We start from the raw sequence: 55,661 nt of genomic DNA, 5'->3' as shown, positions 1-55,661 counted from the left end.
GCCACTCATTTGATCAAGTATCAGGAACGCTTACATGATCGCCCGCCTGCGCCCCCTCTCCATCGCCTGCCTGGCCGGCCTGATTGCCGCCTGCGCCAATGTCCCTTCATCGACCCTGGGTGAACTACCGCGCACACCTCAGGCCAGCATTGAACAAATGCTGCAGCAGGCCGGAGACAGCACCTCGCCACAGGCGCAACTGCTGCGCCTGAGCGCCGCCGACCTGGCCTACCAGCAGGGCGACCTTCCCCGCGCCAGCACCGTTCTGCAGCAGATCGCGCTGGAAACCCTGCCGCCGGCCCAACAGATATTCGCCAGCACCCTGCGCGCCGAACTGGACCTGGCGGCCGGCAAACCCAAAGCAGCCCTGCGCGCACTTGCCCACCCAAGTTTCGAGCGCTTGAGTGAGCTACCGGTGGCACAGCAGGTACGCAGCCAGCTGGTGCGCGCCCGCGTCCTGGAAGCCACCGACCAGCCCCTGGCCGCCGCCCGCGAGCGCGTATTCGTCGCACCACTCTTGAGCGGCACCAGCGCCCAGGACAACCAGGAACGTATCTGGAGCCTGGTTTCCACCCTGCCCGACAGCCAGTTGCAGACTGCCCAGGGAGATGACCTTAGCGGCTGGCTAGCCCTCGCCCGCACCGCCAAAAGCGGCGCAACCCTGGAACAGCAGCAGCAAGCCATCGAGCAGTGGCTGGCGCAGAACCCGAATCACCCAGCCGCATTACAGCTGCCCCAGGCACTGATCGACCTGCGCAAGCTGTCCAGCCAGCCACTGACGGAAATCGCCCTGCTGCTGCCTCAGGACGGCCAGCTGGCGAGTGTCGCCCGCGCCCTGCGCGATGGTTTCCTGGCGGCCCATTACCAGGCCCAGCAGGCCGGGCAGAATCCGCCGAACATCCAGCTGTTCGACAGCACGCGCATCGGCTCGCTGGACGAGTTCTACCGCCAGGCCCAGGCCAGTGGCGTACAACTGGTGGTCGGTCCCCTGGAAAAAACCCTGGTCAACCAACTCAGCAACCGCGAGCAGCTCCCCATCACCACCCTGGCCCTGAACTACAGCGAGGGCGGCCAGGAAGGCCCCAACCAGCTGTTCCAGTTCGGCCTGGCTGCCGAAGACGAGGCCCGGGAAGTGGCGCGCCGCGCCTGGGCCGACGGCCATCGTCGCGCAGTCGCCCTGGTGCCGAAGGGCGAATGGGGCGAGCGGGTCCTGAGCGCCTTCCGCCAGGACTGGGACGCCCAGGGCGGCAGCCTGCTCGGCGCCGAATATGTCGATCAACCCGTGGAGCTGGCCAAGCAGATCGCCGAGCTGTTCCAGCTACGCCAGAGTGAAGCCCGCGCCCGCCGCCTGCAGAATACGCTGGGCAGCAGCGTGGCCGCCGCCCCATCGCGGCGCCGCGACGTCGACTTTATCTTCCTCGCCGCCACCCCACAGCAGGCCCAGCAGATCAAGCCGACCCTGGCCTTCCAGTACGCCGGCGACGTACCGGTCTACGCCACCTCGCACCTCTATACCGGCAGCCACAACCAGGCGCAGCTGCTCGACATGCAAGGCATCCAGTTCTGTGAAACCCCCTGGCTGCTGAATGCCGAAGACCCACTGCGCCAGCAGGCCAGCAGCCAGTGGCCGCAAGCCGCCGGCAGCCTGGGCCGACTATACGCCATGGGTGTCGACGCCTATCGCCTGGCGCCACGCCTGAACCAGCTCAAAACCCTGCCGGAAAGCCGTATCGACGGTCTATCCGGCAACCTGAGCCTCACCCCGAACCAGCGCGTGCAGCGCCAGCTGCCCTGGGCCGAATTCCGTGACGGCCAGGTGCTGCGCCTGCCCGACCACAGCCTTTGAACGAATACAGCAGTCAAGCCAGCGGCCAGGCCGCCGAAGCCCTGGCCCTGCGACACTTGCAACAGCACGGGCTGCGCCTGCTGGCGCAGAACTGGCGGTGCAAGGTTGGCGAGCTCGATCTGGTCATGCTCGACGGCACTACAGTAGTATTCGCCGAGGTTCGCTATCGACGCCATAGCGCCTGGGGCGGCGCGGTAGAGAGCGTAGATGCGCGCAAACGTGAGAAACTGGCGCGCGCTGCCAGCCACTTCCTGCAGCAACAACCGCGCTGGGCCCACGCCCCCTGTCGCTTCGATGTAATTGCCATCGACGCCATGGAACCTCCACGGCTGAACTGGATTCAAAATGCCTTTGACACCTGAACTGGCACCCTACTGAAGGTCATTCCCCAATGGATATGCAAGCCCGCATTCGTCAACTCTTCCAAGCCAGCATCGACACCAAGCAACAGGCCATGGAAGTCCTGGTGCCCTATATCGAACAGGGCAGCCAGGTCATGGTTCAGGCCCTGCTCAGCGAAGGCAAGATCCTGACCTGCGGCAACGGCGGCTCGGCCGGCGACGCCCAGCACTTCTCCTCGGAACTGCTCAACCGCTTCGAGCGTGAACGCCCGAGCCTGCCGGCCATCGCCCTGACCACCGACAGCTCGACCATCACCTCGATCGCCAACGACTACAGCTACAACGAGGTGTTCTCCAAGCAGATTCGCGCCTTGGGCCAGCCCGGCGACGTGCTGCTGGCCATCTCCACCAGCGGCAACTCGGCCAACGTGATCCAGGCCATCCAGGCGGCCCACGACCGGGAAATGACCGTGGTTGCCCTCACCGGTCGCGACGGCGGCGGCATGGCTTCACTGCTGCTACCGGAAGACGTGGAAATCCGCGTACCGGCAAAAGTCACCGCACGCATCCAGGAAGTCCACCTGCTGGCCATCCACTGCCTGTGCGACCTGATCGACAGCCAACTGTTTGGGAGTGAAGAATGACCCGTACACCGCTGATCCTTGTCACCCTGGCCCTGAGCCTGATCCTGGCCGGCTGCGGTAACCGCAGCATCGGCAACAAGATTGACGACCAGTTCCTCGGCCCCGATGTCAGCAACAGCATCAGCCGCGCCCATGCCGACCTGGCAAGCCCCACATCGCGCATCGTGGTCACCAGTTACAACGGCGTCATCCTGCTGGCCGGCCAGACTCCGCGCGCAGAGCTCAAAGACCTGGCTGCACAGGCAGCGCAACGGGTTCGCGGCGTGAGCAAGGTACACAACGAACTGCAGGTGGGCCGCCCCACCTCGCTGCTGGTGCGCAGCAATGACAGCTTGCTGACCAGCCGCATCAAGACCCAGATGCTGGCCGACAGCAACGTACCCTCCACCCGCATCAAGGTCGTTACCGAGAATGGCATCGTCTATCTGCTCGGTCTGATCACCCGAGCCGAAGCCAACAACGCCACGGCACTGGTACAGAGCGTGTCAGGGGTGCAGAAGATCGTGCGACTGTTCCAGTACACCAACTGAACAAGACTTCAGCACAAAGAAAACGGGCGCCAGGGGCGCCCGTTTTCTTTGTAACCGTCAGACCAGAGCTTACTTGACCACCTTCAGACTGGGTCGACCACTGGGACGCGGCGGCTCACTGTCGGGCGGTCCCTGATCATCCTGCTCGGCGATTTCCTCGGCCTCCAAAACACCGGACTCCACCTCGAAGACCATGCCCTGGCCGTTCTCCCGGGCATAGATGGCCAGCACCGCAGCACTGGGGATATAGAGGCTCTGCGGCACCCCGGCAAAACGCCCTTCGAAGCTGATCGCCTCGTTATCCATATGCAGGTGGCGCACGGCGCTGGGCGATACGTTGAGCACGATCTGCCCATCACTGGCAAATCCGGCCGGTACCTGCACACCGGCGAATTCGGCATTGACCAGCAAATGTGGGGTGCAGTCGTTATCCACTATCCACTCATAGAGCGCACGGACCAGATAAGGACGACTCGACTTCATCTAAACCTCCCGGGGCTAGCGCATATCACGTTCGACGGCTGACAGGCTCGCACGAAACGCCTCGCGGGCAAACTGCCGGTCCATATAGTCAAGCAGCGGCTTGGCTTGCCTGGGCAACTCGATGCCCAGCACCGGCAGGCGCCAGAGAATCGGCAACAGGCAGCAGTCCACCAGGCTCAACTCCTCGCTGAGGAAGTATGGCTTGTCTGCAAACAAGGGCGAAACCCCAGTCAGACTTTCGCGCAACTCCTTGCGCGCCAGGGCCCGGGCCGGCTCCTTGCTGCGCGGATCCAGAATCAGATCGACCTGGGCACACCAGTCACGCTGAATACGATGAATCAACAGACGACTGTTGGCCCGTGCCACCGGATAAACCGGCAACAGCGGCGGATGAGGATAGCGCTCATCCAGATACTCCATGACCACTGTCGACTCGTAGAGCGCCAGATCACGGTCCACCAGAGTCGGCAGGCTGGCGTAGGGATTGACCTCCAGCAAGGCAGACGGGTACTTGCCCGGCAACACATCGGTGATCTCGGCGCTGACACCCTTCTCGGCGAGCACAATACGTACGCGGTGGGAATAGTGGTCGGCGGGGTCGGAGTAGCAGGTCAACCTATTGGTTACCGCCATGGCGATCCTCCTCGCGTATTGGATTTATCGAAAGCAAAAAAATTGCCCTGAGCAATTTTCGACTTCACTTGCGACGGCCCCACAGAGGTGCCGCCAGGAATGACAGTGCAGAAAAACCTGCGCGCCCATATAGGGCGCGCAGGTCAGCTACACAGCAGCAACGGCTTAGTGCACGTCCTTCCAGTACTCACGCTTGAGCAGGTAGGCAAACACAAAGAAGAAGGCCAGGTACAGCAGCACATAGGTCCCGATACGCTGGGACTCCAGCTTGACCGGGTTGGCCGAGTAGGCGAGGAAGGTCACCAGATTCTTGATCTTCTCGTCGAACTCTTCGGCAGTCAGTTTGCCGCTGTTCGGCTCGACCACCAGCTGATCGCAGGCCTCATGGGTAATCGGCGTGCCAGTCAGTGGGTCGAACTGCTTCTTGCCATCCTCGACCACCTGCACCTGCTTGCAACCCAGGTACTGCTTGCCCTGCAGGGAAACCAGCACGTTCGGCATGCCCACATTGGGGAAGACCTTGTTGTTGGCACCCATCGGGCGCGCCGGATCGTCATAGAAGGTGCGCAGGTAGGTGTACAGCCAGTCGTTGCCACGCACGCGAGCCACCAGGGTCAGGTCGGGCGGGGCGGCACCAAACCACTTCTTGGCATCAGCCGGGGTCATGCCGATCTTCATATGGTCGCCGATGTTGACGCCAGTGAAGACCAGGTTCTCCAGCATGATTTCATGGGGGATACCGAGGTCATCGGCAACCCGCTCATAGCGCTGATACTGGGCAGCATGGCAACCCATGCAGTAGTTGGCGAACGTGCGCGCGCCATCCTGCAGGGCAGCCTTGTCGCGCAGATCGATTTCCACCTTGTCCAGCGGATAGTTGCTGGCAGCACCCAGGGCCAAAGCCGGCAGGGCAGCAATCACAAATGCAGCAAAGAGCTTTTTCATCAGCCAGTCACCCTTTCCGGAACCGGTTTGGTCTTTTCCATCCTGGTGTAGAACGGCATCAGGATGAAATACGCGAAGTACAGGATGGTGCACACCTGCGACAGCAGGGTACGACCCGGAGTCGGCGACAGCACGCCCAGCACACCCAGGATCACGAAGGAGATGCAGAACACCAGCAGCCAGATCTTGCTCATCCAGCCCTTGTAGCGCATCGACTTGACCGGGCTACGGTCCAGCCAGGGCAGCACGAACAGCACGGCAATGGCGGCGCCCATGGCGATTACGCCCAGCAGCTTGTCCGGCACCGCACGCAGAATCGCGTAGAACGGGGTGAAGTACCACACCGGAGCGATATGTTCAGGGGTCTTGAACGGGTTGGCCGCTTCGAAGTTCGGCTTTTCCAGGAAGTAACCACCCATCTCCGGGAAGAAGAACAGCACGAAGCAGAAGACGAACAGGAACACCACCACACCGACGATATCTTTCACGGTGTAGTAAGGGTGGAAGGCGATGCCGTCCAGCGGCTTGCCGTTCTCATCCTTCAGCTTCTTGATGTCGACGCCATCGGGGTTGTTCGAACCCACTTCATGCAGCGCCAGGATGTGCAGCACCACCAGGCCGAGAATCACGATCGGCAGGGCCACCACATGCAGGGCAAAGAAGCGGTTCAGGGTGATGCCGGAGATCAGGTAGTCACCGCGAATCCACTGGGTCAGGTCCGCACCGATGACCGGAATGGCGCCGAACAGCGAGATGATCACCTGGGCACCCCAGTAGGACATCTGGCCCCAGGGCAGCAGGTAGCCCATGAAGGCTTCGGCCATCAGCATCAGGTAGATCAGCATGCCGAAGATCCACACCAGCTCACGCGGCTTCTGGTAGGAGCCATAGAGCAGGCCGCGGAACATGTGCAGGTAGACCACCACGAAGAACGCCGAGGCGCCAGTGGAGTGCATGTAGCGCAGAATCCAGCCGTACTCCACATCACGCATGATGTATTCGACCGAGGCAAAGGCCTCTTCAGCCGACGGGGTATAGCTCATGGTCAGCCAGACGCCGGTGACGATCTGATTGACCAGCACCAGCAGGGCCAGGGAGCCGAAGAAGTAGAAGAAGTTGAAGTTCTTCGGTGCGTAGTACTTGGAGAGATGGTCTTCCCACATCTTGGTGGCGGGGAAGCGGGCGTCAACCCATTCCATGAATTTGCTCATTAGGCTTGCTCCTGATCCACACCGACGATGATCACGTCATCGGACTCGTAGCTGTGCGGCGGTACCGGCAGGTTCAGAGGCGCCGGCTGCGCCTTGTACACACGGCCAGCCAGGTCGTAGCGCGAGCCGTGGCAGGCACAGAAGTAACCCCCTACCCACTCGGCGCCGAGATCGACCGGGGCCACTTCCGGACGGAAAGTGGGCGAGCAGCCGAGGTGGGTGCACAGACCAACCAGCAGCAGCACTTCCGGCTTGATCGAACGGGTCTTCGGATCGACATAGCTGGGCTGTTCGGACGCCTGGGAATCGAAGTCAGCCAGCTGCGACTCGATCTTGCCCAGGTTACTGAGGATTTCCTCGGTACGGCGCACGATAAACACCGGCTGTCCGCGCCACTCGGCCACCATCTGCTGGCCAGGCTCGATCTTGCTGACGTTCACCTTTACCGGTGCCCCGGCAGCCTTGGCCTTGGCGCTCGGGAACCAGGACCCCACGAACGGGACCGCGGCACCCACCGCTCCTGCAGCACCCACCACCGAGGTGGCTGCTACCAGAAAGCGACGCCGGCCTGCATTCACGCCGTCATTGCTCATTCAGTCGTCTCCCATCAGCTTTATGGCCTTTTAAGCAGGCCTATACTTGGTAAGTTTCAAATCGCAGAAAAAGTTGCCGAATGGTAAAGAAAAGCCCCTTTACTGACAAGGTAATTACCACCCCACCCGCCCCGCAACACCTTGCAAATCACGGCGTGCGCGGCTGCGGCATGATGCCGCAGAGATAACTTTCGCCCATAAAAAACGCCCAGTTCCAATAAGGAAACTGGGCGTTTCTGCACTCGGTAGCGAATTAACGCTTGGAGTACTGAGGACGCTTACGTGCTTTACGCAGACCGACCTTCTTACGTTCAACTTCACGGGCATCGCGAGTCACGAAGCCAGCCTTACGCAGAGCCGGACGCAGCGCTTCGTCGTAGTCCATCAGGGCGCGGGTGATGCCGTGGCGGATTGCGCCAGCCTGACCACTCACACCACCACCGATAACGGTGACGAACACGTCGAACTTCTCGGTCATCTCAACCAGTTCCAGCGGCTGACGAACTACCATGCGGGCAGTTTCACGACCGAAGAAGGTATCGAGAGTGCGATTGTTGATGGAGATCTTGCCAGTACCAGCACGCAGGAAAACGCGAGCGGTTGCAGTCTTGCGACGGCCAGTGCCGTAATTTTGAGTCGCCGACATAATGAACTATTCCGTTAAATCTTCAGTTCTTGGGGCTGCTGAGCAGTATGGGGGTGAGCAGCGCCCGCATAGACTTTCAGCTTACGGTACATGTCGCGACCCAGCGGATTCTTCGGCAGCATGCCTTTAACCGCGGTCTCGATCACGCGCTCAGGGGCCTTGGCGATCAACTTCTCGAAGCTGATTTCCTTGATGCCGCCCGGGAAACCGGAGTGGGAGTAGTACATCTTGTCGCTGGTTTTGGCGCCAGTCACACGCACTTGCTCAGCATTGATCACGACGATGTAGTCGCCGGTATCAACGTGCGGGGTGTACTCAGGCTTGTGCTTGCCACGCAGACGGCTCGCGATTTCGGTGGCCAGACGACCCAGGGTCTGACCTGCAGCGTCGACGACGTACCAGTCGCGCTTTACTGTTTCCGGTTTAGCAGTAAAAGTTTTCATTCTTTATAGCCTCAGGGGCCGCCCTGATAAATAAGACGGCGGATCTTACTGAATAGTGCGTACTTTGACAAGGTCAAAGGCAGCCGAAAACAGGCGCTATCGGGGGCTCGGGTCAGCGCGTCCGTTACTCGGCAAGATTCTTCGGCAGGCGGCGCATCACTTCCACTGCAGAAAGAGGTGCGCAATTATGCAGATCGCCAGGATAATTTCAACCTGATTATGCCAATCAGTTTCAAGGAGCTTGCCATGCACTACCGCCAACTGGGCCGCACCGACATCAAGGTCAGCGCCATTTGCCTGGGCAGCATGACCTGGGGTGAACAAAACGACGCCCGCGACGCCTTCGCCCAGCTCGACCGGGCCAAGGCCTACGGAGTTAATTTTATCGACACCGCCGAGATGTACCCGGTGCCGCCACGGGCCGAGACCTACAGCAAGACCGAGCAGATCATCGGCGATTACTTCAGGCAACGCGGCGATCGTGCCGACTGGGTACTGGCCAGCAAGATCGCCGGCCCCGGCAATGGCATCGGCTATATCCGTGACGGCCAGCTCAAGCACAACCGCGCCCATATCAGCGCCGCCGTGGATGCCAGCCTGAAGCGCCTGCAGACCGACTGGATCGACCTCTATCAGCTGCACTGGCCGGAGCGCCCGACCAACTACTTCGGCCAGCTTGGCTACCAGCACCAGGACAGCGATTTCACCCCACTGGAGGAAACCCTGCAGGCCCTGGATGAACAGGTCAAAGCCGGCAAGATCCGCCAGATCGGCCTGTCCAATGAAACACCCTGGGGCACCATGAGGTTTCTGCAACTGGCCGAGCAACGGGGCTGGCCGCGCTGCGTATCGATCCAGAACCCCTACAACCTGCTTAACCGCAGCTTCGAGGTGGGGTTGGCGGAAATCGCCATGCGCGAGCAATGTGGCCTGCTGGCCTATTCACCCCTGGCCTTCGGCATGCTTAGCGGCAAGTACGCCGACGGTGCTCGTCCGGCTGGCGCACGCCTGAGCCTGTATAGCCGCTTCTCGCGCTACACCAACCCGCAAGCGGAAGCGGCCTGCGCGCGCTATGTCGCCCTGGGCCGCGAGCACGGCATTGACCCTGCGCAGATGGCCCTGGCATTCGTGACGGCACAGTCCTTCGTGACCAGCAATATCATCGGCGCCACCAGCCTGGAGCAACTGAACAGCAACCTGGCCAGCAGTGAGCTGCAGCTCTCCAACGAGCTACTGGCCGGGATCGAGGCCATTCACCGGGCCCAGCCCAACCCGGCCCCCTGACGACAAGAAGCCCGGCCAATGCCGGGCTTCTGTTGTTCCACCATGGATCACAACGCGCGGGCGATGATCTCCTTCATGATTTCATTGGTACCGGCATAGATGCGCTGCACCCGCGCATCGGCCCAGGCCCGCGCCACCGGGTATTCCCACATATAGCCGTAGCCACCGTGCAGCTGCACGCACTCATCCAGCACCTTGCACTGCAGGTCGGTGCCCCAGTACTTGAGCATGGCCGCCGTCGGCACATCCAGTTTCTTGTTCAGGTGCAGCTCCAGGCAGCGATCGACAAACACGCGACCGACCTGAATCTCGGTGGCCATCTCGGCCAGCTTGAAGCGGGTGTTCTGGAAGTCCGCCACCGGCTTGCCGAAGGCCTTGCGCTCACGGGTGTAGTCCAGGGTCCACTTCAGTGCAGCTTCGGCCGAAGCCAGGGCGCCGACGCCCACGGTCAGGCGTTCCTGGGGCAACTCCTGCATCAGGTAGGCGAAGCCCATGCCGGCCTGGCCCAGCAGGTTTTCCTTGGGTACGCGCACATCCTGGAAGAACAGCTCGGAGGTGTCCTGGGCCTTCATGCCGACCTTTTCCAGGCGCTTGCCCTTGGAAAAGCCCGGCGTGCCGGCCTCCACCAGAAACAGGCTGGTGCCCTTGGCCCCGGCCTTGGGATCGGTCTTGGCCACCACAATGACCAGATCAGCCAGCCAGCCGTTGGTGATAAAGGTCTTCGAGCCATTGATCACATACTCATCACCGTCCAGCACCGCGGTGGTCTTCACCCCCTGCAGGTCGGAGCCGGCACCCGGTTCGGTCATGGCGATGGCGGTGACCATCTCGCCGCTCACGAGCTTGGGCAGGTAGTGCTGTTTCTGCGCCTCGCTGCCGTAATGCAGGATATAGGGCGCAACAATGTCCGAATGCAGGGAGAAGCCGATGCCGGTCAGGCCCAGACGGCCGACCTCCTCGATCACCAGGGCACTGTAGAGGAAATCCGCGGACATGCCGCCGTATTCCTCCGGAATGTGCGAACAGAGCATGCCCGCCTCCCCCGCCTTGTTCCACAGGGCGCGATCGATATGCCCATCCTTCTCCCACTGGGCGTGATAAGGCACGGCCTCCTGCTCAAGGAACTTGCGCACGCTGTCGCGAAACTGTTCGTGCTCGGAGCTGAAAATCGTTCTGGGGATCATGGCGGCACCTGCGAAATGGGCGTTGGAAAGTGGCCTCGACTTTAGCCAAGCAAACGCTTGGTCACACTGGACACAAGCGACAAAAAATAAGACGATCCAGCCAGACCATGACCGCTTAGCCTTAAAAGAATAATAGCCATGCCCAATCAGTCTTCAGCGACCGCCCTGCGTCGCGTCAGCATTCTCGCCACCGATGGCGTCTTCGCCTCCACCTTGATGCAGGCCAAGGACTTCTTCCATATGGCCAGCCTGCGCTTCGGCAAGCAGCAAGGCCGCGGCCTGACCCCCAGCTTCGAAATCAACCTGGTCAGCCCGGACGGTCAGCCGGTGCGCAGCTTCAGTGAAGTACAGCTGCCGGTGGATGGCGCCCTGGACGAGGCCGAACTGATCATCCTCCCAGCCTTCTGGGACGACTTTGATGCCCTGTGCCAACGCCACCCCCAGGTGCTCAGCTGGTTGCGTGCGCGTCATGCAGCCGGCAGCCTGATCTGCGGCGAGGCCACCGGGGTGTTCTGGATGGCCCAGGCCGGCCTGCTCGACGGCAAGGAGGCCACCACCTACTGGCGTTTCTTCGACGAATTTGCCGAGCGCTTCCCCAGGGTGCTGCTCAACCGTGACAAACACCTGTCGGATGCCGACAACCTGTATTGCGCCGGTGGCGTCACCTCGGCCTGCGACCTGTATATCTACCTGATCGAACGTTTCTGCGGCGCCAGTGTGGCCCAGGGCGTGGCCCGCGACATCCTCTACGAAGTGCAGCGCAACTATGCCCCCGGTCGCATCGGCTTCGGCGGGCAGAAGCTGCATCAGGACATGACCATCCTGCAGATCCAGCAATGGCTGGAGGATCACTTCGCCGACAAGTTCCGCTTCGAGGACGTGGCGCGGGAGCACGGCATGAGCATCCGCAACTTTATGCGCCGTTTCCAGGCCGCCACGGGCGACAAGCCCCTGCACTACCTGCAGCGTCTGCGCATCGAAACGGCCAAGAGCCTGCTCAGCGCCACCCGCAAGAGCATCAAGACCATCAGTTATGAAGTGGGTTACGACGACGCCAGCTTCTTCGCCCGGCTGTTTCGCCAGCACACCGAGCTGTCGCCCAATCAGTACCGTCGCCAGTTCCAGCACAAGGACGGTCATCCTTGAAGCAGAACACTGTTACCGCAGCGCAGCCGTACTGATCCTTGGATGGGTAGGTGGTCGTCGAACACCTACCTATGATCGGGGGCACTGATAACAACAATAGGTTGACCCCCATGCGCCGCACCCTGATTGCCCTGCTTGCCGCCACCAGCCTCAGCGCGGTAGCGGCCGACAACTGGAAGCCCTTCCCCTATGACCAGAGCGCCTACGACTACTCCGGCGACAAACTGCGTCAGGCCTGGCCGCAGCTGACCCGGGGCTTCGGCACTGACTACCCCTTCCCCGATGCCGACTGGGTCATTAGCATGGCCACCAGCCACCCCGAGGCCCTGGAAAAGACCGTGCTGGCCGACACCGGCTTTACCGGCAAGCCGGAAGAAGCCGAAGCCTATGCCGAGCAACTGCAGGATGTCTGGCGCCTGATGTTCCGTGGCGACTTTGCCGAGGCCAAGCAACAAGGCCTGGCTCTGGGCGTCGGCGGGCAGATCCCGGCGATGTTCGCCCAGGTGGTCTACGCCATGTTCCTGGTGCCCGACCAGGCCGAAAAGCACAAGCTGCTGGAAGAAGTGATCACCTACACCGACCAGGCCGGCGACCTGGTCCAGGCCGATACCGTGGCCCAGTTCGGCCGCGTCTATGCCAAGGCACGACTGGGTGAAGAGCTGTCGGTACCGGTGGTGCTCAAGCGCGGCTACACCTCGCAGATCCCCGATGAGCTCAAGGCCCTGCTGGCCAAGCAGCCGAACCAGCCCTTCGCCCTGGCACTGTATGGCGGCTACGAGGCCGGGGTGATCCGCAAGGTGGGCAAGCTGGTCGGGCGCATGACCTATGGGGTCAGCGCGGACAATATGGAGAAGTACTTCAGCCGCAGCTTCCAGGCCCGCGACGACCTGCCGATCGGCCACTACGAATACGCCAACGCCCTGGCCTATGTGTATGGCAAGGACGAGCAGGCCAAGGCGCTGCAGCACCTCAAGCGCGCCGTGGCGATCAAGCCGATCAACGCCATGGAAGCCCTGGAAGTGGCCTACGCGCAGAAAATGCTGGCCCAGTACGAGCAGCAACTGGCGCAGAACTGAACCAATGCCGGTGCGCACAGCGCACCCTAAGCGGATCGCGGCAAACCCTAGGGTGCGCCGTGCGCACCAGCGAACACGAAAAAGGCGACCACTCGGGTCGCCTTTTTTATGCTGCGTTAGTCTTCAGGGCTTATGCGGCCGCGAGAGGAATTCGTGGGACTGCATCTCCAGCAGGCGGCTCAGGGTGCGCTGGAACTCGAAGGTCAGGCGACCGCCGGTGTACAGGTCTTTCAGCTCCACCTCGGCGGAGATGATCAGCTTGACGTTGCGATCGTAGAACTCGTCCACCAGGTTGATAAAGCGGCGCGCCATATCCTCCTTGGCCACGCTCATCTGCTCGACATTGGCCAGGATCACCGCGTGGAAGATCTTGCCCAGCTCGATGTAGTCGTTCTGGCTGCGCGGGCCGTCGCACAGCTCGCGGAACTCGAACCAGGCCACGTCATCACCGACCTTGCGCGCGGTGATGGCGCGGTTCTCGATGATCAGCGCCTCGTTTTCCTGCACCGAACAATGCTCCGGCAGCAGGCTGCGGAAGCTCTTGTCCAGGCTCACCTCGGCTTCGGCATCCAGGGGCCAGTGGAACAGCTCGGCCTGCTCCAGGGCGCGCAGGCGGTAGTCCACGCCGCTGTCGACATTGACGATCTCGGTGTGCTGCTTGAGCAAGGCAATAGCCGGCAGAAAGCGCGCACGCTGCAGGCCATCCTTGTACAGACCATCCGGGACGATATTGGAGGTGGCCACCAGGGAGACGCCGTTCTTGAACAGCTCTTCCATCAGGGTGGCGAGGATCATCGCGTCGGTGATGTCGCTGACGAAAAACTCGTCGAAGCAGATCACCCGCGCCTCGTCGGCAAAGCGCTTGGCGATGATGGTCAGCGGGTTCTTCTCGCCCTTGAGGGTCTTCATCTCCTCATGCACGCGCTTCATAAAGCGGTGGAAGTGGGTGCGCATCTTCTGCTTGAACGGCAGCGCATCGAAGAAGGTATCGACCAGATAGGTCTTGCCGCGCCCTACCCCACCCCAGAAATAGAGCCCCTTGACCGGCCCCTGGGGTTTCTTGGCGAACAGCTTGCCAAACAGGCCTGTCTTGCCCTGATCGGCAGCCACCAGCTCGTCGTACAGACGCTGCAAATGCCGAACGGCATTTTCCTGGGCCGCATCATGGAAGAAGTCGGGCCGCTTGAGGTCGGCCTGATAGCGCTCGATGGGAGTCATGATTCGTTAGCCGGGCAAGTAAAACGGGGGCGTCACTTTAGCGACGCCCCCGTGGATTGGCAATCATGCCGTGGCCTACGGCCTTACTCCTGCGGCGCAAGGGCCTCGCGCAAACGGGCAATGGCCGCCTCACGCACTGTGGCGTCGGCAAAATCCGGGCTTTGCGCCACGCATTCGCCCTCCAGCCACACGCCAAAACCGCCGTCCAGCTCGCGCACATCCAGCGCCTCGCCGGACTGCAGCCGTTTGTTCACCAGGCCGGCCGACTTGCCATCGGCGAAGGACTTGGACAGCAGCAACTGCTCGCCGCCAGCGTCCAGCAGACGGAAGCGGAAGCTGCCGTCGTCATCGCGGAAGCTGACAAAGCGCGCGCTCTTGGTCGCCTTTTTCTTCTCGCCGCCGCTCACCTGCACCTGCTCGCGGAACGAGCGCAGGCCCACCGCCTCGCGCAGCTCACCGAGGAAGGGGGTGGCGATCTTGCGCGCCTTGGCGGCGCCGGCCAGGAGGATATCCTCCAGGTCCGCTGGCCGGGCGATCAGCGCGTTGTAGCGCTCGCGGGCCTCGCCCAACTCGTTTTCCAGCAGCTGGCACAGGCGGTTCTTCGCCTCGCCCCAGGCCAAACCACCTTCCAGCTCGGCGCGGAACTCGGCCTGCTGGGCCTGGCTGGCGAAGGCCTGGTACAGGGTGAACAGGTGCGAGCCGTCGGCATCCTTGGGCTCGCCCGGCGCGCGCGAGTCGGTGACGATGCGGGCGATGGCGTCCTTGAGCTGCTTGGCAGTGCCGAACAGCGGAATGGTGTTGTCGTAGCTCTTGCTCATCTTGCGCCCATCGAGGCCGGGCAGGGTCGCCACTTCTTCCTCGATCACCGCCTCGGGCAGGGTGAACAGCTCGCGGCCGTTGCCGAACAGGTGATTGAAGCGCTGGCCGATGTCGCGGGCCATTTCCACATGCTGGATCTGGTCGCGACCGACCGGCACCTTGTGCGCGTTGAACATCAGGATGTCCGCCGCCATCAGTACCGGGTAGCTGAACAGACCCATGGTGATACCGGCATCGGGGTCTTCGCCGGCTTCGACGTTCTTGTCCACCGAGGCCTTGTAGGCGTGGGCACGGTTGAGCAGGCCCTTGCCGGCGACACAGGTGAGCAGCCAGCACAGCTCCGGAATCTCGGGGATATCCGACTGACGGTAGAAGGTCGCCTTGTCGGTATCCAGGCCCAGGGCCAACCAGGTGGCGGCAATCTCCAGGCGCGAACGCTGAATGCGTGCCGGGTCATCGCACTTGATCAGGGCATGGTAGTCGGCCAGGAAGTAGAAGGAGTCGGCGTCGGCCGCGCGGCTGGCAACGATGGCCGGACGGATGGCGCCCGCGTAGTTGCCCAGATGCGGGGTGCCGGTGGTGGTGATGCCGGTAAGGATACGAGTGGTCATATTCAGATTCGCTTTGCTTGGACCATCTGGATGAGCGCGCGTGCCGGGGCCGCGTCAGCCATCGTGTCAGTAGGGTGCGCCGTGCGCACCGGCATTGCGGTGCATGGCACCCGGCTTACAGACGCGGCAGAAGGAGGTCCTTCAGCTCAGTCAGCTTGCCGTGAAAAAAGTGGCCGCATTCTGCCACTTTCAGCAGCTCATGGGCACGCCCAAGGTCGGCGGACCAGGCATAAACCGCCTGCGGGTCGATCACCTCGTCCACCTCGGGCTGAATCAGGGTCAGCGGTACGCCCTGCAGCGGCGGGTTATCCGCTGTCAGCCGCTGCACCGCCGGGGCCAGCATAAACAGCTGGGCCACGGCCTGCCCCTGATTTTCCAGGCGCCCGGCCAGGGCCGCGGCAACAAAGCCGCCAAAGGAAAAGCCCAGCAGGGTCAGAGGTAACCCGGGGTACTGCGCGCGCAGCCAGACGGCCACGGCCTCGGCATCGTCCACCTCACCACTGGCCATATCATGGCTGCCGGCACTGGCGCCGACACCCCGATAGTTGAAGCGCAGGGTGTGATAGCCGGCATCACGGGCGGTGCGCTGCACGGTGGACACCACCTTGTTGAGCATGGTGCCGCCCTGCACCGGGTTGGGATGACAGATCAGCGCCACGCCACGGGCATCGGGCACTTCAAGCGAGAGGGCTTCCAGCTGGCCGCAGGGGCCGGGAATCAAAACGGGGGTTTCGCGGTTAAGCAACAGGGAACTCCGTGACCCCGAACCGGGGCGACTCGTCTAGCAAACTACCTGTGCCAATACAGATCACCGCAACCGTTTCGGCATTGCATTGCGGTATACAGCACAGGTTCGAGCCGTTAACGTAAAGCAAAGCCGTTTAGAGAGGAAGGACTCGTGGAACAGACGCTCACCGCCTGGTTGCTACCCGCCGTTACCCTGGTAGCCGGCATTGCCATTGGCTTTGTCATCGCCCGCCTGGCCCCCAATGCCGCCCCGGGCCGCACCCAGCGCCAACTGGACGAGATCCAGCAGCGTTTCGACGCTTACCAGAGTGAGGTGGTGACCCACTTCAATACCACCGCCAATCTGGTCAAGAAGCTCAGCCAGACCCAACTGGACGTGCAGCAGCACCTGTCCGAAGGCGCCAACCGCCTGGCCCTGGACGAACTGACCCGCCAGCGCCTGCTGGCTACTTTGCACACCGAGGAAAGTGGCGAAAAACGCGAACGCCTGAAAGCGCCGGCACACACGGAAATGCCCAAGGATTACGCACCGAAAAGCGCCGACGTGCCGGGCATGCTGGATGAGAGCTACGGCCTGAAGAACAAGTAACTGCAGCAGCCACCAGCAAAAGCCCCGCCTGTCCTAAAACAGGCGGGGCTTTTTGTTGTGCGGAACGCCACGGCGATGCCGGAGCGGCTCATAGCCGAAAAGCAAGGCTCAATCACAGCCCTGGGCGAAACCCTCCACAAACAAGAAGCCCCGCGCTCGGCGGGGCTTCTTGTGACACTGCGGCTTAGATCAGGCCGCGCGAACGCAGCAACTCCAGCACCTGTTTAACACCTTCTTCCAGCGACACGGCCTGGGTATCGATCACCAGATCGGCATCCAGCGGCACGTCATAGGGGAAGGATTCGCCCGGGATATTGTCACCGCCGGCGGCATACAGACCCTGAGGGTCACGCTCACGGCAGACCTGGGGTGACGCCTGCACGTAGACGGTGAGCAGGCGTTCGGCACCCACGATGGCCTTGGCCTGTTCACGCCCTTCGGCATCCGGGGCGACAAAGGCGGCCAGGGTCAGCAGACCGGCCTCGTTGAACTGCTTGGCCACCTGGGCGGCGCGCCGCCAGTTCTCGGTACGCCCGGCGCGATCCTGGGGCAGGCCCTTGTTCAGGTCATGGCGAAGGTTCTGGCCATCGAGCACATACACAGCGCGACCCATGTCGAACAGCTTGCGCTCCACCGCATAAGCCAGGGTGCTCTTGCCGGCGCCGGACAGGCCCGAGAACAGCACGGTGGCCGGCTGCTGGCCGAAGCGCGCGGCACGCTCCTCGGTGGAAACATGGGCCAGCTTGCCGTGGTGGCCGCCGCCCTGGGCACCGACCGGATCGGCGATGATCATGCCGGCGCCGACGGTGCCGTTGGTCAGGCGGTCAATGACGATAAAGGCGCCAGTGGTGCGGTTGTGCGCGTAGCCATCGAGGGCGATAGGCGCATCCAGGGCGACCTTGACCCGGCCGATTTCATTGAGCTGCAGGCTGCTGGCCGGGCCTTCTTCCAGGGTGTTGACATCGACCCGGTGGACGATGCTCGGGATCGAGCCCGGCACATAGCTGGTGGCGCGCTTGATGTCGTATTTCTTGCCCGGCAGCATCGGCTCTTCGCCCATCCACACCAGCATGGCCTCGAAGCTGTCGCTGACCTGCGGGCGGTTGTCGGCATGCACCAGCATGTCGCCGCGGGACACGTCGATCTCGTCTTCCAGGGTCAGGGTAATCGCCTGGCCAGGGCCGGCCTGCTCCAGCTCGCCCTCGAAAGTGACGATGGATTTGACCTTGCTGCCTTTGCCCGACGGCAGGGCAACCACTTCGTCACCCTTGCGCACGATGCCGCTGGCCAGGGTGCCGGCGAAGCCGCGGAAGTTCAGGTTGGGGCGGTTGACGTACTGCACCGGGAAGCGCAGGTCGTCGAAGTTGCGGTCGCCGGCGACTTCCACGGTTTCGAGGATTTCCATCAGCGACTGGCCGTCATACCAGGGCGACTGCTCGCTCTTGTTGACCACGTTGTCGCCCTTCAGGGCCGACATGGGCACAAAGTGCAGGGAACTGGGCTTGAGCGCGATACCTTCGGCGAACTTCAGGTAATCGGCCTTGATCTGCTCGAAAACGCCCTGATCGAAGCCCTTGAGGTCCATCTTGTTGATGGCCACGACGATATGCTTGATGCCCAGCAGGCTGGCGATAAAGCTGTGGCGCTTGGTCTGGGTCTGCACGCCGTAACGGGCGTCGATCAGGATGATCGCCAGGTCACACGTCGATGCCCCGGTGGCCATGTTGCGGGTGTACTGCTCATGGCCGGGGGTGTCGGCAATGATGAACTTGCGCTTGGCGGTACTGAAGTAGCGGTAGGCCACGTCGATGGTGATGCCCTGCTCGCGCTCGGCCTGCAAACCGTCGACCAGCAGGGCCAGGTCGATATCGTCACCGGTGGTGCCGACCTTCTTGGAGTCCTTGCTGATGGCCTCCAGGTGGTCTTCGTAGATCATCTTGGAGTCGTGCAGCAGACGCCCGATCAGGGTGCTCTTGCCGTCATCGACGTTGCCGCAGGTGAGGAAGCGCAACAATTCCTTGCGCTCGTGCTGGGCCAGGTAAGCGAGGATGTCTTCGCTGATCAGATCGGATTGGTGCGACATCTTAAAAGTACCCCTGACGTTTCTTCTCTTCCATCGACCCGGCCTGATCATGATCGATCACCCGGCCCTGACGCTCGCTGGTGCGGGTCAGCAGCATTTCCTGGATGATTTCCGGCAGCGTGGTGGCGGTGGACTCCACGGCGCCGGTCAGCGGGTAGCAACCGAGGGTGCGGAAACGCACCATCTTCTTGGTGATGCGGGCCTTTTCTTCGTCCGACAGGTGCTCAAGGATGCGCTCGTCGTCGATCATGATCAGGGTGCCGTTCTTCTCGATCACTTCGCGCTCGGCGGCGAAGTACAGCGGCACGATCGGGATCTGCTCCAGGTAGATGTACTGCCAGATGTCCAGCTCGGTCCAGTTGGACAGCGGGAACACGCGGATCGACTCGCCCTTCTTGACCTTGCCGTTATAGACGTTCCACAGCTCGGGACGCTGGTTCTTCGGGTCCCAGCGATGCTTGCTGTCACGGAAGGAGTAGACGCGCTCCTTGGCCCTGGACTTTTCCTCGTCGCGGCGCGCGCCACCAAAGGCGGCATCGAAGCCGTACTTGTCCAGCGCCTGCTTGAGACCCTCGGTCTTCATCACGTCGGTGTGCTTGGCACTGCCGTAGGTGAAGGGGTTCATGTCCTGAGCGACGCCATCAGGATTGATATGGGTGAGCAGGTCCAGGCCATATTCGCTGACCATCTTCTCGCGGAAGCGATACATCTCCTGAAACTTCCAGCGCGTATCCACGTGCAGCACCGGGAACGGCAGCTTGCCAGGGAAGAAGGCCTTGCGCGCCAGATGCAGCATCACGGCGGAGTCCTTGCCGATGGAATAGAGCATCACCGGGTTGTCGAATTCGGCGGCCACTTCACGAATGATGTGGATACTTTCCGCCTCCAGCTGCTTCAGGTGGGTCAGTTTATCGAGCATGGCTACTCACGTATTGCGTTCAGAATTGGGCCGGCAGCCAGGGTCTGAGTGGTCGCATGACAAATCACAGGCGACAGCAGACCCCAGGACGAGGGCGCACTCTAGCACAGCCCCCGCTTCTAATCAGGAGGCCAGTTAGATCGAAAAGATCTAGCTTTATAGCCATGATTCTGACCTGCAACCCGCTTCAGATGGGGTTGGGGCAATCGATAAACAGATGCTCGATGGCAAAGCGCCGCGCCAGGTAATCGCCCAGGGCCTGCACCCCGTAACGTTCGGTGGCATGGTGGCCGGCGGCGATAAAGCTGATGCCGTTTTCCCGCGCACTATGGAAGGTCTGCTCGGAGGCCTCGCCGGTCAGATACAGGTCGACACCGGCGGCAACAGCCTGATCGATATAGCCCTGGCCACCGCCCGTACACCAGCCGACCCGGCGGATCACCTCGCCCCCGTCCACCAGCAGCGGCTCACGGCCGAGCACCTCATGCACGCGATGGGCAAAGTCACGCGCACTCATGGCCTCATCCAGAGAGCCGACCAGACCCACGGTACGCGGGTTGTCCGGCTCAAGCTCCCCCTCAACGGTGATCCCCAGCTGAGCGGCCAGCTGCACGTTGTTGCCCACCTCCGGGTGCACATCCAGCGGCAGGTGGTAGGCCAGCAGGCTGATATCGTTGGCCAGCAGGGTTTTCAGCCGGCGCTGCTTCATGCCGGTGATACAGGGGTTTTCGCCTTTCCAGAAATAGCCATGGTGCACCAGCAGCACATCGGCCTCGGCCTCCACCGCTGCCTCGATCAGGGCCTGACTGGCCGTCACGCCACTGACAATACGCAGCACCTGGGGCCGCCCCTCGACCTGCAGGCCGTTGGGGCAGTAATCGTTGATACGGGCCGCATTCAGATAGCGGTCGGCTTCTTCCACCAGGGCTGCCAGGGCGATGGCCATGCGTGATTCCTCAAGAGCGGTTGCAGGTCGCTGATTTATTGCTCGGCGAGCCTCTATAATGGCGCACCTTAAGGGGCTGCCCCAGCCCCCGCAACCCTCAGGATTCGAGTGATGTTCCAGGCCCTGCGTTTCCTCGGCTGGCCCCTGCTGGCCGGCGTGCTACTGGCCCTGCTGCTGATGCAGTACTTCCCGCAATGGGTCGGGCTGCCAGGGCAGGATGTGCATCTGCGCCAGGCGCCGTTCTACAGCCGCATGCAGGAAGGCCCGGTGTCCTACGCCGAGGCGGTGAATCTGGCCTCCCCCGCCGTGGCCAACCTGTACACCACCAAGTTCGTCAGCAAACCCAGCCACCCGCTGTTCGAGGACCCACAGTTTCGCCGCTTCTTCGGTGACAACCTGCCACGCCAGCAGCGCATGGAGTCCAGCCTGGGGTCGGCGGTGATCATGAGCCCGGAAGGCTACCTGCTGACCAATAACCATGTGGTGGCAGGCGCCGACCAGATTGTGGTGGCCCTCAAGGATGGCCGCGAAACCCTGGCACGGATCATCGGCAGCGACCCGGAGACCGATCTGGCGGTGCTCAAGATCGATATCGGCAACCTGCCGGCGATCACCCTGGGGCGCTCGGACACTATCAATATCGGCGACGTCACCCTGGCCATCGGCAACCCCTTCGGTGTCGGTCAGACCGTGACCATGGGTATTATCAGCGCCACCGGGCGCAACCAGCTGGGTCTGAACACCTACGAGGACTTTATCCAGACCGACGCGGCGATCAACCCCGGCAACTCCGGCGGCGCCCTGGTGGATGCCTACGGTAATCTGGTGGGGATCAACACTGCGATTTTCTCCAAGTCCGGCGGCTCCCAGGGGATTGGCTTCGCCATCCCGACCAAGCTGGCCCTGGAAGTGATGCAGGCGATCATCGAGCATGGCCAGGTGATTCGCGGCTGGCTGGGCATCGAAGTGCAACCCTTGACCCCGGAGCTGGCCGAGTCCTTCGGCCTGGAAGGCCGCCCCGGCATCGTCGTGGCCGGCATCTACCGCGGTGGCCCGGCACAGAAGGCCGGCCTGCAGCCGGGCGATCTGATCCTGCGCATTGATGGTGAGCCAGCCAGCGACGGACGCCGTTCGATGAACCAGGTGGCCCGGGCCAAACCCGGCCAGCAGATTCGCATCGAGATCATGCGCGGCGGACAGCCGATGGAACTGAGCGCCGAAATTGGCGTAAGACCGCCCGTCAACGGCAGCTGATTAGCCGACATAAAAAACCGCAGCCAGGCTGCGGTTTTTTATGTCACGAACGACCCTTACAGGCCCTGAAGGGCATCCAGCAGCGCCTGGTTCTGCTCCGGCGTGCCGATGGTTAGACGCAGGAACTGGGCAATGCGTTGCTGCTTGAAGTGACGCACGATCACCCCCTGTTCACGCAGCCCAGCCGCCAGGGTCGCGGCATCCTTATCCGGGTGGCGGGCGAAGACGAAGTTGGCAGCAGACGGCAGCACTTCGAAGCCCAGCTTCTGCAGCCCGGTCACCACGGCCTCACGACTGTCGATCACCTTCTGACAGGTCTGCTCAAAGTAGGTCCTGTCCTCGAACGCCGCCGCCGCGCCGGCAATGGCGATGCGATCCAGCGGGTAGGAGTTGAAGCTGTTCTTGATTCGCTCCAGGGCCTCGATCAGATCTGGATGCCCCACCGCCAGGCCGACCCGCAGACCAGCCAGGGAGCGCGACTTGGACAGGGTCTGGGTCACCAGCAGGTTGGGGTATTGGTCCACCAGACTGATGGCGGTCTCGCCGCCAAAATCGATATAGGCCTCATCCACCAGCACCACACTGTCGGGATTGGCCTTGAGCAAACGCTCAATCGCATCCAGCGCCAGCACGCAGCCGGTCGGCGCGTTCGGGTTGGGGAAGATAATGCCACCATTGGGCCGCACGTAGTCTTCCACGCTAATCCGGAACTGCTTATCCAGCGGCACCTGCACAAAATCGATGCCATACAGGCCGCAGTAGACCGGGTAGAAGCTGTAGCTGATATCCGGGAACAACAGCGGCTGGCCATGCTGGAACAAGCCATGGAAGGCATGGGCCAGTACCTCGTCGGAACCGTTGCCAACGAACACCTGGTTGGTCTGCACGCCGTAATAGTCAGCCACCGCCTGCTTCAGGCGGTCGCTATTGGGGTCCGGGTACAGGCGCAGGTTGTCATTGACCTCGGCCTGCATGGCCGCGATGGCCTTGGGCGAGGGCCCATAGGGGTTTTCATTGGTGTTGAGCTTGACCAGCTTGGCCAGTTTCGGCTGCTCACCCGGCACATAGGGCACCAGGTCCTTGACGAAGGGGCTCCAGAATTTGCTCATCTGCCCTTCTCTCCTCGAATCTTTCGGTTTGTGTAGGGTGAAATCCGCGAAGCGTTTTTCACCGGGCAAAGCGGTGGACAAGCACAGCGTTGTCCACCCTACAAACAGCCCTCAGGGCTTGATGCGGTATTCGGCGCTGCGGGCATGGGCGGTCAGCGACTCGCCGCGGGCCAGTACACTGGCCACCTTGCCCAGCTCGGACGCGCCCTCGGCCGAACAATGAATGATCGACGAGCGTTTCTGGAAGTCATATACCCCCAGCGGCGAGGAGTATCGCGCGGTGCCGGAAGTTGGCAGCACGTGGTTGGGGCCGGCACAGTAATCGCCCAGGGCTTCGGCGGTGTAGCGGCCCATAAAGATCGCGCCGGCATGGCGGATCAGCGGCAGGACCTGCTCGGGTTTTTCCACCGACAGCTCCAGGTGCTCCGGCGCGATACGGTTGGCCACCTCGATGGCCTGGGCCATATCGGCCACCTGGATCAGCGCGCCGCGGCCTTCCAGAGACGTACGGGCAATGCTTTCACGCTCCAGGGTCGGCAGCAGTTTGGCGATGCTTTCCGCTACGCGATCAAGGAAGGCGGCATCAGGGCTGACCAGAATCGACTGGGCGTCTTCGTCGTGCTCGGCCTGGGAGAACAGGTCCATGGCGATCCAGTCCGGATCGGTCTGACCATCACAGACCACGAGAATCTCCGACGGCCCGGCGATCATATCGATGCCGACCTTGCCGAACACGTGGCGCTTGGCGGTGGCCACATAGATATTGCCGGGGCCGACGATCTTGTCCACTGGCGGCACGCTCTCGGTGCCGTAGGCCAGCGCGGCCACGGCCTGAGCGCCGCCAATGGTGAAGACGCGGTCGACGCCGGCGATGCAGGCAGCAGCCAGGACGATCTCGTTAATCTCGCCACGGGGGGTCGGCACCACCATCACCACTTCCGGCACGCCAGCCACCTTGGCCGGGATGGCGTTCATCAGCACCGAAGACGGATAGGAGGCCTTGCCGCCCGGTACATAGAGGCCGGCGCGATCCAGCGGGGTGACCTTCTGCCCCAGCACCGTGCCGTCGGCCTCGGTGTAGGTCCAGGAATCCTGCTTCTGCCGCTCGTGGTACAGGCGCACGCGCTCGGCGGCCTTTTCCAGGGCGCTGCGCTGCTCGGCGGTAATGCGGGTCAGGGCCAGTTCCAGACGCTCGCGCGGCAGGATCAGATCGGCCATGGAGGCGACGTCCAGGCCGTCGAACTGCTTGGTCAACTCGACCAGGGCGGCATCGCCGCGCTCACGCACAGCCTGGATGATATCCAGCACGCGCTGGTTGACCGCATCATCCGAGACGCTTTCCCAGCTCAGCAGATGATCCAGATGCTGGGCAAAGTCCTGGTCAGCGGCATTGAGTCGACGGATAGCGATAGGAGCGGTCATAGCGGGCCTCTTAAATTGGCAAATGCTCAAGCGCCCGTAGAGTAACAACCACTCCGCGCGGGCACCTGAGAATTTTGGCTATAACGCGGATAGGCTAGGCCGCACGGGGCGGCCTTCAGACTCAGCGGGGGTGTCGCGCCTCGACCGCATCGCGCAGGGTGTCGATCAGCGCCTGGATACGGCCGTGCTGCATTTTCATCGACGCCTTGTTGACGATCAGCCGCGAGCTGATGGTGGCGATCAGCTCCTGGGCTTCCAGACCGTTGGCACGCAGGGTGTTGCCGGTATCAACCACGTCGATGATCTTGTCGGCCAGGCCCACCAGCGGCGCCAGCTCCATGGAGCCGTACAGTTTGATGATATCGACCTGACGGCCCTGCTCGGCGTAATAACGCTTGGCCACATTGACGAACTTGGTGGCCACGCGCAGGCGCCCCTTGGGCTCCGGCGCACCAACCTTGCCGGCGGTCATCAGCTTGCAGCGGGCAATACGCAGGTCCAGCGGCTCATACAGGCCCTGGCCACCGTACTCCATCAGCACGTCCTTGCCGGCCACACCGAGGTCGGCCGCACCGTGCTCGACATAGGTCGGCACATCGGTAGCACGCACGATCAGCAGGCGCACATCGTCCAGGGTAGTGGGAATGATCAGCTTGCGGCTTTTATCCGGGTTCTCGGTCGGTTCGATACCGGCCGCCGCCAGCAGCGGCAGGGTGTCATCAAGAATCCGGCCTTTGGAAAGAGCGATTGTCAGCATGGTCTTAACCCGGCACCCGGCGAATCTTCGCCCCCAGCAACTGCAGCTTCTCCTCGATGCACTCGTAGCCCCGATCGATGTGGTAGATGCGGTCGATCAGGGTATCGCCTTCGGCCACCAGGGCAGCAATCACCAGACTGGCCGAGGCACGCAGGTCGGTGGCCATGACTGGCGCACCCTTGAGCTTGTCGACCCCGGTGACGATGGCGGTGTTGCCTTCGACCTGGATCTGCGCGCCCATGCGGGTCATTTCATACACATGCATAAAGCGGTTTTCGAACACGGTTTCGATCACCGTGCCGGTGCCCTCGGCAATGGCGTTGAGGGCAATAAACTGCGCCTGCATATCGGTGGGGAATGCCGGATAGGGTGCGGTACGCAGGTTGACGGCCTTGGGCCGCTTGCCCTTCATGTCCAGTTCGATCCAGTCACTGCCACAGGTAACTTCCGCACCGGCTTCCTGCAGCTTGCTCAGCACCGCCTCAAGGGTGGTGGGATCGGTATCCTTGACCTTGACCCGGCCACCGGTGGCCGCTGCCGCCACCAGGTAGGTACCGGTCTCGATACGGTCCGGCATGACGCTGAAACGCGCACCGTGCAGGCGCTCGACACCGTCGATGGTGATGGTATCGGTGCCGGCACCGCTGATTTTCGCGCCCATGGCGATCAGGCAGTTGGCCAGGTCGACCACTTCCGGCTCGCGGGCGGCGTTTTCCAGCACGCTGCGGCCCTTGGCCAGGGTGGCGGCCATCATGATGTTCTCGGTGCCGGTCACGCTGACCGTATCGAAGAAGAAATGCGCGCCACGCAGACCACCTTCCGGCGCCTTGGCCTTGATATAGCCAGCTTCGACATCAATGATCGCGCCCATGGCCTCCAGACCGCGAATGTGCAGATCAACCGGACGCGAACCGATGGCGCAACCGCCAGGCAGGGCCACTTCGGCCTCGCCGAAGCGGGCCACCATGGGGCCGAGTACCAGGATCGAGGCGCGCATGGTCTTCACCAGCTCGTAGGGTGCGACCAGGGTCTTGATCGCCCGGGCATCCACTTCCACGCTGAGCTTTTCGTCGATGATCGGCTCGATGCCCATACGGCCGAACAGCTCGATCATGGTGGTGATGTCATGCAGGTGCGGCAGGTTGCAGATGGTGACAGGCGCGTCGCCCAGCAGGGTGGCGGCGAGAATCGGCAGGGCAGAGTTCTTCGCCCCGGAAATGCGGATTTCGCCATCGAGGCGAACACCGCCGGTAATCATCAGTTTATCCATGGATATCTCGTCGCCTTAGGAGCGCGCAGCCCAATCGGCGCGGCTGAAGAATTTCATAGTCACCGCATGGATGCTGCCATCGGCAATCCAGGGGTTCAGGTGAGCATAGACCTGCTGCTGACGCTTGACCGCGCTCAGGGCAGCCAGTTCATCGCCGATCAGATTGAGCTGGAAGTTGCAGCCCTCGCCTTCAACTTCCACCTGGGTGTTGGCCAGCTTGGCCTCCAGGAGGTTCTTAACTTCTATAGCCTGCATGCTCAACCTCGATCAATGCATGGATTAACGGCGGCGATGGCAACGCTCGCGAGCCGCGCATCATACAAAAAAAGGCTGCCTCCGGCGAATCCGCCTGACAACCCGTCAATTGCCGAGCGGCAGAAGCTCAAGCAAACCGGATACGCTGGCAATTTCCCGCATATCCTCGGGCAAACCGCATACTTGCAGCTGCTTGCCTGCGGCCTGGGCATCGCGCATCAGCGCCAGCAGCAGTGACAGGCCGACGCTGCTGGACTTCTCCACCGCCGCACAATCGATCACACAGCTGGACTGGGCGAGCTGCCTGATCAGTCGCCCACCCTGCTCACGCACGGCAGGCGCACTGACATGATCAAGCACCCCGCGAAGCTGCAGCACACCGGCTTCAGCCTCGACTATCTGCGCCCCGCTCACGACTGGCCGTCTCCCTGGCGGGCACGGGCCACGGTGTCGCTCCAGGTGTCGATCACCTTGTTCAGGTCGTTGCGATTGTTCTGCATGGACTGGGCGAACTGATCGCGAAACAGCTTGCCGATATTGATGCCGTTGATGATCACGTTACGCATCTTCCAGCTGCCGTCCTGCAACACCATGGTGTAGGACAGGGGGTAAACGGCGCCATTGCCGTCGGTGATCTCCATATTCACCGCTGTGCGCTGCGGATCCTGCTGACCCGCGGCCGGCAGCACACGAATGTCCTGGTTGTTGTATTCGAGCAGGGCATTGCCATAGAACTGCATCAGGCTCTGCTTGAAGTTCTCCTCGAAACGCCCCAACTGCTCAGCACTGGCCTGACGCGAATAGCGCACGGTCATCACGCCCCGGGCAATGCCCTCGACATCCACCACCGGGCCGAGAATACGATCCAGCGCAGCATAAAAGGCCGCCGGATCACTGCGGTACTGTTCCTTATTGGCCTGCAGATCTTCCAGCAGCTTGCTGGTGGTCTGCTGCACCACCTCATGGGCGGCTGGCGTAGCCAGTGCCGGGGCCGCCAACACAGCGGCCAGGCACAGCGCGGCAATAGAACGCAGCATCTTGATCATGTTCGACACTCCAAAGGGACGACTTATTCTTTATTGACCGAATTGAGCAGGAATTTACCGATCAGGTCTTCCAGCACCAGGGAGGACTGGGTGTCGTGAATGACGCTGCCGTCACTCAACACCGCCTCTTCACCTCCGACACTGATACCGATGTATTTCTCCCCGAGCAGACCGGCGGTGAGAATCGAGGCCGTGGAGTCTTCCGGCAGGTTGTCCACTTCCTGGTTCAGCAGCATGGTGACGCGCCCGGTGTAGCTGTCGCGATCCAGGTCGATGGCGGTGACCCGACCAATGGTGACACCGGCCATGGTGACCTTGGAGCGCACGGTCAGGCCGGCAATATTGTCGAAGTGGGCATAGACCTTGTAGCTACCCTCCCCCGCCCCCAGAGTCAGGCCGCTGACGCGCAGGGCCAACAACAACAAGGCCAACACCCCGGCCAGCAGGAACAAGCCGACACCAATCTCCAGCGTGCGGTTCTGCATCAGAAATCTCCAAACATCAAAGCAGTCAGAATAAAGTCCAGCCCCAGCACAGCCAGCGAGGCATATACGACGGTACGGGTGGTCGCCTTGCTGATGCCCTCCGAAGTGGGCTCGCAGTCATAACCCTGGAACACCGCAATCCAGGTCACGACAAAGGCAAACACCACACTCTTGATGACCCCGTTAAGTACATCTTCACGAAAGGACACGCTGTTCTGCATATTGGCCCAGAACGAGCCTTCGTAGACCCCGAGCCAGTCGATGGCGACCATGGCCCCGCCCCAGATGCCCACCACACTGAAGATCGCCGCCAGCAGAGGCATGGAAATAAAGCCGGCCCACAGGCGCGGCGCGACAATGTACTTGAGCGGATCGACGCCGATCATCGCCAGGCTGGACAGCTGCTCGGTGGACTTCATATTGCCGATCTCGGCCGTCAACGCCGAACCGGCGCGCCCCGCGAAAAGCAGCGCGGTCACCACCGGCCCCAACTCGCGCAGCAGGGTCAGGGCCACCATCTGCCCCACGGCCTGTTCGGAACCGTACTGACTGAGAATGCTGTAACCCTGCAACGACAGCACCATGCCGATAAACACACCGGACACGACGATAATCGCCAGGGACATCACCCCCACCGCATAGAGCTGCTTGACCAGTAGCTGAAACCCATTGCCGGTCGCCGTACGCCCCAACAGCGAGTGCAGCAAAAACAACACCGAGCGGCCCAGGGTGGCCACCACATCAATACCCGCCCGACCGAACAGGCGCACACGTTCAAGCAACGAAGTTCTACGCATCAACGCGGCCCCAACAGGTCGTCGCGGTAATTCGCCGCGGGATAATGGAAAGGCACCGGCCCATCCGGGGTACCCTGCATAAACTGGCGGATACGCGGATCCTCGGACCTCATCAGCTCATCCGGCGCGCCATGGCCGAGGACGCGGGTATCACCCACCACGTAGATGTAGTCGGCAATGCTGGCGGTCTCGGCCAGATCATGGGACACCACGATACTGGTGATCCCCAGGGCATCGTTGAGCAGCCGGATCAGGCGCACCAGCACCCCCATGGCAATAGGGTCCTGCCCGACAAAGGGTTCGTCATACATCAGAATCTGCGGATCCAGGGCGATGGCCCGGGCAAGGGCCACACGACGCTTCATCCCGCCGGACAGCTCATCGGGCATCAGTTCGACAGCGCCACGCAGGCCCACGGCCTGCAGCTTCATCAGCACGATGTCACGGATCATTTCTTCCGGCAGCTTGGTGTGCACCCGCAGCGGAAAGGCCACGTTCTCGAATACATCAAGATCGGTAAACAGCGCACCACTCTGGAACAGCACGCCCATCTGCTTGCGCATATCGAACAATTCGGCGCGTGACAGGGTGGGCAGATTCACCCCATTGACCCAGACCTCGCCCTGGCTCGGCTTGAGCTCGGCAGCGATCAGACGCAATAGCGTGGTCTTGCCGCAACCGGAGGGCCCCATGATGCCCGTGACCTTGCCGCGCAGAATGGACAGATCGACAGACTTGAAAATATCCCGCTCACCACGCTTGAAGCTGAGGCCTTTCAGTTCAACAGCGTAAGGGTTTTCGGCGCTCATCCGGACTCCTTGTGTAAAGCATGCCTGTCAGACGCAAACCCATGAAAAAAGGGCACCCGCGCCGGCAAGCTGGCCGAAAATGGCTGCGAACTATACCACCGCGGCATTTCGCCCCCAATATCCAAGATGCAACCATAGATGACACCCACAACATCCTCTGGCGACCCCACCCTGCTTTGCCGCTATAATCAGCGGCTTTAGTTTCCATGCAGGCCTCAGCAAGCTTATGAGCCAGTCCCACGAACTGATTCAGTCCGCGCAGCGCACCATCCGCCTCGAACTCGAGGCCATTGACGATCTGCTCGACCGTATCAATGGTGACTTCGTGCGGGCTTGCGAAATCCTCCTGGCCAGCAAGGGCCGCGTGGTGGTGGTCGGCATGGGCAAGTCCGGACATATCGGCAATAAGATCGCCGCCACCCTGGCCAGCACCGGCACCACGGCCTTCTTCGTACATCCAGCCGAAGCCAGCCATGGCGATATGGGCATGATCACCCGCGACGATGTGGTACTGGCCCTGTCCAACTCGGGCTCCACCCATGAAATTGTCACCCTGCTGCCCCTGATCAAGCGCCTGGGCATCACCCTGATCAGCATGACCGGCAATCCTGACTCGCCACTGGCCAAGGCCGCCGAAGTCAATTTGGACGCCCGCGTCAGCCAGGAGGCCTGCCCGCTGAACCTGGCCCCGACCTCCTCCACCACCGTGTCCCTGGTGCTGGGCGATGCCCTGGCCATCGCACTGCTGGAAGCCCGCGGCTTTACCGCCGAAGACTTTGCCTTCTCCCACCCGGGCGGCGCCCTGGGCCGACGCCTGCTGCTCAAGGTGGAAAATGTCATGCACAGCGGCGCCAGCCTGCCCTGCGTGCAACGCGGCACTTCGCTGCGCGACGCCCTGCTGGAAATGACCCAGAAGGGCCTGGGCATGACCGTAGTCACCGCAGCCGATGGCACGCTGGCCGGCATCTTCACCGACGGCGATTTGCGCCGCGCCCTGGACAAGGGCATCGACGTACGCGACGCCAGCATTGATGCGGTCATGACCCCCCACGGCAAAACCGCCCGCGCCGATATGCTTGCCGCCGAAGCCCTGAAAATCATGGAAGACCACAAGATCAGCGCCCTGGTAGTCGTGGATGATGAGGACCGCCCGGTTGGCGCCCTCAACATGCACGACCTGCTGCGCGCCGGAGTCATGTAATGAGCAACGATCTGCAGCAACGGGCCCGCGCGGTAAAACTGGCCATCTTCGACGTCGACGGCGTCCTCACCGACGGCAAGCTCTACTTCCTGGTGGACGGCAGCGAATTCAAGACCTTCAATACCCTGGACGGCCACGGCATCAAGATGCTGATCAACTCCGGAGTGCGCACCGCCATCATCAGCGGCCGCAAGACCCCGGTGGTCGAACGCCGCGCACAGAACCTGGGTATCCAGCACCTGTACCAGGGCCGCGAAGACAAGCTGGTGGTACTGGATGAACTGCTCGCCGAACTGGATATCTCCTACGACCAGGTCGCCTACCTCGGCGACGACCTGCCGGACCTTCCCGTGATTCGCCGGGTTGGCCTGGGCATGGCCGTAGCCAGCGCCGATGCCTTTGTTCGCCAGCACGCCCACGGCGTAACCCAGGCCCGAGGCGGTGAAGGTGCCGCCCGTGAGTTTTGCGAACTGATCATGACGGCCCAGGGCACCCTGGCAGCCGCTCAAGCCGCCTACCTGTAGGACACCCTGATGCTACGCAAACCGCTCAATATCGCCATTCTTGCCTGCGCCGCACTGCTTCTGGCCGCACTGGGTTACTGGAATATCAGCCCCGACAACCTTTCCGGGCAAAACCGTTCCGTGACACCTCAGGATACCGTTGATTTCTATACTCAAAACACCACGACCGTGCAGTACATGGCCGACGGCACGGTGCATTACCGAGTTACAGCCGAGCGGACCGAGCACCTGCAGACCACCGACATCACACTGGTAAGCCAGCCGCGCCTGACCCTGTACCGGGGCAAGGAACTGCCCTGGAATATCAAAAGCGAACGCGCCGAGATTTCTCCCGGCGGGGCCGAGGTCGAGCTGATCGACCAGGTGCGAATTGATCGCACTGATGAAAAGGGTCGCCCGACCATCCTTACTACAACCCGTTTGACCGTATTCCCCGAGAAGGATTATGCGCAGACCCGGCAAGCCGTTAGAATCGACGCCGCCAACGGGGTGACCACGGCACAAGGAATGAAAGCGTACTTGAATGATGGCAGGATGCACCTGCTGTCCAATGTAAGAGGTCAGCATGAGGCTCGTTAAAACCCTCCCCTTTCTACTCGGCCTCGGCGCCGCAGTGCTCAGTAGCAGCCTATGGGCGTTGCCATCGGACCGTGACCAGCCCATCCGCATACAGGCCGACAGTGCCGAGCTGGACGAAAGGCAGGGCGTGGCCGTCTATCGCGGCGGCGTCATCATCACTCAGGGCACACTGAAGATTACCGGCGACACCGTCACCATCACCCAGACCGCCTCGGGAGACATTGACGTATTTACCGCCGTGGGCAAGCCCGCTTACTACGAGCAACTGCCGGCTGCCGACAAGCAGATCGTCAAGGCCTACGGCCTGACCATCCAGTACTTTGCCGCCAACGAGCGCATCGTATTGATCGATCAGGCCAAGGTGATCCAGGAAGGCAATACCTTCGAGGGCGAGAAGATCGTCTATGACACCCGCCGCCAGATCGTCAACGCCGGGCGCGCCACGGGCACCAATGTGTCCACGCCCCGCCCGCGTATCGACATGGTGATCCAGCCGAAGAACAAACCCGCCGATCAGCAGGCAGAGTAAGCATGGCCACATTGAAAGCCCAACATCTGGCCAAGAGCTATAAAGGTCGCCAGGTGGTTCGCGACGTCAGCCTGAGTATCGACAGCGGACAGATCGTCGGCCTGCTCGGCCCCAACGGTGCCGGCAAGACCACCTGCTTCTACATGATTGTTGGTCTGGTCCAGGCCGACCAGGGCCGCATCCTGATCGACGACCTCGATGTCAGCCACAAACCCATGCATGGCCGCGCCCAAGCCGGCATCGGCTATTTGCCTCAGGAAGCCTCAATCTTTCGCAAGCTTTCCGTGGCCGACAACATCATGGCCATCCTCGAGACGCGCAAGGATCTGGACAGCAGTGCGCGCCGCCAGGAGCTGGAAAACCTGTTGCAGGAATTCCACATCAGCCATATCCGCGACAATCTTGGCATGAGCCTGTCCGGCGGCGAACGACGCCGTGTGGAAATTGCCCGCGCGCTCGCCACCAACCCCAAGTTCATCCTCCTCGACGAACCCTTCGCCGGCGTGGACCCGATCTCGGTCGGTGATATCAAACAGATCATTCACCACCTCAAAGCCAAAGGCATTGGCATTCTGATCACCGACCACAATGTCCGCGAAACCCTGGACATCTGCGAAACCGCCTATATTGTCAGCGACGGCCAGCTGATCGCCGAGGGCAACGCCGATGCCATCCTGGCCAATCAAACGGTCAAGGAAGTCTATCTGGGACATGAGTTCCGCCTGTAAGTAACCAGACAAGGCTTGATGCCCCCACTCAACCGAAGTGGCATAAGGTCGCGGGCAACTCAGGCTAAAGCCGCACCGAGATAGGGTTGCACGCGCTGGAAAAACAGCGCAAATTCAGGCATATAATTTGCTTCCTTGTGGCGCTTCGGCGCTCTGTAGTGGATTGCGCAAAGGCGCCGGTTAATTAAGGTCTGCAATGAAACCATCGCTAGTCCTGAAAATGGGCCAGCAGCTGACGATGACACCGCAGCTGCAACAGGCAATACGCCTCCTCCAACTGTCGACCCTGGACCTGCAACAGGAAATCCAGGAAGCACTGGAGACCAACCCGATGCTCGAACGCCAGGAAGACGGCGACGACTTCGACAATACGGACCCCATGGCGGACGGCGCGGAAGCCGCTGCCTCCGGCGAACAACAGGAGCAGCCGTACCAGGAAACCAGCTACCAGGAAACCACCCAGACCGTGGACAACCTGGAAGACGGCGACTGGAACGAGCGCATTCCCAACGAGCTGCCCGTCGACACCGCCTGGGAAGACATCTACCAGACCAGCGCCAGCAGCCTGCCCAGTAGCAGCAACGATGACGATGAGTGGGACTTCACCACCCGCACCTCCAGCGGCGAGAGCCTGCACAGCCACCTGCTCTGGCAGCTCAACCTGGCCCCCATGTCGGACAAGGACCGCCTGATTGCCGTCACCCTGATCGACTGCATCAACCAGCAGGGTTATCTGGAAGAAACCCTGGAAGAGGTCCTGGAAGCCTTTGATCCGGAACTGGATATCGAGCTGGATGAAATCGAGGCCGTGCTGCACCGTATCCAGCAGTTCGAACCCGCAGGAATTGCCGCGCGCAACCTGGGCGAGTGCCTGCTTCTGCAACTGCGCCAGCTACCCGCCAACACCCCCTGGCTGAGCGAAGCACAGCGTCTGGCCAGCGACTACCTCGACCTGCTCGGCGGTCGCGACTACAGCCAACTGATGCGCCGCATGAAGCTCAAGGAAGATGAGCTCAAGCAGGTCATCGAACTGATCCAGCGCCTTAATCCGCGCCCCGGCTCGCAGATCGAGTCGAGCGAACCCGAGTATGTGGTACCCGACGTCATCGTGCGCAAACACAACGACCGCTGGCTGGTGGAGCTGAACCAGGAAGCCATGCCGCGCCTGCGGGTCAACCCGCAATATGCCGGCTTCGTCAAACGCGCCGACTCCAGTGCCGACAACACTTTTATGCGCAACCAGCTGCAGGAAGCGCGCTGGTTTATCAAGAGCCTGCAAAGTCGCAATGAAACCCTGATGAAGGTCGCTACCCAGATCGTCGAGCATCAACGCGGCTTTCTCGACTATGGCGACGAAGCCATGAAGCCCCTGGTGCTGCACGATATCGCCGAAGCGGTGGGCATGCACGAGTCGACCATCTCGCGGGTCACCACACAGAAATTCATGCATACGCCGCGGGGCATTTACGAGCTGAAATACTTCTTCTCCAGCCACGTCAGCACCTCCGAAGGGGGCGAATGCTCGTCCACCGCGATCCGCGCCATCATCAAGAAACTGGTCGCCGCGGAAAATGCGAAAAAGCCGTTGAGCGACAGCAAGATCGCTGGTTTACTGGAAGCACAGGGCATCCAAGTAGCCCGCCGCACAGTTGCCAAGTACCGCGAGTCTCTCGGTATAGCGCCCTCCAGCGAACGCAAGCGACTGATGTAAGGCGGCACTAGCAGGCCGTTGAAAAACGTAGGCGAGGCAGGCAAGACAAGGCAAAAACGGACGAAAAAGCGGAGTTTACTTACTGTAAATGAGCATTTTGAGTCCGTTTTTAACGAAGGATTGCCAACGCAGGTAGTTTTTCAACAGCCTGTAAGAAGGAAACCGCAACGCGAACAGAGCACATGCCCGACAGCGCATTTTTTGAAAGCAGCCATACTGCCTACAAGCGCCAACGACAGTGCCCGAGCCGCACCCGGGGTTTCTGCGCCACAGTGTTCCGGCGGCAGGCACAATGCCTGCTTGTTACTACACGGCAACAAGGAGAACGCGGTATGCAAGTCAACATCAGTGGACACCAACTGGATGTGACCGACGCCCTGCGCACCTATATCGGCGAAAAACTCGGCCGACTGGAGCGCCACTTCGACAAGATCACCAATGTGCAGGTCATCATGGAGGTCGAGAAACTTAAGCAGAAAATCGAAGCCACCCTGCACATTGCCGGTGGCGAAATCGTCGCCAACGCCGAACATGAAGACATGTACGCCGCCATCGACCTGCTGACAGACAAACTCGATCGACAACTTATCAAGCACAAGGAAAAACAGCTCGAACGTCAACAGGGCGCAATGGCCCGCTGACCTCGTCCTCCCTCCCATGATCCGACTTGAAACCATACTGACCCCCGGCCGTTCCCTGGTGAACGTGCCGGGCGGCAGCAAGAAACGTGTCCTCGAACAGATTGCCAATCTGGTGGCTCGCGAGCTGCCGGATCTGGACGCCCAAGCCATCTTCGAAAGCCTGATCGCCAGGGAAAAACTCGGCTCCACCGGCTTTGGCAATGGCATCGCCATTCCCCACTGCCGCCTGCCCGGCTGTAGCAGCCCGATCAGCGCGGTGCTCAAACTGGAGTCCGCGGTGGACTTCGACGCCATCGACGGCGCACCTGTGGATCTGCTGTTTGTCCTGCTGGTTCCGGAAGCGGCCACCGATGCGCATCTGGAACTGCTGCGGCAGATCGCCAGCATGCTCGACCGCGTCGAGGTGCGCGAGCACCTGCGCGGGGCCCAGAGCAACGAGGCGCTGTATCAGGTGGTGGTCGACACGCAAAACCAAATCGACCGGGGCTGAGCATGCGCCTGGTGATTGTCAGCGGTCGCTCCGGTTCGGGGAAAAGCACCGCCCTGGATGTACTGGAAGACAACGGTTTCTATTGCATCGACAATCTACCGGCCATTCTGTTGCCTGAACTGGCTGAACGCGCCCTGCTCAATACCGAGCTGCTGCACCCTCAGGTCGCCGTCTCCATCGACGCGCGCAACCTGCCCAGCCAGCTCAAGCGCTTTCCCGAACTGCTTCAGGATGTACGCAATCGTCATATCCAGTGTGACGTGGTCTACCTGGATGCCGATGAAGAAACCCTGCTCAAGCGCTTCTCGGAAACTCGCCGGCGTCACCCGCTGACCAATGAGACCCGCTCCCTGGCCGAGGCCATTGCCGATGAAAGCCTGCTGCTGGGGCCGATCATTGACTTGGCCGACCTGAAAATCGACACCACCCACCTCAACCTCTACCAGCTGCGCGACAGCCTCAAGCTGCGCCTGCTCAACCAGCCGGAACCGGGCACGGCCTTCCTAGTCGAATCCTTCGGTTTCAAGCGTGGCATGCCGGTAGACGCCGACCTGGTGTTCGATGTGCGCTGCCTGCCCAACCCCTACTGGAAGCCGGACCTGCGCGACTATTCGGGCCTCGATCAACCGGTAATCGACTACCTGGCCGCCCAGGCCGATGTGGAGGAGATGTTTCAGGACATCCTCACCTACCTGAACAAATGGCTGCCGCGCTTTGCCGCCAGCAACCGCGCCTATGTGACCATCGCCATCGGCTGCACCGGCGGCCATCACCGCTCGGTGTACCTGGCCAATCGCCTGGGGGAAACCCTCAAGCCAACCCTGAAGAACGTTCAGACTCGCCACCGCGATCTCAGTTAAGGAATTGCCGCGATGCCCGCCTGCGAAATCACCATCATCAACAAACTGGGCCTGCACGCACGGGCAGCCGCCAAGTTTGTCGGCGTTGCCGGGCGCTTTCCCTGCCAGGTCCGGGTGGGACGCAGCGCCGAAAGCCTGGTGGATGGCAAAAGCATCATGGCGGTGATGATGCTGGCCGCCGGCAAGGGCAGCGTCATCCACCTGCATACCGAGGGCGAAGAGGATGACCAGGCCCTGCAGGCGCTGTGCGAGCTGATCAACAACTATTTCGACGAAGGCGAATAGCTCAAGCGGGAGGGTGGACATGGCACAAACTTGTCCACCAGACGGATAAATACCCGCCCTCAGCTACCCGCCACTGTCATCCGCTCGATCAGCACCGAACCGCTGCGGATATTGCTGCGCAGCTCCAGGTCACTGCCCACCGCGACAATCTGCTTGAACATGTCACGCAGATTGCCGGCAATGGTCACTTCCTGCACCGGAAACTGGAGTTCGCCGTTTTCCACCCAGAAGCCGGCGGCGCCGCGGGAATAGTCACCCGTCACCAGATTCAGCCCCTGCCCCATCAGCTCGGTCACCAGCAAGCCGCGCCCCATGCGCTTGAGCAGCGCCTGCTGATCTTCGCTGCCGTGGCTGACAAACAGGTTATGCACGCCACCCGAGTTGGCCGTACTGGGCATGCCCAGCTTGCGCCCGGAGTAGGTGCCCAGCACATAGGAAACCAGCTCACCACCGGCGACAAAGGGCTTGGCATAGGTGGCCAGACCGTCGCCGTCGAAACTGGCACTGCCCAGGCCCCGTGGCAGATGGGGGCGCTCATCCAGGGTCAACCAGCTGGGAAACAGCTGTTCACCCAGCGCACCTTCCAGAAAGGAGGAATGGCGATACAGGTTGCCGCCGGAAATGGCCGCGAGGAAATGACCGAACAAGCCGCCAGCCAGCTCGGCAGCAAACAGCACCGGCACCTCGCAGGTCGGCACCGGACGCGAACCCAGGCGACTGACCGCACGCTCGGCGGCGCGCCGGCCGATGCTCGCCGGATCGGCCAGCAGCTCGCCCTGGCGACTGACGTCATACCAGTAATCGCGCTGCATCTGCCCGCCGTCCTCGGCAATCATCACGCAACTCAGGCTGTGCCGGGTGCTGGCATAGCCGCCGACAAAGCCCTGACTGTTGCCATAGACACGGCAGCCCTGGTGGGTATTGAGGCTGCTGCCATCGGCATTCTTGATCCGCGCGTCGCTGGCGAAAGCCGCCGCCTCGCTCTCCAGCGCCAGCTCGATGGCCTGTTCCGGGCTGATCGTCCAGGGGTGATAGAGATCCAGCTCGGGCAGCTCGCGGGCCATCAGCGCGGCGTCGGCCAGTCCGGCACTCTCATCCTCGGAGGCATGCCTGGCGATGGCCAGGGCGGCAGCCACCGTTTCGCGAATAGCCGCCTCACCGGTGGCCGAAGTGCTGGCCGAGCCCTTGCGCTGGCCCACATAAAGGGTGATGCCAAAGCCCTGGTCGCGGTTGAACTCGACCGTCTCCACCTCGCCCTGGCGCACGCTGGCAGACAACCCCTGCCCCAGAGACACCGCCACCTCGCACGCACTGGCCCCTTGACGGGCTGCCTCGGCCAGTACCGCCTCCACCTGCTGCTGCAGCGCCGGCAGGGCCTGCGGCCCGATTACCTGTACTTCACTCATAACCACTCCAATTGAAAAAATCAGCGGCAAGCCGAGAGAAACAGCCAGGCCCGCTCCTATCTTGCAGCTTGCCGCCTGCAGCTGCTGCTATCATGTCGGCGTTTTCCACTGGACCGCCACCATGTCTGAATACCTCGACGACTTCTCCGGCGAGAAGAGCAAATCCCAGATCAAGCGCGAGCTGCATGCGCTGCAAGACCTGGGGCAACGCCTGACCACTCTCAAAGCCGACCTGCTGAACAAACTGCCGCTGACCGATGAGCTGCGCCGCGCCCTGGCCGAAGCGCCGAAACATACGGCCAACTCCGCGAAGAAGCGCCATGTGCAGTTTATCGGCCGACTGATGCGCGATCAGGACATCGACGCCATCCTCACCCTGCTCGACCAGCTGGACGCATCCACACGCCAGTACAACGAACGCTTCCATAATCTGGAGCGCTGGCGCGACCGCCTGATCAATGGCAACGATCAGACCCTGGAAGCCTTTGTCGGCGAATACCCCGAGGCCGATCGCCAGCACCTGCGCCAACTGCTGCGCCAGGCTCAACACGAGCTGGCACAGAACAAGCCGCCAGCCGCCTCACGCAAAATTTTCAAATATATCCGCGAGCTGGATGAAACCCAGCGCGGACTGCGTTAATGCTGCCTTGATGGTGGGTTACGCCTGCGGCTAACCCACCCTATGCTTACAAGTCACCACCCAGCCAAAACAGCAATGGTACGCACCAGGCCAGAGTAACCAATAACCCGACCACGCTTACCATGCTGTCATTCCAGGTACTCGGCTTGATTCGGCCCAGCGAAAGCAGCCGTAATGCCGCGTAGCCTTTGCCATACAGCAACACCTCGACCAAGAAATTAAATAGCGCCTCGATCAAGCGCCAGTTCCCCCCACGGTAATTGCATCAATCTTTAGCGTCGGCTGGCCCACGCCCACCGGCACCGACTGCCCGTCCTTGCCACAGGTGCCCACACCGCTGTCCAGGGCCAGGTCGTTGCCGACCATGGACACCCGACTCATGGCCTCCGGACCATTGCCGATCAGGGTCGCGCCCTTGACCGGGGCGGTGATCTTGCCATCCTCGATCAGGTAGGCCTCGCTGGTGGAGAAGACAAACTTGCCGCTGGTGATATCCACCTGACCGCCACCCAGGTTGGCGCAATAGATGCCCTTCTTCACCGAGCGGATGATTTCCTCGGGATCGCTCTGCCCGGCCAACATATAGGTGTTGGTCATGCGCGGCATGGGCAGATGGGCATAGGATTCGCGGCGGCCGTTGCCGGTGGGGGCGACACCCATCAGGCGGGCGTTGAGCTTGTCCTGGATATAACCCTTGAGCACGCCGTTTTCGATCAGGGTGGTGCACTGGGTGCCGATACCCTCATCGTCCATGCTCAGGGAACCGCGGCGCCCGGCCAGGGTGCCGTCATCGACGATGGTGCACAGGCTGGACGCCACGCGCTCACCGATACGACCGCTGTAGGCGGAGCTGCCCTTGCGGTTGAAGTCGCCCTCCAGACCATGGCCGACCGCCTCGTGCAGCAGCACACCCGACCAGCCGGCGCCCATGACCACCGGCATGCTACCGGCCGGGGCGGCAATGGCGTCCAGATTGACCAGCGCCTGACGCAACGCCTCGCGGGCATAGCCCATGGCACGTTCTTCGCCGCGCTCGTCGCGTTCGAGGAAGTAGCGGTAGTCGGTACGCCCGCCACCACCATGACCACCGCGCTCACGCCGGCCATTCTGCTCGACGATCACGCTGACGTTGAAGCGCACCAGCGGCCGGATATCGGCGCCCAGGCTACCGTCCACAGCGGCCACCAGGACGCGATCCCAGACGCCGGCCAGACTCACCGAAACCTGCTTGATCCTGGGGTCCAGGGCGCGAGTGGCCACGTCGATACGCTTGAGCAGTTCGACCTTCTCGGCCCGATCCAACACATCCAGGGGATTGTTCGGCGCATACAAGGGCGTCAGCAGCGGGCTGCTGAAGGCCTGCACCCGCCCACTCTGCCCGGCCCGGGCGATGGAGCGGGCCGCCTGAGCCGCCTGGCGCAGAGCATCGGCGCTGATCATATTGCTGTAGGCGAAGCCGGTTTTCTCACCGGACTGGGCGCGCACGCCGACGCCCTGATCGAGGTTGAAGCTGCCTTCCTTGACGATGCCGTCTTCCAGGGCCCAGGTTTCCGAGACCTGGCTCTGAAAATACAGATCGGCGGCGTCAATGCCCGGGCCGGCGAGATCGCCCAGCACGCTCGGCAACTGCTCGATACTCAGGCCGCCGGGGGCCAACAGGTGTTCGCTGACAGACAGCAGCATATCGCTCATAACGGCTTGATCTCGTTTATCACTGTTCCACGCCTGGCAACCGAGGCTCGGCTGCGGCAAAAAATCGTTTATGTCGGGCCACCGGCATGCGCTGACGGATGCCTTGTTGCTCATCGGCATTGCGGCTGGCCAGCACCACACCCGGCCCCTCGGCCTGTTCACCCAGCACTCGGCCCCAGGCATCGATAATGGCCGAATGGCCAAAGGTCTGCCGGCCGCCGGGGTGACTGCCGCCCTGGCCTGCGGCCAGCACATAACATTGGGTTTCGATGGCCCGGGCGCGGGTCAGCACCTGCCAGTGGGCGGCGCCGGTGACCGCAGTAAAGGCGGCCGGAATGCTGATCAGCTCGGCACCGGCTTCGCGCAGGGCGCTGTACAGCTCGGGGAAGCGCAGGTCATAGCACACCGTCATGCCCAGGCGACCGACCGGGGTGTCGGCCACCACCACCCGGCTGCCACTGGCAAAGTCATCGGACTCGCGGTAATGGCCATGGCTGTCGCCGACTTCCACATCGAACAGGTGCAGCTTGTCGTAGCGTGCCACCCGCTGACCGTATTCATCGATCAGCAGCGAGCAGGCATGGGGCTTGGCCTCCGGGGCATCGTCCGGCGGCAGCGGCAGGGTGCCAGCGACTATCCACAGGCCCAGGTCGCGGGCCGTCTGCGCCAGCCAGGGCAAAATCGGCCCCTCGCCGTAGGCCTCGCTGCGTCCCAACCTGGCCAGCTGCGGATGGCCCATGGCGGCAAAATTTTCCGGCAGCACCGCCAGGCGTGCGCCACGATCGGCCGCCTGCTCCAGCAGCAGTCGAGCCTGAGCCAGGTTGTCCAGCACATTGGCCTGACTGACCATTTGCACAACCGCCAGAGTCATACTGAGTGTATCCCCGTTGCCATATCGGCTTTCAGCTTACAGGCCCAAGCGGCAAACCGCACCGATCAATCGGATCTCACTGGGGTTTCTCAAAGGGCTTGTCGAAGCTGATATCCGGATCCTGCCAGGGCCCCTTGACGTCGTATTGCACGCTGGCAAAGCGTGCCACCCGGTTGCCCAGTAGCTTGTCGGCAATAAACAGGGCACCGCCGATGGCAGGTGCCCCGACGATGATCGCCGCCAGGGGTAAATTATTGGTAACCGGTACTGTAACCAGGAGCTTGGCATTTATTTGCTCGCTGGCCATATCCAGCGTCCCTTCCAGCTGCAGGTTGCTTGATGGCCCCTCCAACGTCAGAGGTTCTCGAGTTACAAATACGCCCCGCCTAGCCTTCAACTCCCCCTTGAGACGATCATAGGAAAGGCCACGACCGAGCAAGTCCGAAAAGTCCAAGCGTAGGCGCCTACTGATCGAATTAAAATTAAGTACGCCAAAAACTCGCAATGCCGAAGCCGGCCCTTGTACCTCCTCCAGCTGACCTTGACGCAGAGAAATATCCATATCGCCAGAAAAACGCTTTAAAGCGAACCAGGCCGGAGAACCAGGCCATCGACCATCCACTTCAACTTTGAATGAGCCACTACTCAAGCTGGGGGCGTACCCCCAAGCAATCAGCACATCGGCCAAATCGCCACCTTGCAAACGTCCCTTGAACGCAGTCTGCACATCCGCGCCTACTCGCAGCCAGCTGGCGCGGCCCTCTAGTTTCAGCCCTTTGAGATTGATATCCAAATCGCGTATCAATAATCCTTCGGCATCTGGCCTAAGTTTTACCGACCAAGCACCCAGCAGTTCTTGACCTTGCCATACTTGGGAAATATGCAAATTCATGGCGGGGATCTGGCGCGTATCCACACCTGCCAAGGGATCCGGTTTGTCCATAGATTCAGACTCTGCAGTAACCGACGCCACTGCTGGGAAGCGCAAATGCTGCAAATCGACATTTATAACGTCGTTTTTTTGATCAGGTAATACCAAACGTCCTTTAATCTGCTCGCTATCAAGCAGCAGATTAAAGGCCCCAGTCTGGCGCTTGAGCTGCACGTCCAAAGCAGCCAACTCAATGCCATAACCCTGAAAGCGGCCTATATCCAAGCGCGCGTCCTGCAGTGCCGGAAAGGACGACTCACTAGATATCTGGGCATAGGGCTGCAAGGCCGCCTGCCAGGCCGACCAATCCAGCTCCGCCAGGCTTCCACGCAGGCGCACGCCCTGGCTCACCGGCAAGCTGGCCGCACCGCCCCCCAGGCGCAGTTCACCACGCCCCTCGCCCATACGCCCGACGGGCGCGGCAAACGACAGGCTGGCCCGCTCGGCATAATCGAGCCAGTAGCGGCGCTCCGCCCCACTCAGGGTCATGCGCCAGTCGGCATAGCGCTCTTCAGTTGCAGCCTTGCCGAATGGCGCCGGCAGATCGATGGCCAGTCCCTGCAAGTTCGAGTCGACCCGTAACTGGCTATCCTGTCCATCCAGGGTCAGGCGCAGGCGATAGGGCAGGCTGCCGGACAGCGGCAGGGGCTGGCTCACGCCAAGCCAGCCGCTCAGCTCGGTCAAGCCAACCCGGCCGGTGGCCTCGATCCGGCTGCGCGGCTGCTCCCGGCTGCCGTTGGCCACTATCTTGCCCCGAACCTCATGCCCCAGGACGCGGGCGCGAATATCCGGGGCACTCAGACCGCTGCCAGTGTCATAGCGGAAGGCACCTTGCAGTTCGCTCAGCTGCAAGGCGGGATTGGCCATATTCAGGCTGGCATCATCGCTGGCGAAATCCACCACCACAGCAGGCGCCTGCCCGGCACGTAACGGCAGGTCGAGCTTGAGCCTGCCGGCCAAAGCCCCCTGTCCACTCCAGCCGGCGAACAGCTCGGCCGTGCCGATAGGCGCCCGCTGCAGGATATGCAGGGCATCGCCCAGGCTGCTGCTCAGTTCGGCATTCAGCAGCAGGTGCGGAACCTGGCCGGGCTGCGTGGCGATCAGTGCCTGGGCCGCGTCAATCCGGCTATCGAGAATTCGCCCCGCCGCCAGTTCGACACGCACGCCGCTGTCCTCGACAAACACCGTGCCACGCCCTTCGCGCAGGGCCGGCCAGCCCCGCTGGAAGGCCAGCTCGGCCTCCTCCACGGCAAAGAACAGGCTCAGGCTGCGGGCGCTGGGCTCGGCGCCCTTGTTCAGCGAGCCCTGGTACTGGAAAAAACCCTCTTGCACCTGGGCGCCACGAATGGCGGTCTTCAGCCAGTCGGCCAGCTGCGGGCTGAGCCCCGGCGACAGGGTCGGCAGATATTTCTCGGTATAACGGGCATCGCCCTGACGCAGACCAACGCGCAGATCCATGTAGTCCTCGGCCGCCGGATCGAACAGCAGGCGGATCAGAAAATCCCCGGCGATCTCCCCTTCCTCACCGCGCACCTGCAGATAGGGGCTGCGCAGGGTGAAAGCCTGTTCATCCAGCTGCCAGGTCAGCCGCGCATTGGCGTGCTGGTAGCGCCAGGGTTTGGGAAACAGGGTGGCCAGGTGCAGGGCAAAGTCCTCGCTGTCCAGACGCAACTCGCCCTGGGCCAGATCGCCACTGAGGCTGCCGCTGACATTCTCCGCCGCCGGCGAGCCCAGGTAGGCGTTAAAACCGATACGTTCCAGATTGGCGGCAAACTGCAGGCGCAAGGGGCCTTCTACTTCAGGCCGGTAATCCAGCTGGATATGGTGCAGGGCGCCATGGGGCTTGAGCTGTTCCAGCAGCGCCAGGGTCTTGCCCGGCAGCGGCGCCAGGGCCGCCACCAGAGGCTGCAACGGTGCCAGATCGAGGTGATCCACCGCCAGCTGCCACTGCTGCTCCTGTTCCGCGCTTTCGCGCACATGGTTGAGGGTCAGACGCACCTCGCCCCAGCGCTGCTGATCGCGACTGAAGGCCAGATCATCCAGCTGCAGGGCAAAACCCTCGGCATTGCGCTGAAAGTAGCCATTCAATGCCAGATTATCCAGCAGCACGGGCTCCCGGGCCGCATAGCCGGCCTGCAGCCGCGGCACATGCAGGCGCGCCACCGCCCGGCTAACCGCCCCCTCAGCCCAGCTAAGCCAGACCTCTCCACCAGCACGCAATTCGTTCAGGCGCCAGTCTCTCAGCAGGCCTGAAGGAATCCAGGCCGCCCAGTCACTCTGCGGCAGGCTCAGGTACAGCTCGGCCTGCAGCTCACGCCAACTCTGCGCCTGCATGCGCGTGCGCAACTGCAGCGCCAGGGGCTGGCCGTCGGGCAACAGCAGGCGCGCATCCAGGCGCTGGCGTGCCGGGCCGTTACGCAGGCTGAGGTTGAGGTAGGTCAGGGTGCGCGGGGGCTGTTCGTGAGCCTGCAGGGTGATCTGGCTGTTATGCAGGCTAAGGCGCTGGAGCACCTGGGTCCGCGTCAGCAGTTCGGCCACATCCATGGGCGCCGCCGCCTCACGCTGCGGCAATCCCTTGAGGCTCCAGCGCCCCTCGGCGTCCTCCTGCACCACCAGCTGCAGGCCGTCCAGTTCCAGCCTGGCGATGCGCAGCTGGCGAGCCCTGAGACTGCCCAGCAGATCGGGGCGCACGCGCACCTGATCCAGTTGCACACGCCCCGCGCCCTCACCGACCTGCACATCGCGGGCCACCAGCAGCGGCGCCAGCCCCTGCCAGCGCCCCTCCAGCGCAGCAATCCGCACCGGCATGCCCAGTGCCGCCGTGGCGCGATCCTCCACCTCAAGGCGGTACTCGGCAACCCACGGCAGCAGCTCGCGGCCCAGGCTGACATACAAGGCCAGCAGCACCAACACCAGGGCACAGAGCCCCAGCAGGGTGCGCAACAGGCCCATCAGGCCACGGGCCAGATTCGCCATTCAGTTCAGCTCCGCATCGCCGCGGTCACAGCAGCACCACATCGTACTGTTCCTGGGAGTACATGGTTTCCACCTGGAACTTGATGGTGCGGCCGATAAAGGCCTCCAGATCGGCGACATTGCCCGACTCTTCATCAAGCAGGCGGTCGACCACCTTCTGATTGGCCAACACGCGATAACCTTCCGGCTGATAGGCCCGGGCCTCACGCAGAATTTCGCGGAAGATCTCGTAGCACACGGTTTCCGCGGTCTTCAGCTTGCCGCGCCCCTCGCAGGCGCTGCAGGGCTCGCAGAGCACCTGCTCGATGCTTTCACGGGTGCGCTTGCGGGTCATCTGCACCAGCCCCAGCTCGGTGATGCCGATGATGTTGGTCTTGGCGTGGTCACGCTCCAGCTGCTTCTCCAGGGTGCGCAGCACCTGGCGCTGGTGCTCCTCATCTTCCATGTCGATAAAGTCGATGATGATGATCCCGCCCAGGTTGCGCAGGCGCAGCTGGCGGGCAATGGCGGTGGCCGCCTCCAGGTTGGTCTTGAAGATGGTCTCTTCCAGGGTGCGGTGGCCGACGAAGGCGCCGGTATTCACATCGATGGTGCTCATCGCCTCGGCCGGGTCGATGATCAGATAACCGCCGGACTTGAGCGGCACCTTGCGCTCCAGGGCCTTCTGGATTTCGTCCTCGACGCCATACAGATCGAAGATTGGCCGCTCGCCGGGATAATGCTCCAGGCGATCGGCAATCTCCGGCATCAGCTCGTCGACAAACTGGGTGATCTTGCCGAAGGTCTCCCGGGAATCCACGCGGATCTTCTCGATCTTCGGATTGACCAGGTCGCGCAGGGTACGCAGCGCCAGGCTCAGGTCCTCATAGATCACCAGCGGCGTCGGCCCCACCTTCATCTGCGTGGCGATCTGCTCCCACAGACGGCGCAGATAGCGGATATCGGCGAGGATCTCATCGGCGCCAGCGCCATCGGCGGCGGTACGCAGGATAAAACCGCCGCTCTCCTCGATACCTTCGGCAGCCACGCAGTCGGCCACCACCTGCTTGAGACGCTCGCGCTCGGTCTCGTCCTCAATCTTCAGGGAAATGCCGACATGACTGGTGCGCGGCATATACACCAGATAGCGCGAGGGAATCGACAGCTGGGTGGTCAGGCGCGCGCCCTTGGTGCCGATCGGGTCTTTGGTCACCTGCACCACCAGGCTCTGGCCCTCATGCACCAGGGCGCTGATCGACTCCACCGCACTGCCTTCACGACTGGAAATTTCCGCCGCGTGGATAAAGGCCGCGCGCTCCAGGCCGATGTCGACAAAGGCAGCCTGCATGCCGGGCAGCACCCGCACCACCTTGCCCTTGTAGATATTGCCGACGATGCCGCGCTTCTGCGTGCGCTCCACGTGCACTTCCTGCAACACGCCGTTTTCCACCAGCGCCACGCGCGATTCCATCGGCGTGATATTGATCAGAATCTCTTCGCTCATGCGTCCTTCCCGATGCTCATGCCGGCGCCCGCGGACAGACCCGCGCCGCTGTTATGTCGCTGATTCAAACCTGCTGCCAGCAGGCGATGCCGAACTCGCCGAGCAACTCGGCGGTTTCGCACAGGGGCAAGCCCACGACCGCCGAATAACTGCCCTGCAGCTGACGCACAAATATCCCCGCCAAGCCCTGGATAGCATAACCGCCTGCCTTGTCCCGGGGCTCGCCGCTGGCCCAGTAAGCAGCCAGCTCGGCATCGCTCAGGGAACGGAAGCTCACTTCACTGCACACCACGCGGCAGGTCAGCCGCTCATGGCTGGCCAGGGCGACGGCAGTCAGCACCTGATGAGTACGCCCGGACAGTGCCCGCAGGGTGGCCAGACAATCCTCACGGTCCAGTGGCTTGCCGAGAATGCGCCCATCCAGCACCACGCTGGTGTCCGCGCCCAGCGCTACGGCCTGCCTGTCCTGCCCCAGGCTTGCCAGGGCAACCTGCGCCTTGGCCCGGGCCAGACGCTCTACATAGGCCAAGGGCGCCTCGCCCGGCAAGACATTTTCATCAATCGGCAGGCTATGGATGTGGAAGGGCACGCCAATCTGACTGAGCAGCTCACGTCGACGCGGCGAACCGGAGGCGAGATAGAGTGTCGGCATACTGGCCCCTCCGATGGCCGCGAGAGCAGGATAGAGCGGATCAGTTGACCCGCAGACGCAGGTGCACGACGCGCAGCAGGGTGCAAACCCAGGGCCAGAGCAGCGCACTGACCAACGCCGGCAGAATAAACAGCAAGGTGGGGGGGCGGTTGCCGGTCAGGGCATTGAGCCACAGCTGCACCAGCTGGGCCAAGCCGAAGATCACCAGCAGCACCACGCTCTGCTGCCACATGGGAAACATGCGCAGACGCTGGTGCAGGGTCTGCACCAGAAAGCTGATCAGGGTCAGCACCAGCGCATTCTGCCCGAGCAATGAGCCGTTCAGCACATCGGCCAGCAGGCCTACGCACCAGGCCGTGGCCATGCCCACCCGATGCGGCACCGCCAGCACCCAGTAGGCCAGAAACAGGGCCAGCCATAGCGGCCGGCCCACTTCCATAAAGGCCGGAATGCTGGTCACACTCAACAACAGGGCCAGGGCCAGGCTGAGCCAGACCACCCAGACATTGCTTGGCGCCGTCGAGATCATTGACCAGCCTCCTGTTCACTGCTCGCCGCCTCGGGGGGCGTGGCGCTGGCAGCGCCAGCGGCGGCCTCGGCCTGCCCCTGACGCTCACGATCAAAGGCCTCCTGGGCCTCGGCCGAATCGCTGGCGCGCTGCTCAGGCGTGCGCGTATCGGTAAACACCAGCAGCATAAAGCGGGTGCGATTAAGGCTGGCGGTGGGCATGGCGCGCACGATGGCGAAGGGCTGACCGGAGTCGTGGATCACCTCGGTGACCGTGGCCACCGGATAACCCGCCGGAAAACGCTGGCCCAGACCGGAGCTGACCAGCAGATCGCCTTCCTTGATATCCGCGGTATCGGCCACATGGCGCAGCTCCAGGCGCTCCGGGTTACCAGTACCGCTGGCGATGGCGCGCAGACCGTTGCGATTGACCTGCACCGGAATACTGTGGGTGGTGTCGGTGAGCAGCAACACCCGCGAGCTGTAGGGCAGCACTTCGACCACCTGGCCCATCAGGCCGCGGGCATCGAGCACCGGCTGGCCGAGCAGCACGCCATCCTTGCTGCCCTTGTCGATCAGGATGCGATGACTGTAGGGATTGGGGTCTATGCCGATCAGCTCGGTGGCCAGCACCTCGTCATCCACCAGGGCGGCCGAGTTGAGCAATTCGCGCAGGCGCACATTCTGCTCGGTCAGCGCCGCCAGCTTCTGCAGGCGGCGCTGCATCATCAGCTGTTCGGCCTTGAGCTTCTCGTTTTCCGCCGCCAGTTCATTGCGCGTGCTCAATTCCTGAGTCGCGCCCTCCCACAACCGTACCGGCAAACGCCCCAGCCAGTAGACCGGTTCGACCACCAGGCCAAGCTGGGTACGCAGCGGCTGCAATACAGTAAAGCGGGCATCCACCACCATCAGCGCGGCCGATAGCACGGTGAACACCAGCAGGCGCACACCGAGCGAAGGTCCTTTGGCGAATAGCGGTTTGATGAGCGTTTCCTCAGGGCATCAGGCAGCAAACAAAAAGCTGCAAGCGAGCATAACCCGATTGCAGCTTGAGCAGACGAGCGGCGCAGGCCTTATTCCGAGGACAGCAGATCCATGGTGTGACGATCCATCATCTCCAGGGCCTTGCCGCCACCGCGGGCCACACAGGTCAGCGGGTCTTCGGCGACAATCACCGGCAGGCCGGTTTCCTGGCTCAGCAGCTTGTCCAGGTCGCGCAGCAGGGCACCACCACCGGTCAGCACCAGGCCACGCTCGGCGATATCCGAGGCCAGTTCCGGCGGCGACTGTTCCAGGGCGCTCTTGACCGCCTGAACGATGGTGGCCAGGGATTCCTGCAGGGCTTCCAGCACTTCACTGGAGTTCAGGGTAAAGCTGCGCGGCACACCTTCGGCCAGGTTGCGGCCACGCACATCGACTTCACGCAGTTCGCCACCGGCGTAGGCGGTGCCGATTTCCTGCTTGATGCGCTCGGCGGTGGATTCGCCGATCAGCGAGCCATAGTTGCGGCGCACATAGGTGATGATGGCTTCGTCAAAACGGTCGCCACCGACGCGCACGGATTCAGCGTAAACCACACCATTGAGCGAGATCAGGGCGATTTCAGTGGTACCGCCACCGATATCGACCACCATCGAACCGCGGGCTTCCTCCACCGGCAAGCCGGCGCCGATGGCAGCGGCCATCGGCTCCTCGATCAGGAACACTTCACGGGCACCAGCGCCAAGGGCGGATTCGCGAATGGCACGGCGCTCCACCTGGGTGGATTTGCATGGCACGCAGATCAGCACGCGCGGCGAAGGCTGCAGAAAGCTGTTTTCATGCACCTTGTTGATAAAGTACTGCAGCATCTTCTCGCAGACGCTGAAGTCGGCGATCACGCCGTCCTTCATCGGGCGGATGGCGGCGATATTGCCCGGGGTACGCCCAAGCATGCGTTTGGCCTCGGTTCCGACCGCCACCACACTCTTCTGGTTGCCATGGGTGCGGATGGCAACGACCGACGGCTCGTTGAGGACGATGCCGCGTTCGCGAACATAAATCAGGGTATTGGCAGTGCCCAGGTCGATAGAAAGATCGCTGGAAAACATGCCACGCAGTTTTTTGAACATGGGAGAGGGACCCTAGGCAACGCGTGGGTAAAAAAGTGCGGCAAACTCTAACAACGACAGGGATTTTGAGCAAGGCACCAATATGTTAGATTGCCGGTTTTTCCGGGCTTTACGGCCCATCATCGCGGCCTTTGACCGCCGGCTTCCCGCATCCGTTCCCTGCACTTTCAAGCATGGCGACTCGATCACATTTGCATAAGCCGCTCGCCGTTTGCGCAACCTTTATATAGGGAGACACCCGATGGCGCTTGAACGCTCCGACGTGGAGAAGATCGCTCATCTGGCCCGACTGGGCCTGAATGAAGACGATATTCCGAGTACCACCACGACCCTGAATAACATCCTCGGCCTGATCGACCAGATGCAGGCCGTCAATACTGACGGTATCGAGCCCCTGGCCCACCCCCTGGAGGCCACCCAGCGCCTGCGCGCCGACCAGGTCACCGAACGCAACCAGCGCGAGGCCTACCAGGCCATCGCCCCGGCCGTGGAAAACGGCCTGTATCTGGTTCCGAAAGTCATCGAGTAAGGGAAACGCCCAGCCATGTACCAACTGACTCTGGCCGAGATCGCCCGCGGACTCGCCGACAAGCAATTTTCCGCTGAAGAGCTGACCCGCAGCCTGCTGGCCCGTATTGCCCAGCTCGACCCGCAGCTCAATAGCTTTATTACCGTTACCGAAGAGCTTGCGCTGGAGCAGGCCAAGGCCGCCGACGCCCGCCGCGCTGCCGGCGAGAATGGCGCCCTGCTCGGCGCACCGATCGCTCACAAGGACCTGTTCTGCACCCAGGACGTGCTGACCAGCTGCGCCTCCAAGATCCTGCAAGGCTTCAAGGCGCCTTACAACGCCACTGTGGTCGAGAAGCTTGCCGCCGCCGGCGCCGTGACCCTGGGCAAGCTGAATATGGACGAGTTCGCCATGGGCTCGGCCAACGAGTCCAGCCACTACGGCGCGGTGAAGAACCCCTGGGATCTGACCCGCGTGCCGGGCGGCTCCAGCGGTGGCTCGGCAGCAGCAGTCGCCGCACGCCTATTGCCGGCCGCCACTGGCACCGACACCGGCGGCTCGATCCGCCAGCCGGCCGCGCTGACCAACCTCACCGGGATCAAGCCGACCTACGGCCGCGTGTCGCGCTGGGGCATGATCGCCTACGCCTCCAGCCTCGATCAGGGTGGCCCACTGGCGCGCAACGCAGAAGACTGCGCGCTGATGCTGCAAGCCATGGCCGGCTTCGATGCCAAGGACTCGACCTGTGTCGATCAGCCGGTTGACGACTATCTGGCCGCGCTGAGCCAGCCGCTGACCGGCCTGCGCATCGGCCTGCCCAAGGAATACTTCGGCGCCGGCCTGGATGCGCGCATCGGCGAGAAGGTGATGGCCGTGGTCGAGGAGCTGAAAAAGCTCGGCGCCACCGTCAAGGACATCAGCCTGCCGAATATGCAGCATGCGATTCCGGCCTACTACGTGATTGCCCCGGCCGAAGCCAGCTCCAACCTGTCTCGTTTCGACGGTGTGCGCTTCGGCTACCGCTGCGAAAACCCCAAGGACCTGCAGGACCTGTACAAGCGCTCGCGTGGTGAAGGCTTTGGCGCGGAAGTGAAGCGCCGCATCATGGTCGGCACCTATGCACTCTCCGCCGGCTACTACGATGCCTACTACCTCAAGGCGCAGAAGATCCGCCGGCTGATCAAGAACGATTTCGTCGCCGCCTTTAATGAGGTCGACGTGATTCTCGGCCCAACCACGCCGAACCTGGCCTGGAAGCTCGGCGAGAAGAACAACGATCCGGTCGCCGCCTATCTGGAAGATATCTACACCATCACCGCCAACCTCGCCGGCATCCCCGGCCTGTCGATGCCGGCCGGCTTCGTCTACGGCTTGCCGGTGGGTGTGCAGTTGCTCGGCAACTACTTCCAGGAAGGCCGCCTGCTTAACGTCGCCCACCAGTACCAACAGGTCACTGACTGGCATAAACAAGCACCGAGCGGCTTCTGAGGACGATCACTATGCAATGGGAAACCGTAATCGGGCTGGAAATTCACGCCCAGCTTTCCACCCAATCGAAGATTTTCTCCGGCAGTGCCATCGCCTTTGGTGCCGAGCCCAACACCCAGGCCAGCCTGGTTGATCTGGGCATGCCCGGCACCCTGCCGGTGCTCAATGCCGAAGCGGTACGCATGGCCTGCAAGTTCGGCCTGGCCATCGACGCCGAAATCGCCCCGCAGAACGTCTTCGCCCGCAAGAACTACTTCTACCCGGACCTGCCCAAGGGCTATCAGACCAGCCAGATGGACCATCCCATCGTCGGCAAGGGCTTTCTCGATATCACCCTGGAAGACGGCACCACCAAGCGTATCGGCATCACCCGCGCGCACCTGGAAGAAGACGCCGGCAAGAGCCTGCACGAAGACTTCCACGGCATGAGCGGCATCGACCTCAACCGCGCTGGCACTCCGCTGCTGGAGATCGTCTCCGAGCCGGATATCCGCAGCGCCAAGGAAGCGGTGGCCTATGTCAAAGCCATCCACGCGCTGGTGCGCTACCTGGGCATCTGCGACGGCAATATGGCCGAAGGCTCGCTGCGCTGCGACTGCAACGTCTCGGTTCGCCCCAAGGGCCAGGCCGAGTTCGGCACCCGCGCCGAGATCAAGAACGTCAACTCGTTCCGCTTTATCGAGAAGGCGATCAACCACGAAGTGCAACGGCAGATCGAGCTGATCGAGGACGGCGGCAAGGTGGTGCAGGAAACCCGCCTGTACGACCCGAACAAGGACCAGACGCGCTCCATGCGCAGCAAGGAAGAGGCCAACGACTACCGCTACTTCCCCTGCCCCGACCTGCTGCCGGTGGTGATCGAACAGAGCTTCCTCGACGAAGTGCGCGCCAGCCTGCCGGAGCTGCCGGTGCAGAAGCGCGAGCGTTTCGAGTCGCAGTTCGGTCTGTCCGCCTACGACGCCACGGTGCTGGCCGCCAGCCGCGAACTGGCCGACTACTTCGAAGCCGTGAATACCGTGTGCGGCGATGCCAAGCTGGCCGCCAACTGGGTGATGGGCGAGCTGTCCAGCCTGCTCAACAAGGACAACCTGGATATCGAGCAGTCGCCGGTATCGGCCGAGCAACTGGGCGGGATGATCCTGCGCATCAAGGACAACACCATCAGCGGCAAGATCGCCAAGATGGTGTTCGAAGCCCTGGCGGCCGGTGAAGGTGCCAGCGCTGACGAGATCATCGAGAGCAAGGGCCTCAAGCAGGTCACCGACTCGGGTGCCATCGAGAAGATGCTGGACGAAGTGCTGGCGGCCAACGCCGAGCAGGTCGAGCAGTACCGCGCCAGCGATGAAGCCAAACGCGGCAAGATGTTCGGCTTCTTTGTCGGCCAGGCCATGAAAGCCTCGAAAGGCAAGGCCAACCCTGGTCAGGTGAACGAACTGCTGAAGAAAAAGCTCGAAGGGTGAGCCGGTAGATGCCAACGCATGCGTTGGCCCGGCAACGACCGGCCATGGATGGCCGAGCCGGCATCCTTTCTAGCCAGGGATGGATAGCAACAACGACGCCGGGCTTGCCCGGCGTTTGTTTGCCCGGAGAACCCAACAATGCCTACTTGTAGCCCGGATGCCATCCGGAAATCCTTACTGCCCCGGATTGCATCCGGGCTACAGGCCGTCGTCGTATTCGGTCTGCTCGCAATGCTCGGCGGTTGCTCCACTGTTGGCACAGGCGGCGTCACGCAAACCGGCAAGGCCTCCTACTACGGCGACCGCCACCACGGTAACAAGACCGCCAGCGGCGAGCGCTTCGATCAGCATGCGCTGACCGCCGCGCACCGCAGCCTGCCGTTCGGCACGCGGGTGCGGGTGACCAACATGAGCAACGACAAGTCCGTGGTGGTGCGCATCAATGACCGCGGCCCCTTCGTGCGCGGGCGCATCATCGACGTTTCGCGCGCCGCCGCCGAACGCCTCGACATGCTGCGCGCCGGTGTGGTGCCGGTGCGGCTTGAACCTTTGCCGGACTGACGCCACAGATAAATAAAGATACAGCCGGCACTGGCAGCCCTACACGGGATGATTAAACTAGCGCCACTTTTATGGAGCCCCCTGCAATGACCCTGATGACCTTTGTTTACCTGATCGCCGGCCTGGTGCTGCTGGTTGCCGGCGCAGAAGTGCTGGTACGCGGCGCCGCCAAGCTGGCCGCCCAGTTCGGCATCTCGCCCCTGGTGATCGGTCTGACCGTGGTGGCCTTCGGTACCAGCGCCCCGGAAACTGCGGTCAGCGTGCAGGCGGCCTTTAATGGCAGCGGCGACCTGGCCATCGGCAACGTGATCGGCAGCAATATCGCCAACGTCTTGCTGGTACTGGGCGCCACCGCCCTGGTCGCACCACTGATTGTCTCCCGCCAGCTGATCCGCCTGGACGTGCCGATCATGATCGGTGCCAGCCTGGTGGTCTACGCCCTGGCGTGGGACGGCGCCCTGAGCCGCCTGGAAGGGCTGCTGCTGTTCGCCGGTGTCGTCAGCTATACCGCCTTTCTGGTCATCAGCTCGCGCCGTGATAAGAGCGCCGCTGAAGCAGATGATGAGTTCGTCAAGGAGTTCGGCCTGGATGAGCCGGCCAAACCCCATGCCTGGGCCATCAACCTGGGGCTGATCATTGCCGGTCTAGTGCTGCTGGTGGCCGGTTCCAATTTCCTTGTTGAGGGG

59 protein-coding genes (1 of these 59 cut by a window edge) are annotated in these 55,661 nt (G+C 62.2%); 25 read left to right on the top strand and 34 right to left on the bottom strand.

Annotated features, from left to right (window positions below):
• The first annotated feature begins 34 nt into the window (after positions 1 to 34).
• Genes GJV18_RS05550 through GJV18_RS05535 form a run of 4 tightly spaced genes read left to right on the top strand, consistent with a single transcriptional unit; the run spans position 35 to position 3,361 of the window.
• Positions 35 to 1,846 (top strand): penicillin-binding protein activator, encoded by a 1,812-nt coding sequence (locus GJV18_RS05550; RefSeq protein ID WP_160343708.1) that lies wholly within the window; start codon positions 35 to 37, stop codon positions 1,844 to 1,846.
• Positions 1,843 to 2,208, top strand: a complete 366-nt coding sequence (locus GJV18_RS05545) for a YraN family protein (protein ID WP_160343707.1) — start codon at positions 1,843 to 1,845, stop codon at positions 2,206 to 2,208. The genes GJV18_RS05550 and GJV18_RS05545 overlap by 4 nt, the downstream gene beginning before the upstream one ends.
• 29 nt (positions 2,209 to 2,237) lie before the next feature.
• The gene (locus tag GJV18_RS05540) at positions 2,238 to 2,831 is read left to right on the top strand and encodes a phosphoheptose isomerase (protein WP_160343706.1); all 594 of its coding nucleotides are present in this window, start codon (positions 2,238 to 2,240) and stop codon (positions 2,829 to 2,831) included.
• Entirely contained in the window at positions 2,828 to 3,361 is a 534-nt protein-coding gene (locus tag GJV18_RS05535) for a BON domain-containing protein (RefSeq protein WP_160343705.1), read from the top strand. Before GJV18_RS05540 ends, GJV18_RS05535 begins: the two co-directional genes overlap by 4 nt.
• Positions 3,362 to 3,430: 69 nt before the next feature.
• Here the strand turns inward: GJV18_RS05535 and GJV18_RS05530 are convergent, their stop codons facing one another.
• From GJV18_RS05530 to rplM, 7 genes are all read right to left on the bottom strand, one after another.
• Positions 3,431 to 3,844, bottom strand: coding sequence for a ClpXP protease specificity-enhancing factor (locus GJV18_RS05530; protein WP_160343704.1), 414 nt, complete (start codon positions 3,842 to 3,844; stop codon positions 3,431 to 3,433).
• A 15-nt stretch (positions 3,845 to 3,859) separates the two neighbouring features.
• A complete protein-coding gene (locus tag GJV18_RS05525) occupies positions 3,860 to 4,477 on the bottom strand; it encodes a glutathione S-transferase N-terminal domain-containing protein (protein WP_160343703.1) in 618 nt (205 codons plus the stop codon).
• A gap of 165 nt (positions 4,478 to 4,642) precedes the next feature.
• Positions 4,643 to 5,422, bottom strand: coding sequence for a cytochrome c1 (locus GJV18_RS05520; protein WP_160343702.1), 780 nt, complete (start codon positions 5,420 to 5,422; stop codon positions 4,643 to 4,645).
• Positions 5,422 to 6,633: a cytochrome b gene (locus GJV18_RS05515; protein ID WP_160343701.1), complete on the bottom strand. Its 1,212-nt coding sequence runs from the start codon at positions 6,631 to 6,633 to the stop codon at positions 5,422 to 5,424. The genes GJV18_RS05520 and GJV18_RS05515 overlap by 1 nt, the downstream gene beginning before the upstream one ends.
• Complete coding sequence (petA, locus tag GJV18_RS05510) at positions 6,633 to 7,226, bottom strand: ubiquinol-cytochrome c reductase iron-sulfur subunit (protein ID WP_160343700.1); 594 nt, start codon at positions 7,224 to 7,226, stop codon at positions 6,633 to 6,635. The genes GJV18_RS05515 and petA overlap by 1 nt, the downstream gene beginning before the upstream one ends.
• Before the next feature lie 253 nt (positions 7,227 to 7,479).
• Positions 7,480 to 7,872, bottom strand: a complete 393-nt coding sequence (gene rpsI / locus GJV18_RS05505) for a 30S ribosomal protein S9 (protein ID WP_160343699.1) — start codon at positions 7,870 to 7,872, stop codon at positions 7,480 to 7,482.
• A gap of 14 nt (positions 7,873 to 7,886) precedes the next feature.
• A complete protein-coding gene (rplM, locus tag GJV18_RS05500) occupies positions 7,887 to 8,315 on the bottom strand; it encodes a 50S ribosomal protein L13 (RefSeq protein ID WP_160343698.1) in 429 nt (142 codons plus the stop codon).
• 246 nt (positions 8,316 to 8,561) lie between these two features.
• Between rplM and GJV18_RS05495 the strand changes: the two genes are divergently transcribed.
• Entirely contained in the window at positions 8,562 to 9,599 is a 1,038-nt protein-coding gene (locus tag GJV18_RS05495; protein WP_160343697.1) for an NADP(H)-dependent aldo-keto reductase, read from the top strand.
• A gap of 47 nt (positions 9,600 to 9,646) precedes the next feature.
• On the opposite strand, the gene GJV18_RS05490 is transcribed toward GJV18_RS05495, so the two are convergent.
• Positions 9,647 to 10,783: an acyl-CoA dehydrogenase family protein gene (locus tag GJV18_RS05490; RefSeq protein WP_160343696.1), complete on the bottom strand. Its 1,137-nt coding sequence runs from the start codon at positions 10,781 to 10,783 to the stop codon at positions 9,647 to 9,649.
• 240 nt (positions 10,784 to 11,023) lie between these two features.
• On the opposite strand from GJV18_RS05490, the gene GJV18_RS05485 reads away from it, so the two are divergent.
• Complete coding sequence (locus GJV18_RS05485) at positions 11,024 to 11,929, top strand: GlxA family transcriptional regulator (protein ID WP_178113441.1); 906 nt, start codon at positions 11,024 to 11,026, stop codon at positions 11,927 to 11,929.
• A 110-nt stretch (positions 11,930 to 12,039) separates the two neighbouring features.
• Positions 12,040 to 13,005: a hypothetical protein gene (locus GJV18_RS05480; RefSeq protein ID WP_160343694.1), complete on the top strand. Its 966-nt coding sequence runs from the start codon at positions 12,040 to 12,042 to the stop codon at positions 13,003 to 13,005.
• 123 nt (positions 13,006 to 13,128) lie between these two features.
• On the opposite strand, the gene zapE is transcribed toward GJV18_RS05480, so the two are convergent.
• The 3 genes from zapE to GJV18_RS05465 form a co-directional block, all read right to left on the bottom strand.
• Complete coding sequence (gene zapE / locus GJV18_RS05475) at positions 13,129 to 14,223, bottom strand: cell division protein ZapE (RefSeq protein WP_160343693.1); 1,095 nt, start codon at positions 14,221 to 14,223, stop codon at positions 13,129 to 13,131.
• Positions 14,224 to 14,306: 83 nt separating this feature from the next.
• On the bottom strand, positions 14,307 to 15,653 hold the full coding sequence (locus GJV18_RS05470; protein WP_160343692.1) for a tryptophan--tRNA ligase: 1,347 nt from the start codon (positions 15,651 to 15,653) through the stop codon (positions 14,307 to 14,309).
• A gap of 115 nt (positions 15,654 to 15,768) precedes the next feature.
• Positions 15,769 to 16,398 (bottom strand): alpha/beta hydrolase, encoded by a 630-nt coding sequence (locus GJV18_RS05465; RefSeq protein WP_178113415.1) that lies wholly within the window; start codon positions 16,396 to 16,398, stop codon positions 15,769 to 15,771.
• 153 nt (positions 16,399 to 16,551) lie between these two features.
• Here GJV18_RS05465 and GJV18_RS05460 point away from each other — a divergent pair, with 153 nt between their 5' ends.
• Positions 16,552 to 16,989, top strand: coding sequence for a YhcB family protein (locus tag GJV18_RS05460; protein ID WP_160343691.1), 438 nt, complete (start codon positions 16,552 to 16,554; stop codon positions 16,987 to 16,989).
• Positions 16,990 to 17,173: 184 nt separating this feature from the next.
• On the opposite strand, the gene cysN is transcribed toward GJV18_RS05460, so the two are convergent.
• The 3 genes from cysN to GJV18_RS05445 form a co-directional block, all read right to left on the bottom strand.
• The gene (gene cysN, locus GJV18_RS05455) at positions 17,174 to 19,072 is read right to left on the bottom strand and encodes a sulfate adenylyltransferase subunit CysN (RefSeq protein ID WP_160343690.1); all 1,899 of its coding nucleotides are present in this window, start codon (positions 19,070 to 19,072) and stop codon (positions 17,174 to 17,176) included.
• Position 19,073: 1 nt separating this feature from the next.
• Positions 19,074 to 19,991, bottom strand: a complete 918-nt coding sequence (gene cysD, locus GJV18_RS05450; RefSeq protein ID WP_093985887.1) for a sulfate adenylyltransferase subunit CysD — start codon at positions 19,989 to 19,991, stop codon at positions 19,074 to 19,076.
• 187 nt (positions 19,992 to 20,178) lie between these two features.
• Positions 20,179 to 20,937, bottom strand: a complete 759-nt coding sequence (locus GJV18_RS05445; RefSeq protein WP_160343689.1) for a Nif3-like dinuclear metal center hexameric protein — start codon at positions 20,935 to 20,937, stop codon at positions 20,179 to 20,181.
• Between the two features lie 111 nt (positions 20,938 to 21,048).
• Between GJV18_RS05445 and algW the strand changes: the two genes are divergently transcribed.
• Positions 21,049 to 22,191, top strand: coding sequence for a Do family serine endopeptidase AlgW (gene algW, locus GJV18_RS05440; RefSeq protein ID WP_160343688.1), 1,143 nt, complete (start codon positions 21,049 to 21,051; stop codon positions 22,189 to 22,191).
• 56 nt (positions 22,192 to 22,247) lie between these two features.
• On the opposite strand, the gene hisC is transcribed toward algW, so the two are convergent.
• The 10 genes from hisC to GJV18_RS05390 form a co-directional block, all read right to left on the bottom strand.
• Positions 22,248 to 23,300 carry a histidinol-phosphate transaminase gene (gene hisC / locus GJV18_RS05435; RefSeq protein ID WP_160343687.1) on the bottom strand — a complete coding sequence of 351 codons (1,053 nt, stop codon included), beginning with the start codon at positions 23,298 to 23,300 and terminating at the stop codon, positions 22,248 to 22,250.
• A gap of 111 nt (positions 23,301 to 23,411) precedes the next feature.
• Positions 23,412 to 24,722, bottom strand: coding sequence for a histidinol dehydrogenase (gene hisD, locus GJV18_RS05430; RefSeq protein ID WP_160343686.1), 1,311 nt, complete (start codon positions 24,720 to 24,722; stop codon positions 23,412 to 23,414).
• A gap of 121 nt (positions 24,723 to 24,843) precedes the next feature.
• On the bottom strand, positions 24,844 to 25,479 hold the full coding sequence (gene hisG / locus GJV18_RS05425) for an ATP phosphoribosyltransferase (RefSeq protein ID WP_160343685.1): 636 nt from the start codon (positions 25,477 to 25,479) through the stop codon (positions 24,844 to 24,846).
• Positions 25,480 to 25,483: 4 nt separating this feature from the next.
• A complete protein-coding gene (murA, locus tag GJV18_RS05420) occupies positions 25,484 to 26,749 on the bottom strand; it encodes a UDP-N-acetylglucosamine 1-carboxyvinyltransferase (protein ID WP_160343684.1) in 1,266 nt (421 codons plus the stop codon).
• A 15-nt stretch (positions 26,750 to 26,764) separates the two neighbouring features.
• Positions 26,765 to 27,004 carry a BolA family protein gene (locus tag GJV18_RS05415; RefSeq protein WP_160343683.1) on the bottom strand — a complete coding sequence of 80 codons (240 nt, stop codon included), beginning with the start codon at positions 27,002 to 27,004 and terminating at the stop codon, positions 26,765 to 26,767.
• 105 nt (positions 27,005 to 27,109) lie between these two features.
• Positions 27,110 to 27,418 carry an STAS domain-containing protein gene (locus tag GJV18_RS05410; protein ID WP_160343682.1) on the bottom strand — a complete coding sequence of 103 codons (309 nt, stop codon included), beginning with the start codon at positions 27,416 to 27,418 and terminating at the stop codon, positions 27,110 to 27,112.
• A complete protein-coding gene (locus tag GJV18_RS05405) occupies positions 27,415 to 28,050 on the bottom strand; it encodes an MlaC/ttg2D family ABC transporter substrate-binding protein (protein ID WP_160343681.1) in 636 nt (211 codons plus the stop codon). The genes GJV18_RS05410 and GJV18_RS05405 overlap by 4 nt, the downstream gene beginning before the upstream one ends.
• Positions 28,051 to 28,073: 23 nt before the next feature.
• The gene (gene mlaD, locus GJV18_RS05400) at positions 28,074 to 28,535 is read right to left on the bottom strand and encodes an outer membrane lipid asymmetry maintenance protein MlaD (RefSeq protein ID WP_160343680.1); all 462 of its coding nucleotides are present in this window, start codon (positions 28,533 to 28,535) and stop codon (positions 28,074 to 28,076) included.
• Complete coding sequence (mlaE, locus tag GJV18_RS05395) at positions 28,535 to 29,332, bottom strand: lipid asymmetry maintenance ABC transporter permease subunit MlaE (protein ID WP_160343679.1); 798 nt, start codon at positions 29,330 to 29,332, stop codon at positions 28,535 to 28,537. The genes mlaD and mlaE overlap by 1 nt, the downstream gene beginning before the upstream one ends.
• Positions 29,332 to 30,141: an ATP-binding cassette domain-containing protein gene (locus GJV18_RS05390; protein ID WP_160343678.1), complete on the bottom strand. Its 810-nt coding sequence runs from the start codon at positions 30,139 to 30,141 to the stop codon at positions 29,332 to 29,334. The genes mlaE and GJV18_RS05390 overlap by 1 nt, the downstream gene beginning before the upstream one ends.
• A 226-nt stretch (positions 30,142 to 30,367) precedes the next feature.
• Between GJV18_RS05390 and GJV18_RS05385 the strand changes: the two genes are divergently transcribed.
• The 10 genes from GJV18_RS05385 to GJV18_RS05340 all read left to right on the top strand — a co-directional run bounded on the left by GJV18_RS05385 (position 30,368) and on the right by GJV18_RS05340 (position 37,689).
• Positions 30,368 to 31,342: a KpsF/GutQ family sugar-phosphate isomerase gene (locus GJV18_RS05385; RefSeq protein WP_160343677.1), complete on the top strand. Its 975-nt coding sequence runs from the start codon at positions 30,368 to 30,370 to the stop codon at positions 31,340 to 31,342.
• Positions 31,342 to 31,866: a KdsC family phosphatase gene (locus tag GJV18_RS05380; RefSeq protein WP_160343676.1), complete on the top strand. Its 525-nt coding sequence runs from the start codon at positions 31,342 to 31,344 to the stop codon at positions 31,864 to 31,866. The genes GJV18_RS05385 and GJV18_RS05380 overlap by 1 nt, the downstream gene beginning before the upstream one ends.
• A gap of 9 nt (positions 31,867 to 31,875) precedes the next feature.
• Positions 31,876 to 32,445, top strand: a complete 570-nt coding sequence (lptC, locus tag GJV18_RS05375) for an LPS export ABC transporter periplasmic protein LptC (RefSeq protein WP_160343675.1) — start codon at positions 31,876 to 31,878, stop codon at positions 32,443 to 32,445.
• The gene (gene lptA / locus GJV18_RS05370) at positions 32,432 to 32,974 is read left to right on the top strand and encodes a lipopolysaccharide transport periplasmic protein LptA (RefSeq protein ID WP_160343674.1); all 543 of its coding nucleotides are present in this window, start codon (positions 32,432 to 32,434) and stop codon (positions 32,972 to 32,974) included. Before lptC ends, lptA begins: the two co-directional genes overlap by 14 nt.
• Before the next feature lie 2 nt (positions 32,975 to 32,976).
• A complete protein-coding gene (gene lptB / locus GJV18_RS05365; protein ID WP_160343673.1) occupies positions 32,977 to 33,702 on the top strand; it encodes an LPS export ABC transporter ATP-binding protein in 726 nt (241 codons plus the stop codon).
• A 196-nt stretch (positions 33,703 to 33,898) separates the two neighbouring features.
• Positions 33,899 to 35,413, top strand: coding sequence for an RNA polymerase factor sigma-54 (locus GJV18_RS05360; RefSeq protein ID WP_160343672.1), 1,515 nt, complete (start codon positions 33,899 to 33,901; stop codon positions 35,411 to 35,413).
• Between the two features lie 332 nt (positions 35,414 to 35,745).
• Entirely contained in the window at positions 35,746 to 36,054 is a 309-nt protein-coding gene (hpf, locus tag GJV18_RS05355) for a ribosome hibernation-promoting factor, HPF/YfiA family (RefSeq protein WP_160343671.1), read from the top strand.
• 16 nt (positions 36,055 to 36,070) lie between these two features.
• Positions 36,071 to 36,544, top strand: a complete 474-nt coding sequence (gene ptsN, locus GJV18_RS05350; RefSeq protein ID WP_160343670.1) for a PTS IIA-like nitrogen regulatory protein PtsN — start codon at positions 36,071 to 36,073, stop codon at positions 36,542 to 36,544.
• A gap of 2 nt (positions 36,545 to 36,546) precedes the next feature.
• Positions 36,547 to 37,404 carry an RNase adapter RapZ gene (rapZ, locus tag GJV18_RS05345; RefSeq protein WP_160343669.1) on the top strand — a complete coding sequence of 286 codons (858 nt, stop codon included), beginning with the start codon at positions 36,547 to 36,549 and terminating at the stop codon, positions 37,402 to 37,404.
• Positions 37,405 to 37,416: 12 nt separating this feature from the next.
• Positions 37,417 to 37,689: an HPr family phosphocarrier protein gene (locus GJV18_RS05340; protein ID WP_160343668.1), complete on the top strand. Its 273-nt coding sequence runs from the start codon at positions 37,417 to 37,419 to the stop codon at positions 37,687 to 37,689.
• Positions 37,690 to 37,748: 59 nt separating this feature from the next.
• Here the strand turns inward: GJV18_RS05340 and pmbA are convergent, their stop codons facing one another.
• The gene (gene pmbA / locus GJV18_RS05335; RefSeq protein ID WP_160343667.1) at positions 37,749 to 39,095 is read right to left on the bottom strand and encodes a metalloprotease PmbA; all 1,347 of its coding nucleotides are present in this window, start codon (positions 39,093 to 39,095) and stop codon (positions 37,749 to 37,751) included.
• A 121-nt stretch (positions 39,096 to 39,216) separates the two neighbouring features.
• Between pmbA and yjgA the strand changes: the two genes are divergently transcribed.
• A complete protein-coding gene (gene yjgA / locus GJV18_RS05330) occupies positions 39,217 to 39,735 on the top strand; it encodes a ribosome biogenesis factor YjgA (protein WP_160343666.1) in 519 nt (172 codons plus the stop codon).
• 46 nt (positions 39,736 to 39,781) lie between these two features.
• Here yjgA and GJV18_RS05325 read toward each other — a convergent pair whose 3' ends face one another.
• The 9 genes from GJV18_RS05325 to mreB all read right to left on the bottom strand — a co-directional run bounded on the left by GJV18_RS05325 (position 39,782) and on the right by mreB (position 50,958).
• A complete protein-coding gene (locus GJV18_RS05325; protein WP_160343665.1) occupies positions 39,782 to 39,973 on the bottom strand; it encodes a hypothetical protein in 192 nt (63 codons plus the stop codon).
• On the bottom strand, positions 39,970 to 41,427 hold the full coding sequence (tldD, locus tag GJV18_RS05320) for a metalloprotease TldD (protein ID WP_160343664.1): 1,458 nt from the start codon (positions 41,425 to 41,427) through the stop codon (positions 39,970 to 39,972). Before tldD ends, GJV18_RS05325 begins: the two co-directional genes overlap by 4 nt.
• Before the next feature lie 19 nt (positions 41,428 to 41,446).
• Positions 41,447 to 42,298, bottom strand: a complete 852-nt coding sequence (locus GJV18_RS05315) for a carbon-nitrogen hydrolase family protein (RefSeq protein WP_160343663.1) — start codon at positions 42,296 to 42,298, stop codon at positions 41,447 to 41,449.
• Between the two features lie 76 nt (positions 42,299 to 42,374).
• Entirely contained in the window at positions 42,375 to 46,205 is a 3,831-nt protein-coding gene (locus GJV18_RS05310; RefSeq protein WP_160343662.1) for a YhdP family protein, read from the bottom strand.
• 25 nt (positions 46,206 to 46,230) lie between these two features.
• Positions 46,231 to 47,688, bottom strand: a complete 1,458-nt coding sequence (gene rng, locus GJV18_RS05305; protein WP_160343661.1) for a ribonuclease G — start codon at positions 47,686 to 47,688, stop codon at positions 46,231 to 46,233.
• 64 nt (positions 47,689 to 47,752) lie between these two features.
• Positions 47,753 to 48,340, bottom strand: a complete 588-nt coding sequence (locus GJV18_RS05300; protein ID WP_160343660.1) for a Maf family protein — start codon at positions 48,338 to 48,340, stop codon at positions 47,753 to 47,755.
• A gap of 40 nt (positions 48,341 to 48,380) precedes the next feature.
• Complete coding sequence (gene mreD / locus GJV18_RS05295; protein ID WP_160343659.1) at positions 48,381 to 48,869, bottom strand: rod shape-determining protein MreD; 489 nt, start codon at positions 48,867 to 48,869, stop codon at positions 48,381 to 48,383.
• Positions 48,866 to 49,795 (bottom strand): rod shape-determining protein MreC, encoded by a 930-nt coding sequence (gene mreC, locus GJV18_RS05290; protein WP_407692334.1) that lies wholly within the window; start codon positions 49,793 to 49,795, stop codon positions 48,866 to 48,868. Before mreC ends, mreD begins: the two co-directional genes overlap by 4 nt.
• Positions 49,796 to 49,920: 125 nt before the next feature.
• Entirely contained in the window at positions 49,921 to 50,958 is a 1,038-nt protein-coding gene (gene mreB / locus GJV18_RS05285) for a rod shape-determining protein MreB (RefSeq protein WP_160343658.1), read from the bottom strand.
• A gap of 241 nt (positions 50,959 to 51,199) precedes the next feature.
• Here mreB and gatC point away from each other — a divergent pair, with 241 nt between their 5' ends.
• From gatC to GJV18_RS05260, 5 genes are all read left to right on the top strand, one after another.
• A complete protein-coding gene (gene gatC / locus GJV18_RS05280) occupies positions 51,200 to 51,487 on the top strand; it encodes an Asp-tRNA(Asn)/Glu-tRNA(Gln) amidotransferase subunit GatC (protein WP_160343657.1) in 288 nt (95 codons plus the stop codon).
• A gap of 15 nt (positions 51,488 to 51,502) precedes the next feature.
• Positions 51,503 to 52,954 carry an Asp-tRNA(Asn)/Glu-tRNA(Gln) amidotransferase subunit GatA gene (gene gatA, locus GJV18_RS05275; protein ID WP_160343656.1) on the top strand — a complete coding sequence of 484 codons (1,452 nt, stop codon included), beginning with the start codon at positions 51,503 to 51,505 and terminating at the stop codon, positions 52,952 to 52,954.
• 11 nt (positions 52,955 to 52,965) lie between these two features.
• Entirely contained in the window at positions 52,966 to 54,414 is a 1,449-nt protein-coding gene (gene gatB, locus GJV18_RS05270; protein ID WP_160343655.1) for an Asp-tRNA(Asn)/Glu-tRNA(Gln) amidotransferase subunit GatB, read from the top strand.
• 231 nt (positions 54,415 to 54,645) lie between these two features.
• Entirely contained in the window at positions 54,646 to 54,975 is a 330-nt protein-coding gene (locus tag GJV18_RS05265; protein ID WP_407692350.1) for a septal ring lytic transglycosylase RlpA family protein, read from the top strand.
• An 86-nt stretch (positions 54,976 to 55,061) separates the two neighbouring features.
• On the top strand, positions 55,062 to 55,661 hold the 5' portion of the coding sequence (locus tag GJV18_RS05260; protein WP_160343653.1) for a calcium/sodium antiporter. Its footprint extends 501 nt past the window's final position; only the first 600 of its 1,101 coding nucleotides appear in the window; it begins with the start codon at positions 55,062 to 55,064; its stop codon lies beyond the right edge, outside the window.

This window comes from Pseudomonas xionganensis (assembly GCF_009763245.1).
GTDB classification, from domain to species: Bacteria; Pseudomonadota; Gammaproteobacteria; order Pseudomonadales; family Pseudomonadaceae; genus Aquipseudomonas; species Aquipseudomonas xionganensis.
This window is presented reverse-complemented; position numbering and strand designations above follow the sequence as displayed.

Excerpts from the sequence above, each read along its gene's own strand:
- GJV18_RS05550 (WP_160343708.1), top strand. The coding sequence starts at position 35 with ATGATCGCCCGCCTGCGCCCCCTCTCCATCGCCTGCCTGGCCGGCCTG.
- GJV18_RS05540 (WP_160343706.1), top strand. The coding sequence starts at position 2,238 with ATGGATATGCAAGCCCGCATTCGTCAACTCTTCCAAGCCAGCATCGAC.
- GJV18_RS05535 (WP_160343705.1), top strand. The coding sequence starts at position 2,828 with ATGACCCGTACACCGCTGATCCTTGTCACCCTGGCCCTGAGCCTGATC.
- GJV18_RS05530 (WP_160343704.1), bottom strand. The coding sequence starts at position 3,844 with ATGAAGTCGAGTCGTCCTTATCTGGTCCGTGCGCTCTATGAGTGGATA.
- GJV18_RS05525 (WP_160343703.1), bottom strand. The coding sequence starts at position 4,477 with ATGGCGGTAACCAATAGGTTGACCTGCTACTCCGACCCCGCCGACCAC.
- GJV18_RS05520 (WP_160343702.1), bottom strand. The coding sequence starts at position 5,422 with ATGAAAAAGCTCTTTGCTGCATTTGTGATTGCTGCCCTGCCGGCTTTG.
- GJV18_RS05515 (WP_160343701.1), bottom strand. The coding sequence starts at position 6,633 with ATGAGCAAATTCATGGAATGGGTTGACGCCCGCTTCCCCGCCACCAAG.
- petA (WP_160343700.1), bottom strand. The coding sequence starts at position 7,226 with ATGAGCAATGACGGCGTGAATGCAGGCCGGCGTCGCTTTCTGGTAGCA.
- rpsI (WP_160343699.1), bottom strand. The coding sequence starts at position 7,872 with ATGTCGGCGACTCAAAATTACGGCACTGGCCGTCGCAAGACTGCAACC.
- rplM (WP_160343698.1), bottom strand. The coding sequence starts at position 8,315 with ATGAAAACTTTTACTGCTAAACCGGAAACAGTAAAGCGCGACTGGTAC.
- GJV18_RS05495 (WP_160343697.1), top strand. The coding sequence starts at position 8,562 with ATGCACTACCGCCAACTGGGCCGCACCGACATCAAGGTCAGCGCCATT.
- GJV18_RS05490 (WP_160343696.1), bottom strand. The coding sequence starts at position 10,783 with ATGATCCCCAGAACGATTTTCAGCTCCGAGCACGAACAGTTTCGCGAC.
- GJV18_RS05485 (WP_178113441.1), top strand. The coding sequence starts at position 11,024 with ATGGCCAGCCTGCGCTTCGGCAAGCAGCAAGGCCGCGGCCTGACCCCC.
- GJV18_RS05480 (WP_160343694.1), top strand. The coding sequence starts at position 12,040 with ATGCGCCGCACCCTGATTGCCCTGCTTGCCGCCACCAGCCTCAGCGCG.
- zapE (WP_160343693.1), bottom strand. The coding sequence starts at position 14,223 with ATGACTCCCATCGAGCGCTATCAGGCCGACCTCAAGCGGCCCGACTTC.
- GJV18_RS05470 (WP_160343692.1), bottom strand. The coding sequence starts at position 15,653 with ATGACCACTCGTATCCTTACCGGCATCACCACCACCGGCACCCCGCAT.
- cysN (WP_160343690.1), bottom strand. The coding sequence starts at position 19,072 with ATGTCGCACCAATCCGATCTGATCAGCGAAGACATCCTCGCTTACCTG.
- cysD (WP_093985887.1), bottom strand. The coding sequence starts at position 19,991 with ATGCTCGATAAACTGACCCACCTGAAGCAGCTGGAGGCGGAAAGTATC.
- GJV18_RS05445 (WP_160343689.1), bottom strand. The coding sequence starts at position 20,937 with ATGGCCATCGCCCTGGCAGCCCTGGTGGAAGAAGCCGACCGCTATCTG.
- algW (WP_160343688.1), top strand. The coding sequence starts at position 21,049 with ATGTTCCAGGCCCTGCGTTTCCTCGGCTGGCCCCTGCTGGCCGGCGTG.
- hisC (WP_160343687.1), bottom strand. The coding sequence starts at position 23,300 with ATGAGCAAATTCTGGAGCCCCTTCGTCAAGGACCTGGTGCCCTATGTG.
- hisD (WP_160343686.1), bottom strand. The coding sequence starts at position 24,722 with ATGACCGCTCCTATCGCTATCCGTCGACTCAATGCCGCTGACCAGGAC.
- hisG (WP_160343685.1), bottom strand. The coding sequence starts at position 25,479 with ATGCTGACAATCGCTCTTTCCAAAGGCCGGATTCTTGATGACACCCTG.
- murA (WP_160343684.1), bottom strand. The coding sequence starts at position 26,749 with ATGGATAAACTGATGATTACCGGCGGTGTTCGCCTCGATGGCGAAATC.
- GJV18_RS05415 (WP_160343683.1), bottom strand. The coding sequence starts at position 27,004 with ATGCAGGCTATAGAAGTTAAGAACCTCCTGGAGGCCAAGCTGGCCAAC.
- GJV18_RS05405 (WP_160343681.1), bottom strand. The coding sequence starts at position 28,050 with ATGATCAAGATGCTGCGTTCTATTGCCGCGCTGTGCCTGGCCGCTGTG.
- mlaD (WP_160343680.1), bottom strand. The coding sequence starts at position 28,535 with ATGCAGAACCGCACGCTGGAGATTGGTGTCGGCTTGTTCCTGCTGGCC.
- mlaE (WP_160343679.1), bottom strand. The coding sequence starts at position 29,332 with ATGCGTAGAACTTCGTTGCTTGAACGTGTGCGCCTGTTCGGTCGGGCG.
- GJV18_RS05390 (WP_160343678.1), bottom strand. The coding sequence starts at position 30,141 with ATGAGCGCCGAAAACCCTTACGCTGTTGAACTGAAAGGCCTCAGCTTC.
- GJV18_RS05385 (WP_160343677.1), top strand. The coding sequence starts at position 30,368 with ATGAGCCAGTCCCACGAACTGATTCAGTCCGCGCAGCGCACCATCCGC.
- GJV18_RS05380 (WP_160343676.1), top strand. The coding sequence starts at position 31,342 with ATGAGCAACGATCTGCAGCAACGGGCCCGCGCGGTAAAACTGGCCATC.
- lptC (WP_160343675.1), top strand. The coding sequence starts at position 31,876 with ATGCTACGCAAACCGCTCAATATCGCCATTCTTGCCTGCGCCGCACTG.
- lptA (WP_160343674.1), top strand. The coding sequence starts at position 32,432 with ATGAGGCTCGTTAAAACCCTCCCCTTTCTACTCGGCCTCGGCGCCGCA.
- lptB (WP_160343673.1), top strand. The coding sequence starts at position 32,977 with ATGGCCACATTGAAAGCCCAACATCTGGCCAAGAGCTATAAAGGTCGC.
- GJV18_RS05360 (WP_160343672.1), top strand. The coding sequence starts at position 33,899 with ATGAAACCATCGCTAGTCCTGAAAATGGGCCAGCAGCTGACGATGACA.
- hpf (WP_160343671.1), top strand. The coding sequence starts at position 35,746 with ATGCAAGTCAACATCAGTGGACACCAACTGGATGTGACCGACGCCCTG.
- ptsN (WP_160343670.1), top strand. The coding sequence starts at position 36,071 with ATGATCCGACTTGAAACCATACTGACCCCCGGCCGTTCCCTGGTGAAC.
- rapZ (WP_160343669.1), top strand. The coding sequence starts at position 36,547 with ATGCGCCTGGTGATTGTCAGCGGTCGCTCCGGTTCGGGGAAAAGCACC.
- GJV18_RS05340 (WP_160343668.1), top strand. The coding sequence starts at position 37,417 with ATGCCCGCCTGCGAAATCACCATCATCAACAAACTGGGCCTGCACGCA.
- pmbA (WP_160343667.1), bottom strand. The coding sequence starts at position 39,095 with ATGAGTGAAGTACAGGTAATCGGGCCGCAGGCCCTGCCGGCGCTGCAG.
- yjgA (WP_160343666.1), top strand. The coding sequence starts at position 39,217 with ATGTCTGAATACCTCGACGACTTCTCCGGCGAGAAGAGCAAATCCCAG.
- tldD (WP_160343664.1), bottom strand. The coding sequence starts at position 41,427 with ATGAGCGATATGCTGCTGTCTGTCAGCGAACACCTGTTGGCCCCCGGC.
- GJV18_RS05315 (WP_160343663.1), bottom strand. The coding sequence starts at position 42,298 with ATGACTCTGGCGGTTGTGCAAATGGTCAGTCAGGCCAATGTGCTGGAC.
- GJV18_RS05310 (WP_160343662.1), bottom strand. The coding sequence starts at position 46,205 with ATGGCGAATCTGGCCCGTGGCCTGATGGGCCTGTTGCGCACCCTGCTG.
- rng (WP_160343661.1), bottom strand. The coding sequence starts at position 47,688 with ATGAGCGAAGAGATTCTGATCAATATCACGCCGATGGAATCGCGCGTG.
- GJV18_RS05300 (WP_160343660.1), bottom strand. The coding sequence starts at position 48,340 with ATGCCGACACTCTATCTCGCCTCCGGTTCGCCGCGTCGACGTGAGCTG.
- mreD (WP_160343659.1), bottom strand. The coding sequence starts at position 48,869 with ATGATCTCGACGGCGCCAAGCAATGTCTGGGTGGTCTGGCTCAGCCTG.
- mreB (WP_160343658.1), bottom strand. The coding sequence starts at position 50,958 with ATGTTCAAAAAACTGCGTGGCATGTTTTCCAGCGATCTTTCTATCGAC.
- gatC (WP_160343657.1), top strand. The coding sequence starts at position 51,200 with ATGGCGCTTGAACGCTCCGACGTGGAGAAGATCGCTCATCTGGCCCGA.
- gatA (WP_160343656.1), top strand. The coding sequence starts at position 51,503 with ATGTACCAACTGACTCTGGCCGAGATCGCCCGCGGACTCGCCGACAAG.
- gatB (WP_160343655.1), top strand. The coding sequence starts at position 52,966 with ATGCAATGGGAAACCGTAATCGGGCTGGAAATTCACGCCCAGCTTTCC.
- GJV18_RS05265 (WP_407692350.1), top strand. The coding sequence starts at position 54,646 with ATGCTCGGCGGTTGCTCCACTGTTGGCACAGGCGGCGTCACGCAAACC.